We start from the raw sequence: 57,671 nt of genomic DNA, 5'->3' as shown, positions 1-57,671 counted from the left end.
ATCTCTACAAAGCAGCCGACACGCTTCCGAGAAAAGAACGGGAAAAATTATTAATTGATTTTATAAAAACGCATTCTGATAATATTCTGGGACCATACGTTCTTGCCGAGTGGTATATATCGTGGAAAAAAGAAAGAACAGAGCCACTATACAATCTGTTCTCTGAAAAGAATAAAAATTCGCTGTACGGGAAAGAAATCTACAAATATATTCGATCAAATCAAAATCCAAAAATTGGAGAACACTATGTGGATTTTGAAATCCCCGACCAATATGGAAGGAAAACTAAACTTTCTGAAGTAAAAGGAAAATTAATCCTTTTAGAATTTTGGGCAAGTTGGTGCGCACCTTGTCGAACGGACAACGCTAATTTAGTTACTTACTACGATGCATACAAGCCGTTAGGGTTTGAGATATTTCAAGTGTCGTTGGATGATGATAAAGAAGAATGGTTAGAAGCGATAAAACAAGATAATCTTCAATGGAATAATGTGAGCCATTTAAATGCATGGAAAGGCGAAGCAGCAATGATTTACGGGATAAATTTACTTCCTAGTAATTATTTGATTGACGAAGATGGCATCATAATTAGCCAAGATTTACGGGGTCAAGAATTGGAACAGAAAATAAAGGAAATACTGGAATAATGCTAATTGCTAACAACATGAATAACCCATGGCAAAGTTTAAGACCAGTTGGAAAATCCCGCCACTGACTACAATTGCTTCTTATTTGGATTGGTTCGTACTTGAAATAAGTAAAAGCTCATCAACATAAACGATATAAAAAAATGCATCAAAAAATCATTTGGATTCTTGTTTTAGGAACGCTATTACAGCCTAATCAACTGTTTTCTCAAAACGTTTGGACTTTGGATGCCTGTATCGCTTACGCTCTAGAACATAGTTTAAGTCAAACCTCGCAAAAACATCGTGAAGCCATTAGTGAAGAACGTTGGAAACAAAGCAAACGGGATATGTTGCCTACCATTGGCGTTTCCTATCCTAGCTATAATGTGAGTTTTGGTAGAACTTTGGATCCTGTTACCAATAGTTTTGTAGAATCCCGATTTGTATCAGGGCTTAGCGGTGGTTTATCGTCATCGGTAATGCTCTTTGAAGCATTTAGAAAATGGCATGCTTTGGCATATCAAAAATTAGTATACCAATCCAGTAAATTTGATGCGCAACAATCGCAATATGATTTAGCTTTTAAAATCATGGATTTGTTTAATAACGTCCTCTTTCAAGAAGGCGCATTGGATATTTTAAAAGAGCAGCAAGCAGTTAACTTACTTTATGAAAAAGAAATCATTAAAAAAGTAGTCTTAGAATTAAATGCAAAAGCCGATTTATATGATATCGAAGCCACAACAAGCGGTGATGCATTAGAAGTTTTAAAAGCAGAAAATGCACTAAAAGCTGCAAAACTGGCACTGCTTCAAGAAATGAATTTGGAGGCGGATCATATCACTATTATTCAGGATAAAGCTGTAGAATTTACTCCCAAAAGCGCTACTGAAATGAATCTGAATGAAGTTTTTAACACTGCTTTGGAGGTATTACCAAGTCTTCAGATAAGCAAATTCAATGTTGCCGCCTCAGAAAAAGAATTGGCAATCACTAAAACCGAACTTTATCCGAGTATCCGTTTGGGAGGAGGGATATCGACAAGTTATTCGGATAATTTTCGAGATTTTTCGGGCAGTACGATTCCTTTTGACGAACAGGTAAAAAATAACCAATCTAAATATATTGGGCTGTCTCTTAATTTTCCAATTTTTAATAATGGCCGAACGCGCAGCAGTATAAAAATTGCAGGAATCGAATTAGAAAATTCAAAAACTCAATTAAAAATAGAGAAACAGCGTACCTATAAAATTATTCAAGAATTATTGCAGAAAAATGAGGCGCTCATAGCAGAGGAGGCCCTTAATCTAAAAAAATTAAAAGCTAAAGAAAAAGCTTATGATATTGCACAGAAAAAATTCGATAAAAAAATAATCAATCTTTACGATTTACAAATTGCGAGCAATGCGTACTCGCATACAAAAATAGAACAAGTCCGTTTAATTGCTCAAATGGCAATTCAAAAACGAACCTTAGATTTTTATAAAGGTAAATTTATCCTACCAACATTAGCGGCATCAAATTAATGACTATGGATACCAAAATTGAAAAGAAAAAAGGCATCAAACTCAAACATATAGTAATAGGAAGCGGCATTCTCATTTTCCTGTTTCTTATAGGCATTATGATTTTTGGTAATGCGGGTTCAACGCTTAAAGTTGAAAAGGATAAGATCACTATCTCTGAGGTTATAAGCGATAAATTTAATGATTACATCAGCATCAGCGGTACTGTAAATCCTATAAGTACCGTGTATTTAGATGCCTATGAAGGCGGCCGGGTGATGGAAATTTTTATTGAGGAAGGAAGCATGGTGAAAAAAGGCGATGTGATCTTAAAACTTGAAAATCGCGAATTGTATGGTCAGATTTTAAATAGTGAAACCAATTTGGCACTAAAGCAAAATGACCTGAGGCAAACACAAATAAACTTCGATTCTAAACGTATTGGAGGTCAAAAAAGTTTGTTAGAATCTGAATTTCAATTAAAAAAAGCAAAAAGAAAATTCAAACAATTTCAAGCTTTATACGAAGACGAGCTAATAGCAGGAGAGGAGTTCTTACAAGCAGAGGAAAGCTTTGAGCTTGCTGAAAAGAATCATGAAGTCAACACCTTTCAAGTCAAACAGGATTCTTTGCTCAATACCAGTAGTATTAAAGAGTTGATTAAAGATTTAGCACGGATGAAACAAACCCTAAGTATGGAATACGAACGGATTGAGAACCTTAATGTAAAAGCACCCGTTGATGGCCAATTAGGAACTTTAGATGCCGAATTGGGAAAACAAATTGGTCGCGGTCAAGGCATTGCGCAAATAAATGTGTTAACCAATTTTAAAATAGAATCTACCGTAGATGAGCATTATATTGATCGCGTTAAACGTGGACTTTTGGGCACTTTTGAGCGAAATAATTTGCTCTATAATGTGAATTTAAAAAAGGTGTATCCAGATGTTAAAGCGGGCAAATTTAAAATAGACTTGGTGTTTTCTGGAGATAAACCAGATAATATCCGTACAGGTCAAAACTACTATATAAAATTACAATTGGGCGCCGCGACCGAAGCGTTCCTATTGCCACGAGGCGCCTTTTTTCAAAGTACAGGCGGGCAATGGGTGTATGTGATAGATAGCACAGGCGGATTTGCCGTAAAACGCTCGGTTAAAATCGGGAAACAAAACCCGCAATATTACGAAGTTTTAGAAGGTTTAGAGCCAGGAGAGCAGGTGATTACCTCGGGTTATGATGCTTTTGGAGAGAGTGATAGGTTGGTGTTGAAATAGAAGATAATAGAGGTTAGAGTCTAGAAGATAGACGGTAGAGGACAATTTAGTGAATTCAAGCGAATCAAGAATCTGCGGTTATCTGCGAGATCTGCGGGAAACCTTTTTTAATGAAGCGTGATAAGCTGGTGTTGAAATAAAAGGCTTCCTCTAAATTCTTAAAAAGAGGAGAAACAATGATGAGAAATAAAAATAAATTATGCTAAAACATTATATAAAATTTGCCATTCGGAACTTTAGAAGCAACAAAGTCATTTTTGCTGGAAGTTTAGCGACGCTTTGTTTAGGAGCCCTTTGTATTTCGTTATTGTTCTCTTATGTGCATAATGAACTTACCATGGATGATTTTCATGAGCGGAAGCAGGATATTTATATGATAATCAATCAAACTTCTCCTGAGAGCAAGCCAAGCGCAATAGATGCAAGATCGTTTTTTGGTTTTGATTATAAAGACTATCCTGAACTTGAAAATTCAACAACCATCCGAAAATACCCGTCTGAAACTATGAAGTTTACTTATGGAGAAAATGTGTTTTCTCCTGAAGGTATTGTGGTTGATAGTAGTTTTTTTAAAGTTTTCGATTTTGAATTAAAGGTTGGAGATAAAGAAAATATTCTGTCAGATCCTGATGCCGTTTTGGTAACTGAAACGTTTGCAAAAAAAATGTTTGGTAGTGAAGACCCCATAGGTAAAAATGTGAAAGTGACTTCCACTTTTGAAGATATTTATACGGTTAAGGGGATTGTTAACAAAGCGCCATCAAACAGTTCAATAACCTATGATTTTATTCTGCCTTATGATAAGGAGCCAAATAAACATAATAGAAATGGAGCCGTTTTTATATTAGCAAACAAAAACTTTAATAAAGCTAATTTCGAAAAGAAGATTGAGAAAATAGCCCAAAAACATGAACAATTTGGAGATAGTAAAACAAATGTGGTTGCATTTAGCGCGCTTTATTTTAACAAGGATGCGATAGAAGTTGGCGGAATAGTTTCACGCTTTGGAGATGAAAACGTGATACAAACCCTCATTCTTATTATGCTGGTTATTTTGATTATATCAGCATTGAATTTTTCGAATCTTCAGATTATTAATACGAACACAACACTAAAACAATTAGCCATTAGTACGGTAAATGGCGCAAATAAACAACAACTCTTAACTCAGAAATTGGTTGAAATTATTTTATTACTTGGTTTATCTGTTGTTATAATTTCACTGGGTTATAATTTAATATTACCTGTTTTTAATGAGTTTACGAGGGTGGAAATCGCACCGTCATTAAGTGAAATCTTAATAATAAATAGTTCTGTTTTGAGTGTCTTAGTATGTTTAGCTCTTATTTATCCTCTTTTCACAATTGCAAAACGACCACTGCTTAGTAATTTAAAACCACAATCATTTTCAGGTACGCAACTGGTCGGTCGTAAATTTATTACAGTCTTACAATATACTTTGACTTTTATCTTATTAATAGCCTCCGTCATAGTTGTTAAGCAATTAAATATGATGCTAGATCAGGATCTTGGTTTTACAAGTAAAAATATAATTAGCACCAAGTTATTTAGCCGAATTCCTTTCCCTCTAAAAAATAGTGACTTTGACAATTATGGAGATAAACAAGATTTTTATAAGAAAAAGAAAGCCGAATATGACTCTAAAAAAGCTGAACAAGAAAGCAATTACCAATATGTTAAAAATGAACTAACATCACATCCGTCTATTGCGAACCTCTCTCAGGGTGTTTCACCTTTGACCCCATTTGCATCTCCTTGGAAAGTTAAAAGGGCTGGAAATGAGTATACATCTGAAAACCTGATTAGCGTCGATTTTGACTATGAAAAGGTATTTGATTTAGAAATTACTGAAGGACGCTTTTTTGAATTGGGTAGGGATGAACCAAATGGAAAGCAAGTAGTAATTAATGAAGCAGCAAAAAAGTTCTGGAATATTCAAGACTTCTCGAAGAGCTTATTGTTGAACAAATTTTGGGATGATAAAGATGGTTATGAAATAATTGGGGTTGTTAAAAATTTTAATTACGAGCATTTATCATCGAAACCAAAACCTTTATTAATGAGTTATTGGGGGTATATGGAGCAGGATTTTTTAATTCAATTTCAAGATGATAAAGTGCAGGAAGGATTGCAATTTGTTGAAAGCTTATTTAATAAAGTAAACCCAAATCAAACCTTTTCATATACTTTTTTAAGCGATGATATAGCGACCTTATACCAAAAAGAAAAACAATTAAGCACCATTTACATTGTGTTTACCATAATTGCTTTGTTAATCTCAGCTATTGGTTTATTTACCATTGCGTTATATGACACACAACGTAGGGTAAAAGAAATAGGCATCCGTAAAGTCAACGGCGCCACCGTTAACGAAATAATGCTCATGCTTAATAAAGACTTTATAAAATGGGTAATTATCGCTTTCATTATTTCATGTCCAATTGCGTACTATGCTATGCATAAATGGCTGGAAAATTTCGCTTATAAAACCAGTTTAAGTTGGTGGGTATTTGCTTTGGCGGGTGTTTTTACATTGGTCATTGCATTAGTAACGGTGAGTTGGCAAACGTATAGAGCAGCCAGGAGGAATCCTGTGGAGAGCTTGCGGGATGAGTAGAAAGCAGACCTCTGCTGTAAAAAGAGAGCATAGGAAAAAGAGGGTAGAAAATAGAATATAGAGAATAGACGGTATGGAACAATTTAGTGAAGTTAAACCAATCAAGAATCTGCGAAGATCTGCGAAATCTGCGGGAGACTTTTCCAGATAATCGAGAATAAGTGAAGATTTTCGAGAGCATGCAACCAATAACAAAAATAACTTTAACCGGTATTTCAGAATCAAAATAAAATAAAAAATGAACATCGCATACCATTTAAAAACAGTGTACAGGAATTTTATAAGCCAACGACCTTATAGTTTTTTGAATCTTATAGGTTTGATTATTGGGCTGTGCATATCTTTTATAGCGTTATTATACGTAACGGAAGAGACAGGGTATGATACCTTTCACGAAAACTCTAAGGATATTTATCGGTTATTAACAAAGGAAATCAATAGTGATGAAATTGCAAGTCCCAACACAACTGCACACATTGGAAAAGAGTTGCAAGAAGAAATTCCAGAAATTAAAAATGTAATCCGTTATAAAAATGCTTTTTTCAGAATTAATGGTCTTATTGAAGCGAGAGGGATATATGCTGACCCAGAACTATTTAATGTCTTTACATTTAATATTACAGCAGGGAATATAGAATCATTTAAGGACGATGTGTTTGTTATTGTTATTTCAGAGGAATTTGCACTTAGAGAGTTTGGCGCCATAGATGTCGTTGGGAAATCAATAGAGCTTGAAAAGGAAGAGAAAATCAAGTATACCATTCGGGCAGTTTATAAAGAATTCCCAAAAAAGTCTACATTAAAACCATCTTATATACTGCCAATAAAAAGTCAAATTAAAGAAAAAGTACCTGGAGTTGAGATATCGTCCTTTAATACATATTTTCTTTTAGAGAAAAACAGTAATCATAACGACACGGCAGCTAAAGTATTAAAGAAAGGGTATAAATTACAGTCTTTGGAGGACATTCATTTACACTCAGACGGTTCCATAAAAGTATTGTTAAGCTATGCATTAATCGGGGTTTTAATATTACTGATTTCTTTACTTAATTTTTTGCTGTTATACACTGCAATAACACAACGACGGTTTAAAGAGTTTGCTATAAGAAAAGTAAACGGCCTGAGTGAGTTAGGCTTACTGAAGATGTTTATGGTAGAATCCATAATTATAAGTTTGATAGCAGCTACGCTCGCTATAATACTAGTTGGATTAGTTTTGCCTTTTTTCAATAGTTTTACAAAAAGTAATATAGAATTTTCTTGGTTCTCTAACGCTCCGTTTTTTATTTACGCGATAGGTTTAGTAATCGTAGTCGCATTGCTATCAGGTTATAAATTATATCATTATTTAAATAAATACAATGCCATTGAATTTATAGGAAAAACAAAAACCAGCAAAAAAACCAACTTCTTTCTAAAAAGCAACGGGTTAGCCTTGCAGTTAATCATAGTGTCGTTTATGCTTATTTTTTCATTAGGCTATTATAAACAGTTAGATTTTATTTTAACTTCAGATAAAGGTTATAATCCTAAGCATGTCTTTGTAATTGGAGGTTTAGCAATTAACTCTGAAATCTTTAAAGAAGAAGCTAAAAAACATCCCGAAATTTCAGATGTCGCTATGGGACAACCTATACCAGACCCAACCGGGTCTTCCATCACAAGGATACATAATATTGATAGTCCTTCTGAATTAGTTGAAATGGAATTGTTTAGTGTGGATTATAATTACATCCCGCTTTATGGGATCACTATAACTGAAGGGCGTAATTTTTCAAATGAATTTATTACGGATAAAATGGATGCCATTATTCTAAATGAAACCGCTGTAAAGCTTTTAAATTTAGAAAAACCCATTGGGATCAAAACAAACATGGGAACCATAATTGGCGTTGTTAAAGATTTCAATTTTGAGGCTTTACATAAATCGATTAGACCAAGTATATTTAAAGTCGTTACTGAAAATAATTCTAGTAAAATGATTATTGGCTACAAGCCAGAAGATAAAGAAAACACGATTGCTATAATTGAAACACTTCTCGGTAACCAGAATGTGCAATTAGCAAATATTCTAAACCCCACGTATAGTGATCCGGAAATGATCAATATTTTTGGCAGTATGGAAGAGGCACGGAAACAAATTTTTGACCCAAACTATATGGATTCCGTTAATGAAATGTTTTACGAAAAGGAAAAGACACTTCAAAAAACCATCTTGCTATTAACCATCATTGCTATGTTTATCACCATTCTCGGTTTAATAGGCATGTCTCTTTTTAAAACCCAACAAAAAACCAAAGAAATAGGCATCCGCAAAGTAAACGGCGCCACTATCACCGAAATCATGCTCATGCTCAATAAAGACTTTATAAAATGGGTAGTTATTGCTTTTGTAATAGCATGCCCCATTGCGTATTACGCTATGCGTAAATGGTTAGAAAATTTCGCATATAAAACCAGCCTAAGTTGGTGGGTGTTTGCTTTGGCGGGCGTTTTTACGTTGGTTATTGCATTAGTTACAGTGAGTTGGCAAACGTATAGAGCGGCAACGAGGAATCCGGTGGAGAGTTTGAGGGATGAGTAGGAAAGCCCCTTTTGTCCTGCGGACATCTCCCCGTAGGGGAGAACGTAGAGCGCAAAGAGTGAAAATAATGAAAAGCTAAAAAATGAAGATTAGTTATTATTTAAAAATAGTGTACAGGAATTTTATAAGCCAACGGCCTTATAGTTTTTTGAATCTTATAGGATTAAGTATTGGGTTAAGCATTGCTTTTATAGCCTTACTGTCTGTTACAGAGCATACAGGCTATGACACACATCATGAAAATTCTAAGCAAATACATAGGCTCTTATTGCAAAATTCTTTTGATAATGAAAAAACTAGAACTATAAATTTAGCCTTAACACATCGTTTTAAGGAGGATATACCCGAAATCAATAACATGTTCGTCTTCCATCTTAATTATTTAAGAGTTCAAGATAGTATTGTTGAGCCAGAGATGATAGGGGCAAGTCCAGAGATTTTTGATGTGCTCTCTTTTGATATTATTGAAGGTGGCGTTCATTCTTTTAACACAGAGCTAAAGACGATTGTTATATCGGAATCTACGGCGCTAAAGCACTTTGGCGAAACGCCAGTTGTTGGCAAAACAATAGCGGTTATATCTGATAATTTTTTTGGTCAAGAAGCAGATTATGGAACAAACGCAGAGTATACTATTGTTGCGGTTTTTAAAGATTTTCCTAAAAAGTCTTTCTTTAAGCCAACGCTTATTATTCCAATAGAGAACTCCAAAAGATACCATTCAGAAAAAGAAATGATATATCAAGGAGGTGGTTATCAAACTTTTTTGTCGTTAGCCAATAACACAAGCGCTAAAAAGGTTGTTGACAAAATAAATGAAATAGGAAAAGAGATTGACGAAAAGTATGATGGGAAGGGCACCGTATATAGTTTACAGGCCATTGCCGATATCCATCTGTTTTCAGATGATGTTAATGAAATCCGTACAGGATCTATTAAAGAAGTTTTGTTTTATGTCATCATAGGAACTTTAGTATTAACCATATCCCTGCTAAATTTTCTATTGCTTTATACCGCTGTTACAAAACGACGCTTTAAAGAACTTTCCATTCATAAAGTTCATGGGTTGAATAAGTCAGGGCTCTTAAAGCTGTTTTTATTCGAGGCTATGAGTATAAGTGTCGTTTCAGCAGGTATAGCAGTTTTTCTAATGAAACTGGCAATCCCTGTATTTAATGAGTTTACCAACAGTAAATTGGAGTTTAATAGCGCTGATAATTATGGGTTTATTATATATGGCATTGTATTAATAGTGTTCATAGCCATGCTAACAGGAGCATATTTTGCTTTCTATGTATGGCGGCATAATACCATTGAAACATTAAGTGGGAGTACTTCAAAGAAAGGACATAACTTTTTTTTAAAGAATGACGCTGTAGTTGTTCAAATTGGAATTGTAGCGTTTATGCTTATTTTTTCAATAGGCTTTTATAAACAATTGGATTATATGATTAATTCCGATAAAGGTTATAACCCGAACAATCTTATTGCTTTCAGTATTCCTAAGTCAAAAACGGCTGTTATTAAAGAAGGTTTACTGCGTTACCCACTAATAGATTCTGTGACTATCGGTCAGACGTTGTCACTACCAAACGGTCTAACGCAAACTATGATTATAAAGGTTAATGGCGTCCCAAAAGCAGTTAAGTTAGACGCCAATGAAGTGGATTCAAATTATATTCCTATCTACCAATTAGAATTAATAAAAGGTCAAAATTTTACTGAAGCCTATAAACGGGATGATGTGATTATAAACGAAGCAGCAGTAAAGCATTTGGGATTGGGAGATGATCCATTAGGTGAAAATCAGTTTGTGGGAAATGTAATAGGTGTTCTTAAAGATTTTCATTTTTCGTCTTTTCACAAAGTTATAGAACCTTATATATTTCTAAGAAAAGATGAAAGCGCTCAAACCAGCTCTAAATTTGAATCATTAGAAAATATAACCATCAAATATAGAAATGGAGACTATAAAGAAGTAGTCCAAATAATTAACAAGATAAAAGAAGAAAACAATCTATCGGTAAAATGGGATCCTCCTAGTGATCTAAGTTCACTATATGAAAAATCTTATCAAAATGAAAAAACATTTCAAAAAGCGATTCTAATACTTACCGCATTAGCCATTTTCATCACCATTCTCGGTTTAATAGGCATGTCTCTTTTTAAAACCCAACAAAAAACCAAAGAAATTGGCATCCGCAAAGTAAACGGTGCCACCGTCACCGAAATCATGCTCATGCTCAATAAAGACTTTATAAAATGGGTAGTTATTGCTTTTGTAATAGCATGCCCCATTGCGTATTACGCTATGCGTAAATGGTTAGAAAATTTCGCATATAAAACCAGCCTAAGTTGGTGGGTGTTTGCTTTGGCGGGCGTTTTTACGTTGGTTATTGCATTAGTAACAGTGAGTTGGCAAACGTATAGAGCGGCAACGAGGAATCCCGTGGAATCACTTCGAGACGAATAAACAACACCAAACAAGAAAAACAAAACATTTAAACAATAAATCGTATAAACTTTAAAATTATGATAAAAACAGAAAATCTTTCAAAAATCTTTAGGACAGAAGACATTGAAACAAAAGCGTTAAACAACGTCAACTTACACGTAAAAGAGGGAGAATTCGTAGCTATTATGGGGCCATCTGGATGTGGTAAATCAACCTTGCTTAACATTATTGGGATGCTCGACAACCCCACAAAAGGTAGCTACCACTTTAATGGCCATGAAGTGAGTGGCTTAAAAGAAAGTCAGCGTACACAATTACGTAAAGGGAATTTAGGTTTTGTGTTTCAAAGCTTTAATTTAATTGACGAACTCACCGTTTATGAAAATGTAGAAATGCCATTGATCTACTTAAAAATGAATAAAAGTGAACGTAAACAAAAGGTCAGGGCAGTGCTGGAACGCATGAAAATTTCACATCGCGAAAACCATTTTCCGCAACAATTATCTGGCGGACAGCAACAGCGTGTGGCCATTTCAAGAGCTGTAGCCTTCAATCCTAAATTAATTCTTGCCGATGAGCCCACAGGTAATTTGGATTCTAAAAACGGTACAGAAGTCATGAAGTTATTAACCGAACTGAATAAAGAAGGCGCCACCATAGTGATGGTAACGCACTCTGATCATGATTCACAATATGCACATCGTATAGTTAATCTTTTTGATGGACAAATTGTTACAGAAAATCAAAATAGAGTTATGGAGGCAAAAATTTAGGAAGATTTTAAAGTACTACATAACAATCAAATGATCAACAATTTAATCTAATGCCGATCAGAATTAAAACCATAAAATTATGAAAAAATTATCATTAATATTTTTAATTATCACTTTCATTAGTTGCAAAAATGAAAGCAAATATTACGAATCGGACAAGGATAAGATTAATACAGAAATCTCAAGTTCAAGTAAAGCAACTGAAAAAACCAATACTTCTCTCCAAATTGTTGAACCAGTAAAATGGACTACAAAAACAAAAAAAATCTCAGAGACAGACTATGAATTAATCATTGTGGCCAACATTGAACAAGGTTATCACTTATATTCTCAGAAAGTACCGGACAACGGTCCGCTTCCTACAGTTTTTATTTTTGAAAATAGTGATGATTATGGCTTAATTGGAACTACATCTGAAGAAGAAGGGCGTACAGTTCATGACCCCACTTTTGAAATGGAAATCAAATCTTTCAAAAACAAAGCTACTTTTAAACAATTAATTAAACTAAAAAATAAGAATTCTAAAATTATGGCAGAAATAGAATTTATGTCTTGCAACGATACCCAGTGTCTTAATGGATACAGTGATATCGAATTTCAAATTTAGATATTTCAAATTCGGTTTGTATTATGCTGAAAACCTGTAAGACTTTTAAGGCGACAGTTTCATTCTTTTGTTGGTGAATTTAAAACAGACAATCAAAACATTTGTTCTAACCCAAGTTGTCAAATTACAATTAATGTGATTTTGCCATTTTATTAGTGAGTTTTAAAAAGAATAATCTATTTTTACCATTCATGTAACAATAGACCCCATTATTTAGGGTCTATTGAAACGTAAAAGGCAATGGCGAAAGGCACATACATATCAGAAAGTCTAAATGAAGATCAAATAGCTTTATTAAAGCATTTGGATGATTATGAGCTTCTTTATTTTAATTTGAAGGACCTAGCTTCACAATTACCTAAAAACCTAGCCAACAATATAAACGAGTTGGTAGAAAACTTATGCCAAAAGGGCCTATTAAACCGTATCGAACGTGGCGTATATGCTAAGCCCAATTATAACAATATAAATGTACTGGCAACCTATATAAGTTCAAATAGTGCCATTGCATATTGGACAGCGTTGCACCATCATGGTTTGACAGAACGTTTTCCTAATACGTTGTTCCTTAAAACTACGCAACGAAAAAGAGACACTCAAATATTGGGTTCCACTGTAAAATTTGTTACTGTAAAAGAAAACAAGAACATAGGAGTAATTCAGAAAGGATATGGAGACGACAGTTTTACAATAACCGATATAGAAATGACCTTGATTGATTGCTTTGACCAGCCTCGTTATGCTGGCGATTTTGCTGATGTCATAAAAGCCGTTGCTAATGCAAAGCTTACAAACAATAAATTAATAGGTTATACTAAGGCTTATGATAACATAGCACTAACAAAACGTATGGGTTATTTGGCAACATTATTTCAGAATGATAAATTGCAAAGCTTTATCAAATATGCCAAAGCACAAGTAAATCAAAAGTATAATTTAATGGATGCAGGTGGATTAGAACAAGGAGAATTTGTAAGTGAATGGAAATTGCGCTTAAATACCAGCAAAGAAGATTTATTGCAAATGGCACAAACCGAGTATTAAATGATTTTACAGAAAGAGATTATACAAAAAGCCCTAGAATGGAAAGTGCCACCTGATACTGTAGATAAAGATTATGTATTAGGGCATTTTCTATCGGTATTCATAGCACATTATAAAGATGAGTTGGTCTTTAAAGGCGGCACATGTTTACGTAAATGTTATATAGAAAATTACCGCTTTTCAGAAGATTTGGATTTTACGGCTTTAGGTAAAAGTTTTGTATTAGACCAAAAAATACTCCAGAACATTGCCAAAACTACAGAGCAAAATACAGGCATTCTATTTAGTGTAGATAAAATAAAACCTCTAATGTTTCAGGATGAGCCCAAAGGGTATCAAGTGTATATAAAATACTGGGGAGCCAACCATTCTAAAAACCAACGTCCACTACCCCCAAACCGTTGGCATACTAAAATAAAATTGGAAATCAGTACGGATGAAATATTGTTGCTAGATACAGAGTCGTTGCATATTATGCACCCCTATTCTGATGCCTTAATGGGCGGAAGACAAATTAGATGTTATAGCATTGGTGAAGTGATTTCCGAAAAACTAAGAGCATTAAAACAACGTTCTTATACCGCACCTAGAGACTTTTACGACCTCTATCATTTAACTCAAGAATTTTCAAAGGAAAAGTGGGAAATGGTCATTCCTATTTTTATCAAAAAAATGATGCATAAAAAATTGGATTATCAATCGCCTGATGATCTGATAGACGATTCTAAAATAGCAAATGTAAAACGTGCGTGGAGAACCAGTGTAGCCCACCAAATTACAGAAGCGCATCAACCTAGCGCAGAAGAAATTATAGAAATAGTTGCACAGCGTATTAAAATGTATTTACCTAATGATAAACCTTGAAAATAAGTAAGCTCAAATCTAAAGCATTCAGATAAAATGGCATCTGCATAATATCGATTTGTATACGAATACTTATTTCTAACAAAAGACCAAATACCAAAAGGATAAACATACAGGCTCTATCACACAAATCTATAGTTTAAATATAATTTTCTCTCAAACCAATATTTCAATCGCATCATCCAAAACGGAATTGTCGAATTCTTTGAGATATGCCTGAGTGACAGCAAGATTTTGATGCCCCATGGATTCACTGATTATATCGGTAGCGACTCCTTTCTGTTTTAAGCAGTTTGCAAAACTATGTCTAGCGACGTAACTGCTGAGGGGTTTGTTGATTTCGCAGATTTCGGCAATCTCTTTTAATTCTTTGTTATAGCGTTGAAGGGTTTTATGTTTTCTATTCTCTAGCTGTGATGGGGTTAAGCTGTTTTTCAAAAGAATTGGAAATACGTAATTAGTACCTGTTGATAATTGTTTGTAATAGCTCAGTATCTCTTGAACAGGGAGAACAATCTTAATTTTAAAATCTCCTTTTGTTTTGGATCTCGTATAATAGATGTTGTCGAAGTCAGTGTCTTTCCATTCAAGCTTCATCATGTCGGCAAAATTCATACCTCTAGTATAAAAACTGAAGATAAAATAGTTTCGGGAATTAATAAACGATGGATATTTATTTAAGTCCACTTAATCAAAGATCATTGCGTATTTGTAACATCTATTTTCCTTCGGAAAATCCTAGCATACAAACAGCACATTTTTTTCCGACACGAAAGCCAACGCTGAAAACCATACACATTTGCAATTCGTATAAAAAACCGCGAAATTATCAAAGGATTGCCGAACGTGAAATTTGAGTACCAAAATAAATAAAATGCAAGACTTGAGTAATTTAAAAATCTGAGATTAATATTTAACCGAGATTTTAAGACTTACACACTTAATGAGACAGTGCCTATTTGGAAAATTTAATTAATGGATTAAGTGTTTATTGTAAATCTTCTAGTATTTCACAAAAAATCCTAAAGTGTGGTATCGAACTTCATATCATTTAGCGAGTTTTTATATACTTTTCCATCTTTCATTATCAACAGAAAATTTTCTTCTGGATTACTCAGTAATTCAAATTCTTTTAATGGATTACCATTTATTATAATTAAATCGGCATAAGCTCCTTCTGTTAATTCTCCTAACTTACCTTCTTGATATGGGTTACGTGGACCACTCAAACGCAACATTTCGGCATTCGTAGACGTTACCATTTTAAGTGCTTCATATGGGGAAAACCATTTTTTTAATCCAACTAGCCGAGAGAGATCATTTCGTCTGTCAATTTTCTGTTTCCCAGTAAGGTCAGTACCCCACGCCGTTTTTACATTATGTTTTTTTGCTATTTTGTAAACTTCATCCGTATGCCCATAAACATAATCTCGTTTTTTTCTGCTAGATGAACCTATAGGATAGTCATTTTGTTCTTCAATCATGAATGGCTGAACACTCAACCAAACTCCTTTGTCAGCCATCATTTTAGCGGTCTCTTCATCCATTAAGTGTCCATGTTCAATTGTTTTAACACCAGCTTCTATTGCTATTTGTATAGCTCGTGGTGTATAGGCATGAACACCTACGTAAGTTCCAAAATTATCTGTTGCTAAAACTGCGGCTTTGAATTCTTCCAAAGAATATTGAGTAACATCAATAGGATCATAAGAAGAACCAATTCCACCACCCGCCATAAGTTTTATTTGAGTTGCACCTTGCCTTAATTGTTCGCGCGTACGTTTTAATACTTCATCTGCTCCATCGGCTATTGCAGCGATCCCTTGTCTTTCTGAATAGGACAAATTATCTGGAGTTCGAGGAACCGCTGTAATATCATCAAAATCGCCATGACCACCGGATTGAGATATAAAAGCTCCACTTGGATAAATTCTCGGACCAGGTACTGTTCCTTTATCAATCTGTTTGGCTAATGGTATAGCATTCCCACCCATATTCCTAAGAGTGGTAAATCCATGTAACAAACGATGTTTCGCAGCCTGAGTAGAAATAATATTGGCTGTACCCCAATCCACCGACGTGGAGCCCATTTGGATTCCTTCCATACCGATATGAGTGTGAGCATCAATCAATCCAGGCATCACAAACTTTCCCTCTCCATCAATAACCAAAACATTTTTAGAAGTGGAAGAAATATTACTACTGGAAATTTTAGAAATCTTATTTCCTTCGATAAGAATATTTCCGATAATAGTTTGATGGCTAATACCATCGAATATCTCTATATTTTTTATTAAAATAATTTGTGAATCTTTTTTTTGAGAAGCAACACTGAATGTTATAAGTAAAAAAATGAAATATAAGTTGTTTTTCATGATCGCAAATGATTTTATTATGAATTAGAATTATCTATAAAATGAAACAAATTTCTTTAGAGAATGTTGATTATTTATAATATTGCCCATCTGTAAGACAGTTTAAAATATTTATAATTATTTATGATGCTATATTTTTAAGGTTATAATTTTAGGTATCGTTTTTTGCCAGTGATTTTTACATTTTTATAGAATCCTAACATTGTAACTTATTATCATTATTTCTGATGAGAAGAAATTAATTGGTTTTGGAATACTGTTCATAATACAGTTTGATAAATAAATCAAAAACAAGAACATTACTCCTAATGGCTAGTATTTAGAATGGGTACAAATTTTAACAGCTTCCATCAGAACAATAAATATCTAAAAGAAGAAAGTATCAATTTATTATTCTGAGAAACTAAATGTAAATCAAAAACTTTACTATTGATTCTTGCATTTTAAATATCGAATTTTCAACATGTGAAAAGTATCTACCCATACTTTTTGAAAAGAGTCGTTTTACAAGTTAAACGACTCTTTATAAAAATACTCATAACTAACTCAAAGTATTTAAAATGAAATTTTAATTTTTGGGAAAAACCCATAAATCATCATCGAGAAGGTGTCCTCCTTGTGCATTAATTGCTTGCTCATAGTTATCTGGATTACCTAACCTTTCTGAGATTGGATAAAGCAATCTTCTAGGCACAATTCCCGAAGGATTGTTTCCATTAGAACCATTTACATTAGGAGTGATTTCTGGGTAACCTGTCCTTCTGTAGTCATTCCATGTCTCTATGGCATTTTGTCCATATAAGGCCTTATACTTTTCAATGATAACTATTCTGATTTTTTCTTCCGTTGATCCGGACAAATTGATATTTGATATATAATCAGCAATTTGTCCGGCTGGAACACTTAAAAATTCCATGTTGGCTTTGATAGCTTCTTTTAATTCCTTTGTTCCATCCTCGTTTAACCTTACCTTAGATTCTGATTCAATAAATTTCATTTCAGCGTAACTTATCACTGGGGAAGGACTATCTAATTGAGCCCAAAACAGACTGGGATTGTTAGAATTATAGAAAAGATAATCTCTTCCTGGGTTTTCCTCCATATATATTCCCTTCCTAGGATCATTTGTCATTAGCTCCGAGAAAGACTTACTTATAATTAAAGTATTAGGACGGTTGATTCCAAAAAGAGCTAAAGGATGACCTCCGTTTTGAGTGTTTTCAAATAAAAAATTTAATTGATCATTGTTACTTGACAATGCCATTCTAGATTCTTCGAGCGCCAGTTGAGCTGCATCATTTTTAACACTAGTTTGCTGAATATAAAATCTAGCTTTCAGTCCATGAGCTGCTTTTATCCATTTTTGATTATCACCTGATATCAGACTTCCTCTAATCCCAGCAGGGTCTTCTGCATTTAAGTCCTCTATAGCGCCTGATAAAAGTACTTGAAGCGTCTTATAGATTTCTTCCTGATCATCATATTTTGGCAATAGATTTTCCTCTCCTAGAAAAGCTTCCGAATAAGGAACATTACCCCAAACATTTGTGGCCATACCTAAATTAATCGCCATATATATTTTAGCTATCCCCCTAGTATTAAAAGCACCTGTTTCTGTTGCGCGCTTAATAATGTCGTCAGCATCCCTCATGGCTCCTGTATAGAAACCAAATTCCCAAATTGTATTGGAACCGGGTCCATCCTCGCCTATTTGGTAGGCTGTATATTGTAATTGTTGAGCATCACTCCCTTCCCATTGTTGCATTATAATACCTGCGTGACGAGCAAGGGCGGCTGCCTGATTTCTGTGTGTTTGTGTCTGCATAGCAGGAACTATAGCAGAAATTTCTACATTGGCCCCCCCAGGTCTCGTAGGATCTTGGTTGATATCATCATAATTGCAAGAAGAGAAAAGAAGCAAGGAAGCTATCGAAGTTCTTATTAATTTAATTTTACAAGATTTCATATTAATAATTTTAAAAATTAAATTTAGCTGTAAGAGAATAACTTTTAGTATTAGGCTGATTAAAATAATCTAATCCTATTCCATTTGAGTCGCCATTTAGATTTGTTTCGGGATCTACACCTGGATAATCAGTAATTAAAAATAAATTTCGACCTGAAATAGTTAAAGATCCTCCAGTAAGAAATGTCTTATCAATGATACTTCTTGGCAATTTATAAGAAAGTGTGATTTCACGTAATCTTATCCAAGAACTATCATAGATATATTCTTCTGCCGCACCAGTAAACCCATACCTGACCCATCTATTTGTATTAACAGATTTGTTAGGATCTGCAAATGCAACTTCCTTTGTGTTGGGTAGACCTGTATCCACATTTACTCCTTCAAACACAAAGTCAGTGATACTCCTTTGTTCCGCAGTTTTTTTTGAAGTTCCAAAATAATCTGCAACTTCGCAGGTTCCACACCATACATCTCCCCCTTTTCGTATATCTAATAGGGCGGATAGACTAAAGTTTTTATAGGAGAATGAATTTCGTAGCCCCATGGTCCAATCTGGATTAGGATCGCCAATTATACCTGATTCTGAATCTTGTATAGGAAATCCGTCATTTCCAATTATTACTTCTCCATTATCATTGCGAGCAAAACGAGTACCGAATATAGAACTGTAGGGCTGTCCAGGAACAGCAACACTATTGATACTTCCTAAGCCAGACAAAGTTATGGATTCAACATTTTCCGCAAGCTCAACAACAGTTGTCTCATAAGCTGTCCAATTGGCATCGATATCCCATGAAAAATTATCGTTATCTATAATTTTTACTCCACCCGAAATCTCCCAACCTTTATTTTCTATTATACCGGCGTTTATTATTCTTGAAGTATATCCAGTAACTGATGGCTGAGCAACTGCTATAATTTGATCTGTAGTTTCTTTATTATAATAAGTTACATCCAATTTAAAGCGCGAATCAAATAAATAAACTTCAGTCCCAAGTTCATACTCCCTTGTTTGTTCAGGTCTTATATTTGGATTCCCCAATTGTGACGATCTCTCAAAAGCAACTGTAGAAAATAATGGAAATTGATTAGAATCTATAAAAAAGTCTCCTCCAGCAGCAGCAGCACCATAATAAGTTAAAGTCGCGAATATTGGAGCATCATTTCCGGTTTTTCCAAAAGAGCCTCTTATTTTTCCATAATTTATAACATCATTTTTCCATAATTCTGTAAATATGAAGCTAGTTCCTACACTATACGATTGGAAACTATTATTTTTAATAGGTAATGTGGACGACCAATCATTTCTAAATGTTCCATTCAAAAAAATCATGTCATCATATGCAAATCTCGCATCGAAAAGTAAACCATCCAATTTTTTTCTTCCTAAAGACTCTGATGAAATTTGGCTGGCGGTATTTGCTAAATTAAATAGTCCTGGAACCGTCAAAGCATTACCAAGTACCTCTCTATTTAAACTCTCTGTAGCAAATCCATCATAACCTAGCAAACCATTAATTGTAATTTTATCACCTATACTGTGCACAGTAAGTAAAAGCAACTGGGTGTTTATATCTTCATTAAATATATTTGAATCAAAGACTTGTCCTTGAGGATTTGATGCCGAATTGATATCCAATACTGATTTTCTTACATCAGAATACTCGTCGTAACCTATACTGCCCCTTATAGTTGCCCAATCATAAGGTTTGTAATCGAATGAAATTCTTCCAATAAATCTTTTTACGTCATCCACAGCCGGGTTTTTAGCAACTGTCCAATAAGGATTGTCATAAATTCCTGCTCTATAGCTTCGTTGTGTACCATCGGCTAACTCATATGCGGATGGCGTATTTGCTGGGTCAGATAAACCATTTGCATTGTCGAACGTAGGAGTAGTTCTAATTATTCCCACCATCACTCCAGAAATATTTGAACCTCTTTGAACTCTACGCCCACCAGAATTAACAAAATTAGCACTCGCAGATATTTCAAAATTATCTAATAACATGGCACTTAAGTCTGTTCTAAAAGACTTTCTTGAAAATTTTTCTTTAGGGGAAATACCGGACTGATCGAGATTAGATCCAGATATATAATATTTCATTTTTTCTGAACCCCCTCTTACTGAAACACTTTGCTCCTGAAGTATTCCAGTCTTAAAAAAATCATAATGATCGTAGGCTTCAGCAGGTTGACCATTTCCTGTTCCGTTAGGAACTAATCTCCCTTTATTGTGATATTGATAAGAAGTATCGCCATCATATTCTAGTGTAGATATTCTTGGACCCCAGCTAAAACTTTCACGAGTTTCGGGTCCTCTATAAGTAGGAACACCGTTTATAGGACGGCCTTGCGCGAATTCATTTTGCAATTCGGGAACTTGACTGATGGTACTGAATTGGGTTGTTGAAGTTATGGAAACGGAAGGTGCGCCTGCAATTCCTTTTTTAGTAGTAATAAGTATTACACCGTTCGCTGCTCTTAATCCATATAAGGTTTGTGCTGCAGTCCCTTTTAGAATGTCCATGCTTGCAATATCGGCTTGATTTATATCAATAGCTCTATTAGACTGATCTGCCCCTCCATTACTATTACCTACATTAGAGTTATCAATAGGTACACCGTCTACCACAAAGAGAGGGCTATTCGATTTGTTAATAGACGTATTTCCTCGTATTCTAATTGTTGATGAGGCTCCTACGGAACCGGAAGAGCTTATCACATTCACACCTGCAGCTTTGGAAGATAAAGAATTTGCAAGATTAGTCTCACCAGAATTCTCAATATCTTCAGAAGTTACAGTTTCTATAGCGGTTGATACAGATCTTGGACGAGCTTTAATACCTAGTGCCGTAACAACTACTGCATCCAATTCTGCAAGATCCGTATCAAGTATAACTCTCTTAGTGTCGTCTTTTCCCACAACTGCTTCTTTTGTTCGTAAACCCACAAAGGAAAAAACTAAAATTTCACCTGATTCAGCTTGAATAGAATAATTCCCATCAAAATCAGTCTGGACACCTCTTGACGTTTCTTTTACTATAACATTTACCCCAATTAAAGGAAGACCTTGATTATCGGTCACTATTCCTGTCACGTTTCCTTTTTGTGCAAATGTCATTTCGCACAGGCTTAACGCAATAAATAAAAGACAAGTAATTTTAAATTTCATATTGCAAATATTTATTAAACACACACAATTTTAAAGAATAATTTAAGATTAAACAAGAAATATTCAATATTACTTGTTTGTCTCCGTAATTCATATTACTAAATAGTTTTTTGTAAAAATTTTGATATATTTAACATAAATAATGATCCTATGCGAAGTATATACCAATTTCTATCAATTATTCTTATTACAGGTGGAAGCCAATTAATAGCCCAGGAAAAAGAATCAAATGATAAAATAATTGAAAGAATGGGGAACCAAATAAGTAACTTAAGACATAGTCTAGATGAACTTGGCAAAGGTATAGATGATATTCTTTGGTATCAGAAAGTTGGAGATGTTGCTCACGTAGATAAAGTTACAATGACTGGTCCTCCTTTATGGAAAGAGAAAGATACAACCTCTCAGGGTTATGGAAATCAGGTTATATTTACTTCATATGTTTTTGTGCCAAAAGATATCGATCCAAATAAAAAATATCCTTTGATCGTCTTTCCACATGGAGGTGTACATAGTAGTTTTGGAACATTTTACGCCCATATCATTAGAGAATTAATAGCACAACAATATATTGTTGTAGCTGCAGAGTATAGAGGTAGTACAGGTTATGGAAAAAGACATTACGAAAACATTGATTATGGTGGGCGCGAAGTAGGAGATGTGGATGCCAGCCGCGAATTCATGATTGAAAATTATAATTTTGTAGACGAAAATCGAATTGGTATAATAGGTTGGAGCCACGGCGGTCTAATTACTCTCTTAAATATTTTTGAAAAACCTAACAATTATAAAGTTGCATACGCCGGTGTTCCCGTAAGTGACTTAGTGGCAAGAATGGGTTACAAAACTCAAGGATATAGAGATTTATATTCAGCTGATTATCATATAGGCAAGACGGCATATGAGGATGTCGCAGAGTACAAGAGGCGTTCACCAGCGTATAATGCTCATAAACTAAAAAACACACCTCTTCTTATACATACTAATACCAATGATGATGATGTAAACGTACTTGAAGTTGAACATTTAATTTCCTCATTAAAAGCAAACAATAAAAAATTTGAGTACAAAATTTATGAAGAAATTCCAGGCGGACACATTTTTAATCGTATAGACACAAAACACGCCAGGGAGGTAAGGGTTGATATATATAAATATCTTGATAAATATCTTGATTCTCCAAGAAAGATAAGGACAGTTAAAGAATTAAATAAAGCTAGTTATAAAGGATTTTAATATTTTTTAAAACCTTGAAAATTTATCTTCAAAAACTTATATTATGCAGATCACAAAATTAAATTATAGAACAATTTTAGTTTTCATAGGCTTCATCATAACTGTCTCTTGTAAAACAAGTCAACAATGGCAAGGACAAGGAGAGATTCAAGAGGTCAACACACAAACAGTTCCAGTTAGTCTACAATTTAAAAATGTTTTCGATCTTGGCAAAGGAATCTATGCTTCTAATGAATTTGATGGAGCAAGATTAAATGGGATTGTTTTGGTAAATGACACTATTATATCAACGTTAATAACTCCAGAAAATAGTCCCATAAACCCTAGCCCCTGGTACGCTTTTAAGCTTTGGGCTGACAAGGAACAAGAAATAACATTAGCCCTTACATATTCAGAAGGCGTTAATCATAGGTACCACCCAAAAACAAGTACAGATGGAGTAAATTTTGAAGAAATAGATTCCTCCAATTTTTCTATAAACAATAAAATTATTGAAGGAAAACCCAAATTTTCCAGTGCAACCATGAGACTTTCTTTAAGTCCAGATACGCTATGGATTTCTGCACAAGAACTTCTCACTACCTCTCACAATGACTCATGGGCACAAGAATTAAGTAAAAAATCTTTTATTACTAATTCAAAGGCTGGTGAAAGTCGGGAAGGAAGGCCTATTAATGTATTAAAAATAGGGAACAGTGATGATAAGGCAATTATCGCTGTGATTTCTCGACAGCATCCACCTGAGGTAACGGGGTATTTGGGAATGAAGTCATTTGTCGAAACCCTTTCTTCAGATAGTGAGGATGCAGTTGCATTTAGAAAAAAATACAATACTTATGTTTTTCCACTGGTAAATCCTGACGGCGTGGATAATGGTCACTGGCGCCACAATATGGGAGGCATCGACCTAAATAGAGACTGGGCGGATTTTAATCAACCTGAAACAACCGTGATAAGAGATTTCTTCGAGAAAAAAGTCAAAGATTCTGGGGGTAAAATTTACTTTTTTGTTGATTTTCATTCTACGTGGCAGGACATTTATTACACTATAGATCCAGAACAGAAAGGGAATAAGCCTGGTCTTGTCCCCGCACTTATTTTGGCCTCAGGTAAAGAATTAGAAAATTATGAACCAAATATCAAACCCAGTCCTGGGACAGGAAAAAGAGTCACATCAACTAGCTACTTTTTTTATGAACATGGCGCGGAATCACTTACTTATGAGATTGGAGATAAAACACCCAGGGGATTTGTTAAGAAAAAAGGAGAAATTACAGCTAAAAAACTTATAGAATTATTACTTAAATAGGAGAAATGAGTTGTTCAGTATACAATTAAGTGATGCTTGTTGAAAAGAATTATTCCAAATTAAATTTTCATTTACTATTCAGCCTGTACCACAAGCATTTAGTTATGAGTAATTTGTGCTATTAGTTTTGAAAAACCGCTTGTTTAAAACCTCTGTTAATCACCTTGTTTAATTTTTTTTTAGCTTTTTCAAAAGTATAAGGAAGAATTACATTTTTCCAATCTATTGCATAATTGTAAAATACCATGTAAATAAAAATTCTTTCCTGAGTATTTTACGTTTGTTGACGAAAATATTGGTAATCCTTTTTTCTTTTTTAAATATTGATCACTTTATTTTTAAAAAGCAAATACATCTCTCGAAATTTTGAATTCATCGGTTTCTTTTTAAGCTGATCTTTCTATGTTGTGACAAATTATGTTTCCAACAATTAAAGAAATTTAAGATTTGTCGGATTCTATACATAATTAAGGATAATCATCAAGTGTAAGAGAAAAATGGGATATATACATATTAACAACATAGAAGAAATATATAATTAACTTGGTGAAACGTAAAACCTATAGAATGTTTTTTAGTATAATTAGGAAATTTCGGAAAATGACAAAAATAAATTAGATACAAAAAATCCGAATAAGGGAACAGCTCTCACGATTAGAGCATATGATAAGAATTAAGACAGTATATAGATACGATTAAATCCAAATGCAAATAAATAATAGCTAAATACTAATTAAGTGTAGTAATAATAAGGATAAAGTGCTAAAATAATCTAAAGAAATTAAAATAGAATTCTCAATTAAAGTAATATATCAATCGCATCATCTAAAACGGAATTGTCAAATTCTTTGAGATATGCCTGAGTGACAGCAAGATTTTGATGCCCCATAGATTCACTAATTATATCGGTAGCAACTCCTTTTTGTTTTAAACAGTTTGCAAAACTATGTCTAGCGACATAACTGCTAAGGGGCTTGTAGATTTCGCAGATTTCGGCAATCTCTTTTAATTCCTTGTTGTAACGTTGGAGCGTTTTATGTTTTCTATTCTCTAGTTGTGATGGGGTTGAGCTGTTTTTCAAAAGAATTGGAAATACATAATTAGTACCTGTTGATAACTGTTTGTAATAGCTCAGTATCTCTTGAACAGGGAGAACAATCTTAATTTTAAAATGTCCTTTTGTTTTGGATCTCGTATAATAGATGTTGTCGAAGTCAGTGTCTTTCCATTCAAGTTACATCATGTCGGCAAAATTCATACCTCTAGTATAAAAACTGAAGATAAAATAGTTTCGGGAATTAATAAACGATGGATACTTAATTAAGTCCAGATCTCTAATTTTTAAGACTTCCTCTATTGATAAAGCCTTTTTTAGGTTTTTACCTTTAAGTTTTGAGACCTTATATATCTTAAAGGGATAATCCTGTTCTTTCGCAATGTTTCTTTCAATGGCGAAGTTGTATAGCGCTCTTATTGTCCTCATCCGCACACCTATGCCTCCATCACTTCCGCCTCGCGACCTTAAAAAAGCCTCATATTTATATAAAAAAGAAGGAGTAACTTCTTTAAAGTTAAGTCTGGTACTCTTATTGAATTTTTTTAAAGATTCAAAAGTGTCTTTATTTACTTTTGCATTTCCTGTTCTTCCTGCGTAGATCATTTCGCCAATAATCTCATCCCAGAAATAAAAAACATTTTGCTGTACGGGATTAGATACAATTCTAAAACGATTCTCAAAGTCTCGCAAAGTGAAATCACTCTTTTCCATCTCGAGTTCTGAAAGGATTTTTAAAGCTCTGTCCTTAAATTTTAGAAGTAACCTGTTATTCTGGGTGCTATTTGAATTCTTAGTTGTGAAACTACCCGTTGTTTGGTTCCATTCATTCGGAAAAGCTCTGAATATCGTTTGAAAAAATTTCGAATGTCTATCTTTAGATACCCTCAAAGAGATGGGGTAACTGCCATCAGCGAGCTTTGTTTTTCTTAATACGGTTTTTACGGTTGCCATAGGTTTAGAATAAATCAGTACAACATCTGTACAACAAATTGCCTTTTAAAGGTAAATCATATGCAAATAGAAACAAAGCAAAAATTCATAAAACATTGATAATCAATCAATAATAAGCTATATGTTGACAAATGAAAACTGAAATTAATTGTCTCATAATCAGGTGGTCCCTGGTTCGAGCCCAGGTGGGACCACACCAGTAAAGACAAGCCTTTCAAGAAATTGAAAGGTTTTTTTATTGTGTGCCGTGCATGGCAAATAACTAGACGGTGCAAGTCCGTTATGGGGGTCTGTAGTTACCTGCCATTAGCTCAAGGTAAGGGTGTCCATCGCGAGGTGGAATCTAAAGGAAGCCAGCGGCGGAATACGACAAGGTTAAGGATATTAAAAACATTTAACAATGAATACAACAGAAAAAGAATATAACGCCATTGTAGAACGTGTTGAAACACTTTTATAGGATGCTGATAACATTGAGAACACAGATACTAAAAGCTACATTGAATTAAATTTATTACCTAAGCTTTTAGCCCATTATGAGGAGTGAACCTATCCAATAAAAAAAACCTCATTGGTTGAGGTCATTAAGTTACGTAGGGCAGAAATGTGGATATTCAGGTGATGTTGACCCCCTATTCTGGCCATACTGACCCCTCTAAGGATTTTGGTCAAAAAGATAAGTTAATGACAATATTACAGTTTTTTTCTTAGACTTTCTCCCGGAAATGGGATTGAACCAAAAACGGTTAGATGAGCTTTTGGGCGTTAGTACCTCACGGGTCAGTGAATACCTCAACGGTAAAAGCGAACCACCTCTAAACGTAGCAAGGGAAATAAGCCAAAGATTAAGTATTGAAGCTTCAATTGTATTTGGGGTATAAATCCATTCAAAACGTTTTAACAAGAGGATTCAAATTAACTGCATCCTTTTGTTACTTAGATAGTGTAGCAAATGCAGGTTGAAAAACAAATAAAAAAAATGCGCTTTGAAATGTTGGGAAATATCCTTGGTACTTCTCGACTACCATTTAAAAAACCGTCCACTCCAAAACAAGTGGAAAAAGTTTCGTTTTTCCAGTCAACCTTATACCCTATTAGTCCCAAAAGACCCCTGTATCCATTAGGATATACATATTGTATTGGGAAGTAATTTCTTTATTCGTTATATTATTTTGGAGTATAAGCTTTTTTATGTTCTTGTGTCTTTCGATTTTGGGCATCGTACCATATTCACCTATAAAAAATTCATTTAAAACCATCCAACCTCAAAAAGAACTCTGTAATTATGGGGGTTACATTTCCATTTTAAATGTGATGGAAACCTCCCCCGTCTCTTTGTTGATGCTTACCCTTGGTTTTCCCGCGGCCGGCATGTCTTTTCCCGTGCCCATCTTGTAGATACCGGTCAAAAATTCCATCCCCTTGGTCATTACTTCTTCCATTTGCTCAAGATTGTTTTCTTTTTTTCCGTTGCTGTCATTTTCAGCAGGTGCCGTTTGGGGGTTTTGGTTTTCCGGTTTGCCCACTTTTTCGGCAGGTTGGTTGTCCTTGACGGGTTCTGTTTGCGCCGTCATCTCACGGAGCCCCTCTTCCTCTTGGGTCTCCAAGGTTAATTCATTATCAGCCAGGGATTTTGTGAAGCTATCTTCCCCGAGCACCTCTTCCAGTTGTTTGATAAATTGTGATTTTCCCTTTTCTGAAAAATCCACCTCGTCCGTAAGGCTTCCCGAATTCAGTACACCTTCAAAAAGACTCTGCTTTAGAATAAGACCAGCAGCTATTTTTATTTCTATAGAATCGTACGAGAGCAGGTTAAACACGTGCAGCTTCTGTTTTGTTTGTCCGATCCGGTCAATACGGCCAATACGTTGGTTTTTCTTTGCGGGGTTCCATGGCAATTCAAAATTGATTACCGTATCGGCCACCTGCAGGTTAAGTCCGGTACCGCCCGATTCACTGGAGAGAAAGATATTGCAATCTGGATTATCCTCAAATTCCTTGATCACGGCACCACGTTTCTTCACGGGTACTTTCCCTGTTAGCATAGTATAGGTAATACCTTCCTCTTTAAGCATCGCACCGATAAGGTTCAACATAATGACCCATTCCGAAAAAATAATGATTTTTCTATTGTTTTTCTTAACATCCAAGTTTTCTATTAGGATTTCCCGGAGTTCCACCAATTTTGGGGAAATATGGGACTCCTTGTCGATGAGATAGGTGGAGTCGCACACCATACGCATATTGGTCAATAGGTGCATCAGTTTTTGCCAATCATAAGTGGTCTTGAATTTTTTGGCGAGAATAGAGGCGATGCCCCTTGCAAAACTGGCATGCAGTCCGGCCTGCTCATCGGAGAGTTCCACATATACGTTTTTTTGGACCACATTGGGCAACTGGTTGAACACCTCTTGTTTTTCCCTTCGGATGAGGATAGGCTCCAGTTGGGCTTTTAGGCCTTGCAGGTTATAGTAGCCGCGTATTTTGTTTTTGGAATTGGCGTCAAAAATACAATGCCGGTATGAGAACTCCCACAGCGGTGCCAGATAATAAGGATCCAAAAACTGTACGATAGAATAGAGGTCCAACAACTTATTCTCCAACGGAGTGCCCGTTATTACCAAGGCGTGTTTTTTGTGTATTGACTTTACGGCATTGGCGGTTTTGGTCTCATAGTTCTTGATCTTCTGTGCCTCATCAAGTATTACGAAATCATACCCTGCTTTGTTGATAAAAGGCAGGTCCCGCAATACGGTTTCATAATTAATGATATGGAAAAAAGAGGGGTCGTTAAGATACATTTCGTTGCGTTCCTCTGGGTATCCCTCCACCACAACGGCCTTCTCATTGGTAAACTTCAATACCTCATTCTTCCATTGGCTTTTCACCGATGCCGGACAAATTACCAAAGTTTTTCCAAAATCAAAGATCTTTTTTTTGAGCACTGCCGTCCCAATGGCTTGAAGGGTTTTTCCCAGTCCCATTTCATCGGCGATGATTACACCTTTTTTAAAGACCGCAATCGCTACGCCTTCTTTCTGATAAGGGTAGAGGGTAGCTTTAATGGGCGAAAAATCCAGATGGGTGTTTTTTTGCTGTTGGTCCAGTATGTTTTTCTCGAAATAGGCCTCCACCTTCTCATAGACCTCCTCCCGTATCTTTATACGTTCCAGGTCCCTGGATTTGTGCACAAACGAATAAAACGGGGCTATTTTGGAATCACCAATATGGTTTTTGTTGCCAAAGTAGGATGTTAGCAATTTCTTTTCCTCGGTTCGCAAAGTTTCCGGATAGAACCACGTAATCCTATAATCGTTCAACGGATCGGTAAATATTTCGATAAATGGATACTTTTTGTCCATTTTCCTTGTCTTGGAAGGATTGTCTTCCAAATAATTGAACAGGTACATAATGTGCTTGGTAGTGCCCAGTTTATTGGTACGCCAATCAATATTGTTAATATAGCCGGTCCTGTTCACAAAATCGCGAAGAGTAATCTTGAATGCTTTTCCTTTTTCGTTGGTCAAAGTGTGTTCTCCGTGCAGGTTATTGGCCAGCACTACCTTATATTCAGCTTTTTTGGCCTTATCATAACGCTCCTCCATTACCCGCTTAATCATGCCTTTTCGGGTATATTTAATGCCTTCGGAAAGGGTTTCGCCCTTAAATTCATCGGCAATTACGTACAGAGCAGTAAGGCCATGGACATCCCATTCTATCATTCTATCGTTGGTTTTTGGGTATAGCCGATTCTCACCTTCAACAGCTATATGGACGGTACGCTCTTCCCCGTTTGCCACTAGTACCGTGATTTTTTCTTTTCCTTGGGATAGGATCGTGTGTTGGCCTTCCCCGAAAAAACGCTTTGCATCCTCTATTTCGGACGGGGACAATCTTTCTTTTTCCACTATCGATCTTATCGTTCGTTCTACCAGTTCCAGCATGGTTAGTCTATTTTTATTTAATTTGCAAATTTACTCAAATAGTAAATTTTTTTTAAGGTTCCATGGACCATTTTACACCAATTTATTAACCAATGATTGTGGAAATATAGCAAAAGCCGAACAACGACAATCTTTTCGGGTATGTTTATATCGATTTTCGTTTGTGATAATTATCTCTTATTTCTCCTTAAATCCGCACAGAAAAGTATAAGGAAAGACAAAAAGTCAATGAAAACAACGCTTGAGACTCTTTTTTCTTACTAAGATTTCACTAAATTCGGTGAAATCTCGCAGGATAAAAATTACAACATTTTTTGAAAACATCAATTTTTTTGGCGGATTAAATTCTATCCCGGACGAATATGACCGATTAAACCTCCGCCATACGATAACCTCCTATTTGGGAAAACGCTCTGTATTGACTACCTATCAGTATTCTGACATCATCAAAAATATTTGGATTCTTCTATTTGCCGGCGGTGATTGTGCTGAGGATATCCATACCAATTTAAAATCGGAGCTTAGTAGCGTTCTAGGAATGAGTGTATCATCTCCCGATATGGCATATACTATTCCATTTACTATGTATTGGGAAACCATACTGATTGGAAGTTTCAAGGATTGGTAAATCAAATGTATAATGCTAAATCATGCATTGATGAGTGAACATATTCACAAGAGTCATAATAAAAGCTTGCTTTTGTATCATTGTGTTTGTCCCTATAAAATATAGGAGAAAAGTATTGAATGCTAAAGTTTCGTCCACTTTTAAGGATATTTATCTGAAAATCGAAGAGCGTTACGAGATTCACTTTTTGGAAATTGGTCAGGATGATGACCATGTTCATTTTTTGATTCAGAGCATTTTTTGATTCAGAGCATCCCAATGAATGCTCCCAAGAAGATAGTCGGAGCTGTCAAGAGCATTACGGCCAAAGAGATTTTCCGTCTTCACCCAGAGTTCAAACAGATGCTTTGGGGCGGCAATTTTTGGACAAGTGGCTACTATGAGAATACTGCGGGTCAATATGCAGGTGAGGAAGTGATAAAAAAATATATAATGCGAATCAAGACTTGAATCATAATGAAAAAACAAGCTTAATCTGTTGCAAAACAACGCTTCAAACTTATTTAAATTAATGATTTTCAACATCTTAATAGTCAATTTCCTACAAGATTATTTTGAATACAGAGACCAACAACAAGGATTTCAAGTTAGTGAAAATATATTACTATATCTGTGAAAAGTTCGGGGGCAACCTACAGTATAGTTGTGAACGCTTCAGCAACAATAGGGAACCTAAGCTTACAGGCCAAGAAATTATAACCATATACCTTTTTGTGATGCAGCATCAGGGGATTTTTAAAATGAACAAGATACATCAATTTGCAAGGAAATATCTACTGGATTGGTTTCCCGATCTGGGCAGCTATCAAGCCTTTAACAATAGGCTCAACAGGATTTCCCATGTAATGGGTCGGTTTGTGGAAACACTCTTGGGTGAATTTGCCCCAAAAGAGTGCTCCGGGAATTTTAGCGTGCTGGATTCCATGCCCATTCTTACCTGCTCGGGGAAACGTGCAGGAAAGGTAGCGCCGGAAATAACGGCCAAGGGCCACTGTTCCACAAAAAGCATGTACTATTACGGCATGAAGCTGCATGCGCTGGGCTTTTGCAATGCAGGTAGGTTGCCACATCCAGAGCAGATCATATTTACACCAGCTTCCGCCAATGATCTTAGCCTTTATAAAGAGGCTTGGTCCGAAATTGAAGACCGTACTTTCTTTGGAGATAAAATATATAATGACACTGCTTTTTTTCAAAATATGAATGCCAACTTTAACTCTGAGATGCTAACTCCCGTAAAGGCCGTAAAAGGAATGGCGGATGTTCTGAGAAAAATTGACAGAGCCTGTAACGACCTATATTCAAGAGCTGTGTCTAAAATCAGACAGCCCATAGGGGCATTGTTCAGTTGGCTTATTGAAAAATCTGACATACAGAAAGCAAGTAAGTCAGGTCTATAAAAGGTTTGACCCTTCATGCATATGGAAGACTGGCGGCGGCCTTTATAGCACTAATTTTTTAACCCTTGATTCGCATTAGTTATTATTATCTATAAAAAATATTTGTGTTTCTTCATTCTCTACAATATTAAAAGAGTAGGTTCCGCTGTGCAAATAAAAAGAATTGCTGTTTCCAATTTTGTTTTCTACTATCAAAATCGAATTCGTTTGGTCGAAAGTCCATTTTACGTCCCCTATGGAATAGTCGTTGTTCATACTTCCTAACCCACCTCTTATATTAGTGAGATACCAAGTTCCATTAATACTTTTTTCTTGCGATGAATCATCATCATCATTATTACAGCTATTCAAAAACCCAATTCCGACAATCAGAAGTAAGACTAAAATTCGTGCTTTCATAATATTTTTTTTAAAGATGCTAAAAATGAGAATCAGTTGCGTTTGATATTGACTAACATTGTTATAATGGTTTGTTTTTAGCTTTTATTTGGGTTTTTTTTTCCTAATCAAACATTAGGTTAAGGAGATTAATTTCTTACCGAAATGCGAGTAATTTCCAGCGGAAATTCAGATATAGTAAACTTGAAACGATCTTTGGTTAAGCCCAAAATTGAGCAATTATTTTAATACATCTTCTTTGTTGTAGCACGTTTTTTTATTGTTTATAAGTAATTTGTTCATTCCATCTATCAATATTTAATGGTATCTCACTTTGCCCTTCAATTTTAAATGGAGTTAGGTCAAATGAAATTGATTTTTGAAATACTGCTTGACATAACTCTTCATTTATCAATTCCATTCTGACTGCTCGTTGTAATGGGAAAACAGCATAAAAAGCATTTACACTATATAAATTCTCTCCCCACAATTCTGTTCCACATCCACTGAAACTGAACGTTATTTCCAAGCAATCGCTTTTTAATTCAACTTCAGTTATTTCATAATTTGAAGTATTAATTAAATTAAATTCAACTTCGGAAATAATTTCAGAGATGATATCACAATTCTGTGCAATAGTGGAATCATCATCTGAATTACAATTGAAAGTCAGTATACATAGAAAAATAATAAGTGTACTTTTTTCATAATATATAAGTTTATCTTCTATAAGATGTAAAAATGTTGAAATGGTTGCGCTTAATGTGCTACTGCATATATGTATATCTTGAGCTGTGGCGCAGCCGGCCAAGCAGATGACTCAACACGAACCTCTTTAAATAAGAACTGGCTTTGGGAAATCAGCAGGATTTTCCAAGTGAGGGCAGACCAGCCCACGGCTTATATATTGCTTTCGTGTTTTATTTTTCATTTAAAATTGAATGTATCTTTTTGGCAATAACTTTACATTTAACTGGTCCACATGGATCCCAAAAGCTGGACTTAAAACAGTATTTGTCATTTTATTTATCTGATCAACTGTGTTGGTCTTTTTTACATGCCATAAAATATCAGTTGCTTCGATTTCATAGTTATTCAAGTCACTTATCTGAGAGGATCGTTCCCCGAGCGGATTCCATTCCGTTAATAAAGCTTGTACTTTGGCTAAGTGTTCTTTATTCATTTTATATTAGATACGAATTGTGATCGAGCTTTTCCGTCAATTTGTACACCTTTATTGGAACAATATTTTTTTAATTTATCCAAATCGACGATAAAGTCGTTTACAGTTAAACCTTGGGAAGTTAAGATGTGCTTTGTTCTTAAATATGATTTGTGCCAATCTTCCCAAGAGTCATGCATTGCATCTCTATCGTTAATCATTTTTAAGAATTTATTCCAATCTTTTCTGCGATAATATGCCAAATTTACTTCCATAATAAATTTTTATATCATTTTCGACATGCTTGTGGCTAACGTGTTTCTTGTATGATTAGTTGGTTAAGTACCTAATTTAACAAAATAAAAACGGAATAAAAAATCCGCGAGGATTTTTGTAAGTAGTCTAAAACCAGGTAATTAATTATAAACGGTGTGCCCGCTGCACAACTCTGTTGATAAAGTTAATAGAACAATGTGTTTTCAGGTAAAAAATTTTATAATTTGTTGATATGCAAAGTAAAAAGACATATCAAGAAAAGTTGTTCATCCTGTTTTTCTGAGTGAACGTGTTTCCGGGCAAAACTTCTATCGTCAGCTCAAAGGTTTACTGGATCTAGACTATCTCTACAGATTGACCGAATCGATTTACGGTACCTGTGGTCAAAAAAGCATTGATCCCATCGTTTTTTTTAAATTCTGCTTGCTCGGCTATATGCCTGACCGACAGGAAGGCCTGGAGAACATCATCAACGACAGGAGGCTCATCAACATTGTAGTACGCGACTGAACATCTTGTTCTTTATTGGTTATGACATTGAAGATAAACTGCCCTGACATTCCACCCTCAGCCGTGCACGCCAACTTTTTCCGGAAGAGGTGTTCGAGCAGGTCTTTACAAACATGCTTCAGATGTGCATCGAAAAAGGCATGGTAAGCTGACACAAGTAGGCCCTCGATTCTGCGTCCATAAAGGCCAACGCCTCCATGGACAGTATGGAACTGAAAGTGCCGGAAGAAGATCTGGCAGATAGCTTGCAGTATCATTTCCGTTAGAATGGCGAATGCTGAAGCGAGGGAAGGGGAGCAGGAAATTCTCAGCTTTCCCTTCTCAGTGCTATCCATTTGAAGGCTCCATCAACCTCTTTATTTTATCTCCTAAATACCAATCTACGCTTTTTTCTATTTATTAATTATTAATTTGTGTCTTGAATTATTGCCATCGCTGGTAGTAATATTAATAATATATATAGCATTTTCTAAATTGGAAATATCGAAGCGGTAATGTCCTGGTGACAGTTGTGAGTTGCCTGAATTGGTTCTTTTTACCAATCGACCTCCTAGATCGTGAATGTTAAAGTGTATAATATTCAAGGAGACATCAGATAACGTGACCTGCACTTCATAGCTTGCAGGATTAGGTGTTATTCTTGTAATGTTATTTATTTCCGAGAACGGTCCATCGTCACTGCTTTCACTAGCTACAGAATCGGTAAAATTGTCGGCTGTTCCCTTTACCGCAACTCCTTGCTTGTTATTCATTACAGTGCCTAATACCTCGATAGCATTAATGATTGGGTGGCGTACACCACCAACATTTGCAAGAGAGGAAAAATCAATATCCAAGACACCGTCTGTTACTGTAACCGTGTGCGACTTTATCAACATGCTCTGTGGTCCTCCTGCTTGGGCAAACACATCTAGATTGTCCTCTACTAGTTGCCCCTCTAAACTCACATCGAATACCCGGCTACCAACACCTCCCGAGCCTCCACCAGTGGCGCCAAAATAGATTTCTGCAAAATGTAGAATTACCGTATACTCGCCACTAGGAACTGGGATGTTGTAGGCCATAAGCATTGATGGACTGTAACGTATAGTACGGTAGGGCTGAGCCATTCCAGTCTGGGGCCGGTCTAAGGTCTTCCCCACATCAAAATACTGATCTGCTTCAAAAATAGTTCCATTATAGGTCGTTCCTGGGCCTCCCGTATTAATTCTAAGGGCAAAGCCTCCGGCGGCCTCGGGAAGGACCGTTACGGTGACCTCATCGAATGCCGTATCGTTCTCGGGATCGGTCACCGTCAACCTGAACACGTAGCTGCCCTCCACCAAATTACTGGCGCTCAGTGTAGGGGTGGCGGTCCCGCTCAACGCGGCACCGGGTCCGCTTTGCTTGGTCCATAAAAAGCTGACGGCACCTCCATCAGGGTCACTTCCGGTCCCGTTCAATGTAATATTGTTTGTCGGCAAGGTTATGGTCTGGTCGGGCCCTGCATTGGCAATCGGGGCTGCCCCTGCAGCCATTTGGACTACCAGCATGGCCTCATCCGTTCCGGTCTCGTTCTGGTCATCGGTGACGGCAAGCCTGAACACATAGGTTCCTGCGGCCAATCCGCCCACGGTAAGGTCCGCCGTACTGTCCCCGCTCAGCGTGGCGGTATTCGGGCCGCTCTGCTGAGTCCATTGGTAGGCGGTGATCGCACCGCCGTCCGGGTCTGTGCCCGTTCCGTTGAAGATCGTGCTGTTTATCGGCAAGGTTATGGTCTGGTCGGCACCGGCCTCCACAATCGGAGCAGTCCCTGCAGCCGTCTGGACTACCAGCGTGACCTCGTCCGTTCCGGTCTCGTTCTGGTCATCGATGACGGTCAGCCTGAACACATAGGTTCCTGCTGCCAATCCACCCACGGTAAGGTCCGCCGTACTGTCCCCGCTCAGCGTGGCGGTGTTCGGGCCGCTCTGCTGTGTCCATTGGTAGGCGATGATCGTGCCGCCGTCAGGGTCTGTTCCCGTTCCGTTGAAAGTCGTGCTGTTTATCGGCAAGGCAATGGTCTGGTCGGCTCCAGCGTTTGCTACTGGGGGAGCGCTGGAGCTGCCACTGCCCAATACCTCGATTCCAGAAATTTTTGGATTTTCGACGACCTTTGAAAACTGTATGGTGACAAAGCCATCTGTAACTATGACTCCATCAAATGTCTTTTGAATGGCCGTGGCCGGCAATACCTCGGAAAGGATGTCGAAATTGGTAAGGACTGGGTTCCCTTCTATAGTGACATTGAATACCCGAGACCCTGGGCCCCCCGATTGGCTGCCCACCCCAAAATAAAGTTCGGCAAAGTGCAGGCGCACATTATATTCCCCAGAGTTGGGAACCGGTATTTGATATGTAACCACTCCAAAGCGCTCGGTCTGGTAGAGCGCATCGCCATCGGTCCCGGCAATGGGGCTCGATGTATTATATCGTTTTCCCCCGGAAGCATATTGGTCTGCCCCAAAACTGGTCGTCCCCAGGGTGATCTGCGGTCCACCGCTATTGATTCTAAGGGCAAAGCCTTCGACAGCCTCGGGAAGGACCGTTACGGTCACCTCATCGAATGCCGTATTGTTCTCGGGATCGGTCACAGTCAACCTGAACACGTAGCTGCCCTCCACCAAATTACTGGCGCTCAGTGCAGGGGTGGTGGTCCCGCTGAGCGTGGCACTTGGCCCGCTTTGCTGGGTCCATAAAAAGCTGACGGCACCTCCATCAGGGTCACTTCCGGTCCCGTTCAGTATAATATTGTTTGTGGGCAGGTTTATGGTCCGGTCGGCACCGGCCTCCACAATCGGGGCAGTCCCTGCAGCCGTCTGTACCACCAGCGTGACCTGGTCCGTTCCGGTCTCGTTCTGGTCATCGGTGACGGCCAGCCTGAACACATAGGTTCCTTCTACCAATCCATCTACGGTAAGGTCCGCCGTACTGTCCCCGCTCAGGGTGGCGACATTGGGGCCGCGCTGCTGTGTCCATTGGTAGGTGGTGATCGCACCGCCGTCAGGGTCTGTGCCCGTTCCGTTGAAGGTGGCACTGGCAGTGCCCGGCAAGGTTATGGTCTGGTCGGCACCGGCCTCCACAATCGGAGCGGCCCCTGCAGCCGTCTGGACCACCAGCATGACCTCGTCCGTTCCGGTCTCGTTCTGGTCATCGGTGACCGCAAGCCTGAAAACATAATTTCCTGCTGCCAATCCACCTGCGGTAAGGTCCGCCGTACTGTCCCCGCTCAGCGTGGCGGTGTTCGGACCGCTCTGCTGTGTCCATTGGTAGGCGATGATCGCACCACCGTCCGGGTCTGTGCCGGTTCCGTTGAAGGTTGTGGTGTTTATCGGCAAGGCAATGGTCTGGTCGGCTCCAGCGTTTGCTACTGGGGGAGCGCTGGAGCTGCCACTGCCCAATACCTCGATTCCAGAAATTTTTGGATTTTCGACGACCTTTGAAAACTGTATGGTGACAAAGCCATCTGTAACTATGACTCCATCAAATGTCTTTTGAATGGCCGTGGCCGGCAATACCTCGGACAGGATGTCGAAATTGGTAAGTACTGGAAGCCCCTCTATACTGACGTTGAATACCCGTGACCCTAACCCCCCCGATTGGCTGCCCACTCCAAAATAAAGTTCAGCGAAATGCAGGCGCACATCATATTCCCCAGATTTGGGAACCGGTATTTGATAGGTGACCGTACCAAAGCGCTCCGTCTGGTAGAGCACGTCGCCATCGGTCCCGGCAATGGGGCTGGATATATTATATAGCTTTCCCCCGGAAGCATATTGGTCCGCCCCAAAATTGGTGGTCCCCAGGGTGATCTGCGGTCCACCGCTATTGATTCTAAGGGCAAAGCCTCCTGTGGCTTCGGGAAGGACCGTTACGGTGACCTCATCGAATGCCGTATCGTTCTCGGGATCGGTTACCGTCAACCTGAACACGTAGCTGCCCTCCACCAAATTACTGGCGCTCAATGCAGGGGTGGTAGTCCCGCTCAACGCTGCACTTGGCCCGCTTTGCTTGGTCCATAAAAAGCTGACAGCACCTCCATCAGGGTCACTTCCGGTCCCGTTCAATATAATAGTGTTTGTGGGCAGGGTTATGGTCTGGTCGGCACCGGCCTCCACAATCGGAGCTGCCCCTGCAGCCGTCTGGACCACCAGCATGACCTCGTCCGTACTGGTCTCGTTCTGGTCGTCGGTGACCGTCAGCCTGAACACATAGTTTCCTGCCGCCAATCCGCCCACGGTAAGGTCTGCCGTACTGTCCCCGCTCAGGGTGGCGGCATTGGGGCCGCTCTGCTGTGTCCATTGGTAGGCGGTGATCGCACCACCATCCGGGTCGGTGCCGGTTCCGTTAAAGGTGGCACTGGTAGTACTTGGCAAGGTAATGGTCTGGTCAGGCCCTGCATTAGCTATTGGAATTTGACTTCCATTAGATAGAGTCGTATTTTCATAGATGCGCGGCACTTTGTGTTTGAGCCATCCGTTGGAAATCACGTCCAGATCGCCGTCATTATCTATATCGGTTACCATCGCTCCATCATGGTGTTCCTGATCTAAGGCCCCATCATTAAGAATATGGGTCGTCCAAGTACCTGTATTGCAAAGGTCATTCTCAAAAACGAGTAGACGCCTGCTCCCTAACCATTCCCCAACTACAATATCCATATCCCCATCAAAATCAATATCGATTGCAAACACGCTAAGACTACCAGTAACCGAGGTACTCAAAATATGTCTGATCCAAGGCTGGGTAGGATCTTCAGGTGCCTCGAACCATGCGAACTCAGAACGATTAGGATTGCTTCCAAGTCCTAATTGTCCTACTATGGCATCCAATCTTCCGTCACCGTTAAAATCTGCCAATTGCACTCTATCAGGGGTAGTAACATAGGTGACCCCAGTAGAAAAGGTTGTCCAGTTGCCATTGCCTTCGTTCCTGAGCCAATTGATCCCTTGAAAAAGATCCAGATCTCCATCGCCATCAATATCGCCAGCTTTGATATCTTCTCCAGAGGAATTGTTGCTGATGTTGACCAGCGTCCATGTACCTGTGGTGGGATTGGCGGTAGGGGTCAGCAATTGTACTGGGGAACCAGTCGATTCTGCCCCGTTCCAATTGATGGCCATTTGATAAGGATTACCCAGACCAAAATTACCACCTGCGATACCCGCCAAAAAAGGTTCACTATAATTCGTGGTTCCGGCGGGAATATTAGTATATACTGTAAAACTGCCCGAACCGTCATTTTTGGCCCACAACAATTGTGCACTCTTATACTCGTTGCCCGAGCCAGAACCCAAGGTGGTTCCTAGTAAATCTAAAAACCCGTCTCCGTCAAAATCGTAGACATGCACCACATTTCCAAAACCACCACCAATGGTGTTTTTTATCCAATTTCCAGAAGCGGAACCAGGATTTTTATACCACCATCCCCCGGTGACAATATCTTTAAGTCCGTCGCCGTCCAGATCAAAATCTGGTATGGTGTACACTGCCGTATAGGGATTGGTTTCCAATTGGTGGACCGCCCAAGAATTGGGAAAAGGAGTGGAATTGCAAACACCTTGATCCTCAACATTCACCGTTATCTCATTAAATATACCTGTAGGAATGTGGCCAACATCGTAGAGCTCTAAACGTATGATATGGCTTCCTGAACTTAGACCTTCTATATTAATCGGATCGTAATTATAATGTGGTCCTATTATTTGCCCATCTATGGAGTAATGCATATGGGTACCGCCTTCCTGTATGGTCCAATTTTCTACGGAAAAATCAACTTGGAAAGGTTGACTGACAGTAGAATTGTTGGCAGGAAACGTAATATAGATGTTAGGAACGGGTTCAAAGGTTGATGGCGGCAATATTTCGATGCCCGATAGTTTAGGATTTTCAACGACTTTTGAGAATTGTATGGTGGCAAACCCATCCGTTATCGATATGTTATCAAATTCCTTTTTCAGCGCCGTTGCTGGAGCTGTCTCATTCAAAATATCGAAATCAGTTAAAACTGGAACCCCTTCAATACTCACGTTGAAAACGCGAGATCCGGGACCTCCCGACCTTCCTACTCCGAAATAGAGTTCTGCAAAATGTAATCTAATATCATACGCTCCAGCTACCGGCACCGGAACCTCATAGGTAAATGCTCCATAACGCTCGGTTTGATACAATGCATCGTCAGTGGTCTCCGCAATCGGAATTACAGCATTATATAGGCTTCCCCCTGTAAAATATTGGTCCGCTTCAAAACTATCTGGGCCTTGGGATACGAGTGGACCTCCGGCATTGATCCGGATCGTACCGATCATAGAAAGCGGATAATTTCCAGTAGAAACAGGAAGTCCTGTCAAGTTCTGAGCATTGCTGACCGTTAAATTATAGGTGGTATTGGAGCTCATTTGAGAAACGTTAAGCAGTACGGAGCGGCCGTCTCCCAAAAGTGAAGCGCCTGAAACCGTAATCCCGTTGTTAATCGTATAGTTGGAAAGTGTTTCTGCCGAAGCCTGGTTCATATATTCCGAAAATTCAATATGAATCTCCGTCGTACTTAGCGATTTCACCTCATTTATCAACGGGGGTGAGTTGTCCACAGAGACCCCCGCTCCAGTAAACTCTACATAATTCACATCAAAAATATCCTGGGAGCTAGAGCTGTTCTTAAAAACGAAGAACAAGTCATGCTTACCACCCGGGTCAGTAAATGGGGTGTCAATGTTTATCCAAGTATTCAGACTTCCTGTAGCCGGTACAACGGCTGTCGCTAAAATTGGACCAGTACTACTACCAGTTCTAAACTCGATAGTTCCACCAGTTACAATCGAGGCCACTCTGTATCTAACAGAATTGATGTTGAAAAGGTTGCGCCCCGAAAATGATATATGACTGTTGTTATCCACACGGATAGCCTCCTCTCCACCTAAGAGTGGATCGGTATTAGAAATGGTTTCTACCCCACTCTGCGTATCGTAGTATTCGGCTTCCTTACGCTTAGGATGCAATTGGATCTGATCAAAAGCTTGCAACCCACCTTGATCAGTATAATTGGTACCAAGAACATAAAAGAGGTCTGCCCCGCCATCAATGTCATGGCCCTCATACTGCAAAGTCAGGGTCCGAGAGCATCCATTAATGGTAGCGCCATCATGAAAGTGATTTAAATGTCCCAAAGAAGGTACCACGGATACATCGGCACAATCTATACCTGAACCGGTGCTACCGTCTTCCTGATCAATGACCATCAAATCTATGGTAATATCATCACCCCAGCCTACAAACCCACCATCTAAGGGTGAGTTAAATGAAAAAGTTGCAGCGTTGTTTCCCGCATGTATTGTTACGTTCTTTACGCCCACAGCACCTTTGCCGTCATTCACTCTTAATTGCACACTATAGGTTCCAGCAGAGGTAAAGGTGAACGCTGCGTTCTCAGTGGTGGCGTCTACCGTACCGTCGTTTTGGAAGTCCCAGGCATAGGTAAGGGGCGTATCGCCGTTTGGATCCGTTGTGCCGGCACTGGTGAAGTTTACCGTTAAGGGCAGGGAGCCGCTGGTTACATCGGCATTAATTACTACAGTAGGTGGCAAATTGGTAATAATACCAGTATAATCTACACGTACCAACTTGCCTGTACCGGCGTTCTGCGGACAGCACCCCGTACCGTATTCCAAAATGTAAATATGTCCGTCAGGGCCGATCTTCATATCTATAAAACCATTTTTGGAACTCGGGAATACCGAAGGTGCCAATTGTTCATTACTCAAAATATTCCCAGTAGTGTCCAATTTTACCGCCCATATCTTACTGGTATTAAAATCGTAGTAAAAGAAGACGCCATCAAATTCTGCGGGTAAACGTTGTTGATCAGTAGCGGCCCCGTCGTAGTAATATCTGGGACCGGCAAAATAACTCTTGTGAAAAAACTCCAACCATGCAGGCTCAACGGGAGGTAATACGGTGGCTCCTATAGTATAAGGGGCCTTATTCCACACGGAGGTATTCTCCGGTGCCGCGGGATCGTTGTAGAAAGGAGAAGGTGATTTATAAGGTATTTGATAAGGATCATTGTCTACCCCTGAAAAATATGGCCACCCATAATTCCCAGCGGTCTTGGTCAAGTTAATTTCATCCAAACCTTCGGGTCCCATAATACCAGGAGTATTGGCATCCGGTCCAACTTCAGCCCAAAATAGCCAATCCGTATTTTCCTTATCCACAAAGATTCTATAAGGATTACGCGTACCCATTACATATATTTCTGGACGGGTCAATGGGGTTCCTGGAGGAAATAAATTTCCTGCCGGAATGGTATAGCTGCCATTACTGGCATTGGGTTTTATTCGTAGAATTTTTCCGCGATAATCATTGGTGTGAGAGGAGCTTTTCTCAGCACTATTGTTAGGATTATTCTCATCAAGAGCTCCATAAAGCCCATGATTGGTATTGTCTCCTATTGCGATATAAAGATTGCCCTGAGAATCGAATGCCATATCCCCTCCAGCATGATAGGAATTAATACGTTGCACATCCCACTCCAACATAGAAACCTCAGTGGACAGTTCCAATGCGTCACCGTTCATACTAAATTGTGAGATTCTGTTTTTACTAACAGATGGTAAGGAATAATAGACATAGATTTTTTGATTAACGGTAAACTCAGGATCAAAGGCAAGACCTAAAAAACCGTCCTCAAAACCGTGAAATACCGGTAGGACACCAGCTGATACTGTGGATTGGGTATCCGGTTTATAAATAAGCAACTCCCCATAACGATCTACTATAAATATCCGTCCATCTGGAGCAAATTTCATGGTGGTAGCATTCGCTAACCCTGTTAATAACTCAACCTTTTGAAAATCTGTGGGCAGTTGAGCGTTACCGTGATAAACGCTAAAAAGAATCAAAAACACCCCTAATATGGCCCCTCTAGAAATACTGCTCATGTTCTTGTTGAGGTTACGGAACACTGCAAAAAGAAATTCTGGTCTTAATTTTAGTTTATTTTTCATAGTTAGGATGATTTAAAGATCAATGCCATCAACTTCTCAATGATGTAATCGAATTCAAAAGTTTGAAAAACAATTAAGGGGAGGACTATCAGAAATAAATATACGCTATTCCTGTAAAATTTTCATAGTGATTTGATTTATAGTCGATTATATACGAATATATTCGTTAAAACACTACGCTTCTTACATAGAACTACTTAAATAAAAACCAAAAAATTAACAAACAAGGAAAGTTATTGGCTGGTAACAGTCAGCACATGTTACACTTACAGCTGAGCAGTTGAAAGTTCCGTTTCCAAATAAAAAAAGGTACAACATAGGACGTCAGTGTTGATGCCCAAATGATCGTCCAGTTTAGATCCTTAAGATTAGGGTTTTATAGCTGCTCTGGTCTATTAAAAGATAGTTTTGGGTGCAGCCAAAAGGAACCACAAATGCGCCTGAGGAAAGGATTATAGAGAACATGATTATTATGGTATCATAAGAATTACCACTCTACAAATGAAATCCCAATGCCTACAGTAGTCTGATAGTGGTTGTAGTCTATTAGGTTTTCACCGTAGCCACTAAACACCTGTAAATGACCTCTCAGGTTATTTCTGATAGGATACATATAATTAAATTGGAGACTGCCATGATTGTCCTTAAATGACAATGAGTTACGTAATAGTAAGTTTAAACTGTGACCATTCTTTCGATAGATCACAGTAGCCTCTGCACGCCCAACATAATCTTCAATTTCTGGATTATCATCATCATCAGCACTTCTATCAAGACGAATCCAAGGTTTAAGATAAATTTGAAAATTATTGTGTTCCATGGCAAAATGAAATATAATCCTGTTCCAACTTCTTGAAATAGGATCTGCTCTTCCGTTGGATTGATGGTTAAACGCAAAACCAGCCATTTTTGCCTGAAATCCTAAAAAATTAAAATCCAGAGGATAGTTAATAATCAGCTCAGGTTCATAATTAAGCTCTCTAAATGGTCGTGATAATTGCTTGTTATACACTTGCCAATTCGCGGTTTGGGTATAGCCCACCCAAATGTCACCTTTTCCAAATAAAAAGGATTGAATCAGTTTGGTTTTAAAACTAATCTGAAATTTAACTTCAGTTGAATGAAGATCCGCGGGTTCATCAAATGCGGGCTCGGAGCCTATACTTTGTGGCATCTCATTAATACGATTGGTCCACTGTGCGGGCAAAACGTAAAATGGTTTGTAAGAATTGAGTCGAAAAGTTCCATTTTTATCCTTCTTATCAAGTTCCCAAGATTCAGATAAAGATTTGGTCACAATGGAATCTTTCTTCCTGAACAGGCCTTGGGCATATAGTGCATATGAACAGGTCAGTAAATAAATGAACACAAAATATTTTAAAAAACGCATAAATTTTATGGGTGTATACTACTATTTAGGAGGCAGACTCCGCCAAATACTTATCTCTAATGACTTGGCCAACGGGTTTGTTTTCAATTTTACTTTCTAGCCAAGAAATAATATCGAGATATAAAAATGCACGACGTTCATAAGGATGATCTTCATAGGTCTTTAAAGTTTTATGTAGCTTTACAAAAGCATTTTTTAAATCATGGGGATAAATATCTTGTAATCCTTTAATAAACTTTATCAGTTCTTTCTGCACTTCATATAAGTCATTAATCTTCAAAAGAAATTTATAGGTGCTTCTTAATAGGCTTTCCAAATGATAATCCAATCCTGCTTCATAATGAGCCACCAAATTTAAAACGCGTGCAAAACATTGTAAATCTTCGCGCATGGATAAGGATTTGTTAGAAATAATCTTGTCCAGATAAAATATACAGGCTTTGTTATTGCCCGCACCAAACTGCATGCTTGCAAATTTATAGTAAAAAATCATCTTATGGTGTCCATCCAAACGGCTATTGTACTTCTTAAATTTACTCTCAATTCTTGGGATGAGATTTAAACCTTCATCAAAGCTACCGTCAATAAAGTGTTGATTAATCCTATGAAAATTGAGGTATAAAAACACTAAGGCTTCTACATTCTCATCTTTCGGAAAATCGGGTTGTTCTACCTGGTCTTCAAAAATGGCAAGTCTTTTCAAAAATTTAGGTTTATTCCCGATAAAGAATAAGGCTTCCAATAAATAGTTATTGCCCTTCAAAAAGAATACAGGGTTCAAACTGATCATATTAGGATTGTCATAAAATAAATTCACCCATTTGGAGGCATATTTATAGCAATTCAAAAAATCCTGGAGCAAAAAGCTATGCCATAAATGGGAATTATAAAGCCATAATTTTTCTCTAAATCCCAAATTACTAATTTGAAATTTTGGAAGTTGCTCGTTAAAATAAGCCGTTACTTTTTGTCCTTCTTCTTTATTTTTAACGTAGCCAGATTTCAAAATCATGCTGTACAACTGTAAAGATAAATTAGAGAGTTTACTAGTAATGACGTTTAGTTTGCTCAACTCTCTGGCTTGTTGGGTAAGCTCATCGGCACGGGTGCTGATACTGCGTGTAATGTATTGGGATTCTATAATTTTTTCAAACTCCACAATCTCATAGGCCAGATTCTTTTCTTCATGCTGAATGGCTAGCTCTTTGGCCTTATCTGAAATTTTCAAACTCTGTTTGTAAAGGCCTTTATGGTATAAAATGGAGGCAAAATCAATCTGTTCGCGAATTTGAGAACGGATATTTTGATGGGATGGATTGAGTTTTAAGCTGATTAAAATCTGTTTATATAAATGGGCTTTAACGTTAGCTAATTGTTGTTTTTTTACGATTCCCGTTTTTATAATAGCCGGTTCGTCATACGTGGTGGCTTTGTCCAAAAAGTTAAAAAGTTTCAAAAACTTTGAATCCGCATTGACCCCTAAACGTCCAACATAAAGTTTAAACTGTCGCTTTTCTGACTTGGTTAATGATTTTACCAACTGAAATAAATTATCTTTTTGCTCCTTAGTCATCACGTTAATATTGCTTTTAAAATGCTGTAAATCAAGTTATTATAATAATTAAAACCAGCTGAACATCGTAAAAGTCCAAAGCTTGGTAATTTGAATTTGAATCCAAAGTATAAATTAGCTAGTCAATAGAAAAATAAAACGCAACAAATGTCTGATAATAATGTTCAAATTTTTGATACCACGCTGAGAGACGGAGAGCAAGTTCCTGGATGTAAATTGAATACTAAGCAAAAGTTAGTTATTGCAGAGCAACTGGAAAATTTGGGTGTTGATGTCATTGAGGCAGGCTTTCCCGTATCGAGTCCTGGTGACTTCAAATCTGTAGAAGAAATCTCAAAACTCATAAAACACACTACCGTTTGCGGATTGACCCGTGCGGTTGAGAACGATATCAAAGTGGCTGCTGAGGCTTTAAAATATGCCAAATATCCTAGGATTCATACGGGTATTGGTACTTCGGCATCACATATCAAATATAAATTCAATTCTAATCAGGATGCCATTTTAGAACGTGCTTTTGAGGCGGTCAAGTTTGCAAAATCTTTTGTGAACGATGTAGAATTTTACGCTGAGGATGCGGGGCGTACAGATAACGAGTTTTTAGCAAGGGTTTGTGAAATGGCCATTAAGGCAGGAGCAACTGTGTTGAACATTCCGGATACCACTGGCTATTGTTTGCCAAGTGAGTACGGAGCGAAAATTAAATATTTAAAAGAGAACGTAAAAGGTATTGAAAAGGCAATCCTATCATGCCACTGTCATAACGATTTAGGTTTGGCTACTGCCAACTCTATTGAAGGGGTCATTAATGGCGCCAGACAGATTGAATGTACCATTAACGGAATAGGTGAACGTGCTGGAAACACAGCGCTTGAAGAGGTCGTGATGGTATTAAAGCAACATCCATACCTTAATTTGGATACAAACATCAAAACGCCGCATTTGTACGGCATCAGTCAATTGGTTTCAGAAAGCATGGGTATTTATACACAACCCAATAAAGCTATTGTGGGGGCGAATGCCTTTGCCCACAGTTCTGGAATTCATCAAGACGGCATGATTAAAAATAGAGAGACTTATGAAATCATCAATCCTAAAGATGTTGGCGTAACGGATTCAGCAATTGTGTTGACTGCTCGAAGTGGTCGTGCTGCATTAGCATATAGAGCCAAAAATGTAGGGTATGAATTGACCAAATTGCAATTGGATGATGTGTATGCCAATTTTTTGAATTTTGCAGATCAGAAGAAGGAGGTCAATGACCACGATATTCATCAAATCATTGAAACGAGCAAAGTTTATCAACAAATAATTTCGGCTTAAAATGGGAAAAACCTTATTTGATAAAGTTTGGGATGCGCATGTGGTTGATTCGATACAAGATGGACCGCAGATTCTTTATATCGATAAACATTTAATTCATGAAGTGACCAGTCCACAGGCTTTTAATGAGCTTGAAGAGCGAAATATTCCTGTTTTTAGACCGGAACAGATTGTAGCCACGGCAGATCATAACACACCCACTTTAAATCAGCATTTACCAATTAAAGATGAATTGTCCAGAAAACAGCTGGAACAACTTTCTGAGAATTGCGACAAAAATAATATTACCCTTTACGAGTTAGGACATAAATACAATGGGATTGTACACGTCATGGCACCAGAATTGGGGATTACCCAACCCGGAATGACTATTGTGTGTGGCGACAGTCATACCTCAACCCATGGTGCTTTTGGGACGATTGCCTTTGGGATTGGGACCAGTCAAGTGGCTCAAGTTTTTGCGAGTCAGTGTTTGCTGCTTACTAAACCCAAAAGTTTAAGAGTAACCGTAAACGGGAAATTAAGAAACGGCGTGTTACCAAAGGATGTTATTCTTTATATCATTTCGAAAATCGGCACCAATTCAGGCACTGGATATTTTTGTGAATATGCAGGAGATGTGTTTGAAAACATGTCTATGGAAGGGCGGATGACCGTTTGTAATATGAGCATTGAAATGGGGGCTCGTGGGGGCATGATTGCACCTGACGATACCACATTCGACTATGTAAAAGATCGTGAGTTTGCACCTAAAGGGGAAGCTTTTGATAAAAAAGTAACCTATTGGAAAACACTGCCAACAGATGCTGATGCTACGTTTGATAAGGAATACCATTTTGATGCTGCCGATATTGAACCGATGCTGACCTACGGCACCAATCCAGGAATGGGGATTAAAATTTCAGAATTTATTCCAGAAACCAGTGATGCGTCTTTTGAGAAAGCATTGGATTATATGAACTTTAAGAAAGGCGAAACCTTGATAGGCAAGCCGATTAATTTTGTGTTTATAGGCAGTTGTACCAATTCTCGGATTGAAGATTTTAGGATTGCGGCCAATTATATTAAAGGCAAGCAAAAAGCCACTAATGTGACGGCGTGGCTAGTCCCTGGAAGTAAACAAGTGGAAGCTCAAATTATAGAAGAAGGTTTGAAAACCATTTTTGATGATGCTGGTTTTGAATTGCGTCAACCCGGATGTTCCGCCTGTTTGGCCATGAACGATGATAAAATTCCACAAGGTGAATATTGTGTGTCCACCTCCAATAGAAATTTTGAAGGCCGGCAAGGTCAAGGGGCCCGGACTATTTTAGCGAGTCCGCTTATGGCCGCAGCAACCGCAGTAGAAGGGAAGATTATAGATATTACAAAACAGTTGAAAAAAGAAGTTAGCCACGAATACACGTCTGTTTAATGTTGTGATTCTGAATCCAATTCAGAGTGGTGAATTAGTGGTAAAAAATATATAATTAATAAGTAAAGAGATACCCGCCTGAGTTTATCTTGAGCGGAGTAGAAAGACTCACAATAGATGGAAAAATTTAAAACATTAACCGCAACAGCCGTTCCATTAGACATTGAAAACGTCGATACGGACCAGATCATTCCGGCGCGGTTTTTAAAAGCCACGAATCGTGATGGTTTTGGAGAAAATGCCTTTAGGGATTGGCGTTTCCAAAAGGATGGTACTGTCAACATAGATTTTGTGCTGAATCAACCACAGTATGACGGACCGATTTTAGTGGCGGGCGATAATTTTGGCTGCGGCAGTAGTCGAGAGCACGCCGCTTGGGCGTTGACCGATTATGGTTTTAAAGTCATTGTATCCAGCTTTTTTGCGGATATTTTTAAAGGCAACGCGCTTAATAACGGCTTACTTCCGGTTCAGGTGTCTCCTGAATTTTTAAAGGTATTAATGACCACGATTAAAGCGAATCCTAAAACAAAAATTACCGTCGATTTAGTAGCACAAACCATCGGCATTGCCAGTACAAATCACGTAGAATCTTTTGAAATTGATGCCTACAAAAAAACCTGTATGATCAATGGCTATGACGATATTGATTATTTATTGAGTAAAAAGGACACCATAGAACAATTTGAAAAAACGCTTATTTAAGCACAATTTATAACTAAAACAGGAAGGTCATTAAGAAACTTTCACCACAACTATATGAAATTAAAAATAGCAGTATTGCCAGGAGATGGCGTAGGACCAGAGGTAACCGCTCAAGCTGTTAAAGTTTTGAAAGCCATTGCCCAAGAATTTGATCATTCATTTCAATTTAAATACGCTTCAGTAGGAGCCGTAGCAATTGATGAAACGGGTGATCCATTGCCTAAAAAAACGCTCGATTTATGCAAAAATTCCGACGCTATTCTGTTTGGTGCCATCGGCGATCCAAAATATGATAACAATCCGTCAGCCAAAGTGCGTCCTGAACAAGGCCTATTAAAACTTCGTAAAGAGTTGGGTTTATTTGCGAACATCAGACCAGTAAAAGCCTATGATACACTTTTGGATAAATCGCCTCTAAAAAAACAATTTATAAAAGGCACGGATATTTGTATTTATAGAGAATTGACCGGAGGCATTTATTTTGGGGAGAAAACCCTTAGTGAGGATGGCAACACGGCGTCAGATTTATGCGTGTATTCACGTGTTGAAATTGAGCGTATCACGCATTTGGCCTTCAAAGCCGCACAATCTAGAAAACGCAAAGTAACTTTAGTCGATAAAGCCAATGTTTTAGAATCGTCGCGTTTATGGCGAAAAGTGGTCACGGAAGTGTCAGAAGATTATAAAGATGTGAAGCTGGAGTATTTATTTGTGGACAATGCAGCCATGCAGATTATCTTAAACCCGAAACAATTTGATGTGATCCTTACAGAAAATATGTTTGGCGATATCATTAGTGACGAGGCAAGCGTTATTGGGGGTTCTATCGGACTTTTAGCCTCTGCATCAGTTGGTGATTACTTCTCCATGTTCGAGCCAATCCACGGCTCTTATCCGCAGGCAAAAGATTTAGGGATAGCCAATCCGATTGCATCTATTTTATCGGCAGCCATGTTATTGGATCATTTTGAACTTTTTGAAGAAGCAGAATTGATTCGGGAAGGCGTAGAGAAATCGTTAAAACTAAACATCACCACACCAGAGCTCAACAGTAAATTCAATCATATTACCACAACAAAAGTGGGCGATTTTATAGAGGATTTTATCAACAATCCAAAAGACACCAACATGAACTTTACAAACATACATTTAGGACAGTCTACTATTATTTAAGTTAATATAGTTAGTCGGATATTTAGATAGTAGAACTTCAGGAAAGCATCCTTTTAAGGATGCTTTTCGTTGTTTATAGAGTAAATTAGTCTTAATATCATTATTGTCCGATAAAGAATTAAGATCCTGCCTCGCCGGCAGGCAGGCGCTACGCTTATAGTCCCGATAGCTCGGGAAAAGAACAAAGACTTGAATTGTAACTGACTGATAAACAATCGTTATTCTAAATTAAATTTGCCCAATCACTCTGAGTGAAATTGGGACACTGATGCTTTAATATGTTGAAAGCTATATTTGTAGCAATAAAAAGTTAATATGTAGGATAACTTATGAATTAGCAGCTAAAATTTGATTTTACTTGAGATTTCGCAATAGCGGAAAACGACGATCGACAGAAATAATGAGCTGTAGATGTTGTTAAAAAACGAAATAAAGGCCAACATACACTAGCGTTTTATTGAAAACGAATTCTTAATGGAACTAAGCGAATGGTGCGAAGCAAATGGAAACATTCACGAATACCAAAAACAAAATAAATATTAATGAGTAATTTCCTTAGAGCGTCTTGATTTTTTTTGGTTCGTTTTTTTAATCAAGTAACTGCGCAGCACATCATGAGTTCTATTGGCAAAAATAATATGGACGAATAAAAAAATGAACAATAATTTATCAAAACGAAAATATATTACAGCTTCGGAAACTTCGCTTTAATCTGTTCTAAACACAAATTCCCAATACTTCCCACATGCGAATGTTCCTTAGAAGTATCTGGTTTGTAAGTCCCTTCTTGTACCTGTTTCCCAATAATCTGATAAGCCTCACGGAAACTCATTCCACCCTCTACCAAGGTATTAATATTGTCCACCGTAAATAAATACTGATATTTGGCATCATTTAAATCGATATCCTTGACCTCAATTTGCTGAATGGCATAGGTGAAAATATCCAAAATATCCTTCACATCATTGATGGCTAGAATCATATTCTCTTTCAACAATTGGTAATCGCGATGGTAGCCACTTGGAAGATTATTGGTAATTAACACCATTTCGGTTTGTAAGGCTTGAATTTTATTACACTTTCCACGAATCAATTCAAACACGTCAGGATTTTTTTTATGGGGCATAATACTACTTCCTGTGGTCAGTTCGTCAGGGAAAGTGATGAACCCAAAATTTTGACTCATATAAAGGCAAATATCCATAGCAAATCGGGCCATAGTGTTGCACAAACTACCCAAAGTCATCGCAATGGTACGCTCACTTTTACCACGCGCCATTTGAGCGGCCACCACGTTGTATTTCAAGGTCGCGAATTGAAGTTCCTTAGTGGTCAATTCTCGATCAATCCCGAAAGAACTGCCATAACCCGCCGCAGATCCTAACGGATTTTGATCTACCGTTTTTAAAGCGGCACTAAGCATATAAACATCGTCAATTAGCAACTCAGCATAGGCAGAAAACCATAAACCGAAGGAAGATGGCATAGCCACTTGAAGGTGTGTATAACCAGGAAGCAAGGCTTTTTTGTGGGTCTCAGCCAAATTCAACAACGTGTTGAAAAACACCTCAGTTTTCTCGTGAATAAGGCCAAGATTTTCTTTGTAGAACAACTGCAAGGCTACTAAAACTTGATCATTTCTAGAACGCGCCGTGTGGATTTTCTTACCAACCTCACCCAATGTTTTGGTCAGTTCAAACTCGATTTTAGAATGTACATCTTCAAACTGTGCATCAATTTTAAACGTGCCGTCTTCAATTTCTTTTGCTAAAGTTTGTAACCCACCTTGTAACTGTACCAATTCGTCTGCTGTTAAAATTCCAATTGACTTCAGCATTTTAGCATGGGCCAAAGAGGCCTGCACATCATATTTGGCAATATGCAAATCAATTTCCCTATCGTTTCCAACAGTGAATTGTTCTATTTTTTTATCGATACTTATTCCTTTATCCCAAAGTTTCATAACATCCCTGCGAAGGCAGGAATCTCCTCCCACTTTCATTTTTATTAATTAATTTTCATTTTGAACCAAAAATCAAGTCTTAGCTCTCTGTTCTTGGTTCTTTATTCTATTTCTATAGAGTATCGCTACTAATTACTTCACCTTTCAACTTCATAAGTAGACTAAGACTCCATTTGAAGTCAAAATCAAGTCTTGGCTCTCTGTTCTTGATTCTTTATTCTGTTTTTTAGTTTATCGCTACTAATTTCTTTACCCCATAACTTCATAGGTGAACTGTTTTATGCGACAAATTTTCTTATTGAACTAAAACTTCAATTGAAGTCAGAATCAAGTCTTGATTCTCTATTCTTGGTTCTTGATTCTACTTTTATACTTCAAAAGTCAACTATCCTAAGCTATAAATTTTCATTTTGAGCTACGAACTTCAATGGAAGCAAAATCAAGTCTTGTCTCTCTATTCTTGGTTCTTGTCTCTACTTATACTATCCGTTCCAACAACTTCACATACAACCCAATCCCATCCTCAATCTCACGAATATAAATAAATTCATCCGCAGAATGTGATCGTGTACTATCGCCAGGGCCCAATTTTAACGACGGACAAGTCAAGGTTGCCTGATCTGAAAGTGTTGGCGACCCGTAGGTTGATCTTCCTAAAGCGATTCCAGCCTTTACTAGTGCATGATCTTCTGGAATGGACGACGAGTTTAAGCGTAAACTTCTAGGGATGATGCTACTGCACGGCGATTCTTTTTGGAGAATTTCCACAATTTCAGCGTTAGTGTAGCAATCATTCACCCGCACATCTACCACCAGATCCACTTCTGCAGGAATGGCATTGTGTTGTTTTCCTGCATTAATTTGAGAAACCGTCATTTTAACCTCTCCTAAAGCGGCAGAAACCTTATCAAATTTATAGTTTTTAAACCATTGTAGAACTTCAATCGTATTATAAATGGCGTTATCCTCATTAGGATGCGCGGCATGACTTGGCGTGCCTTTTACTTTGGCGTCAAACACTACTAGCCCTTTTTCAGCAACGGCGAGCTGCATCAAGGTGGGTTCGCCTACAATAGCCACATCAATGTGCGGAATAACCGCCAACATGCTATTAAGTCCGTTAGGTCCGCTGCTTTCTTCTTCTGCGGATGCTACCAACACTATATTATAATTGAGGTTGGGACGCTCATAAAAATAGGTAAACGTCGCTATTAACGACACTAAACAACCTCCAGCATCATTACTTCCCAATCCAAATAATTTCCCGTCTTCCACAATCGCTTTAAAAGGATCTTTAGTGTAAGCGGTGTTTGGTCTGACCGTGTCGTGGTGCGAATTGAGCAATAAGGTCGGTTTGGAATCGTCAAAATGCTTGTTTATTGTCCAAACGTTGTTTATTGTTCGTGTGTAAGGAATATTCTGTTTTTCAAACCATTGCTCGATAAGCGTGGCCGTTTGATCTTCTTCAGATGAAAAGGATGGCGTTTCGATTAACTTTTTAAGCAATGCAATGGCATCTGTGGTCAGTTTTTCTATCATTTGCTAATGGTTGTAAAATTTGCGGTCTCATCAAATAACATTTCCGGTTTACCGATACAGACCTTATAAACATTTTTTTCGACGGCGTGAATGCAATTGTTCAATTTGGGAAGCATACCATCAACGATGAGCTTATCATCAATTAACCCTTGATAGGTTTGGGTGGTAATCTCCTTAATGACTGAAGTTTCATCCGAAATGTCTCTCATGACGCCATTTTTTTCAAAGCAATAATACAATTCGGTTTGATATTGGTCTGCAAAACCAATAGCCAATTCTGAGGCAATGGTATCAGCGTTCGTATTTAACAGCTGTCCCTTTTTATCGTGAGTTAGAGCGCAAAATACGGGCGTCACTTTATGGTCTAACAACATTTGTAAAATTTTGGTGTTTACTTTTTCAACATCGCCCACAAAACCGAAATCGGTTGTTTTTACAGGACGTTTTTTAGAAACGATGGTATTCCCATCAGCACCCGAAAAGCCGATGGCATTACAGTTTTTGGATTGTAATTGCGCTACGATGTTTTTATTGATTTTCCCCGCATATACCATGGTGATGAGGTCTAAGGTGACTTGATCTGTAATGCGTCGCCCGTCAATTAGCTTCACTTCAAGTCCGAGTTGATTTGCTAGTTGCGTTGCTAATTTCCCACCGCCATGAACCAATATCTTAGGTGATTGGATTGCTGCGAAAGTATCTAAAAATGCTGATAGCGCAGTGTCATTATCAATAATATTACCGCCTATTTTTATGATTTTTAGTGTTTTCATAGTATGCCCGTCTTTTGACTCCGCTCAAGATGAATTCCAGCGGGTATCATTATTTTTTATCTTCTTAAGATCTCACAGGTTTTCAAAACCTGTGAGGTCTCTAAAAAAGTTACAAACTCTCTAATATTTTCTTCAGAACAACCTGCGCAGCAAAAGTGCGATTGCTGGCTTGATTGATGACCACGGATTGATAGCCATCCAAAACCGCATCTTCTACTACCACATTTCGTCTTACCGGTAAACAGTGCATAAATTTGGCATTGCCCAATTTTTTTTGGGTCATCATCCAATTTGGATCTTCATTTAGAACCTTTCCATAGTCTTTATAATTGCTCCAGTTTTTAACATAGACAAAATCGGCGTCTTCTAGTGCTTCTTCTTGATTGTGATTAATAGGAGTGTTTCTGGTAACACGTTCATCAAGTTCATAACCTTCAGGATGCGTAATGGTCAAATCAACATCCATTTCTAGCATCATTTCTACAAAAGAATTGGCTACCGCCTGCGGCAATGCTTTTGGATGTGGTGCCCAAGATAATACCACCTTAGGTTTGCGGGTCTCAGAAAGTTCTGTAATCGTAATGGCGTCTGCCAAGGCTTGCAACGGATGTGCGGTGGCACTTTCCATATTGACAATTGGCACCGTCGCGTATTTTATAAAACTTTTAAGTATGAATTCAGAAGCGTCCTTCACTTTATCTGTAAGGCTAGGGAAGGCCCGTACGGCGATAATATCAGCATACTGAGAGATCACTTGCGCAGCTTCCTTGATGTGTTCAGAACTATTGGCATTCATGATGCTGCCATCTTCAAATTCAATATTCCAAGCGTCGTTAACGTTTAATATGCTGACATGCATCCCTAAGTTACGTGCTGCTTTTTCAGTACTTAATCGGGTTCTTAAACTCGAGTTGAAAAACAACATGACTAAGGTTTTATGTTTTCCTAATTCCGAAAATTCAAAGGGTTGCATTTTGAGTAAGATAGCTTCCTTAATCATCTCAGAAAGATTGGAAATGTCTTTTATTTCGGTGTATTTTTTCATGTTCACTTCCTGTCTTTCGACTCCGCTCAAGATAAACTCCAGCGGGAATCTCTTTAATTAAACTTCAATTGTTGTGTACTCAAACCTCACAGGTTTTTGAAACCTGTGAGGTTTCGTTACTACTGTCCACCATTCATCAATAACAACTCCTGTTTTAACGCTTCAAAAAACAAATCAATATGCTTCGTCTGAATCGTCAATGGTGGAAGAATCCGTATTAAATTAGGATTTTTGGCACTGCCAGTAAACATCTTATGCTTGTGGATGAGGTTTTTTCGTAACTCTGCGACTGGAAAGTCGAACTCTAACCCTAACATTAATCCACGGCCTTTGATCTTTTTTAAATGGGATAGTTGCTGAGTCTTCTGAATAAAATACCCTGACATTGCATCTGCATTTTCCATCAACTTTTCCGATTCCAAAACTTTCAAAACCGCTAAAGACGCTGCACAAGCTAAATGGTTGCCGCCAAAAGTAGTGCCCAACAAACCAAACGACGCTTTAATACTTGGGTGAATCAAAATACCACCAATGGGGAAGCCGTTGCCCATGCCTTTTGCCATGGCAATAATATCTGGCGTCCATCCGTATTTTTGAAAAGCAAAAAAATCGCCTGTTCTACCAAAACCCGATTGCACCTCATCAGCAATCAACATTACATTATAAGACTTACATAACTTTTCGAGACCTTGGTAAAATTCTGGAGTACTTTCGTCCAAACCACCAACACCTTGTATGCACTCAATAATTACGGCACAGGTTTCACCTTGTTTTAAAATTTGTTCAACTGTTGTTAAGTCGCCCAAAGGTACAAAATCTACATGCTGTTGTGCGTTTAGTGGTGCAACAATTTTTGGATCGTCAGTTGCAGCAACAGCTGCTGAGGTACGTCCGTGGAAAGAGTTCTTAAAAGCAATAACATTCTTTTTTCCAGTGTGGAACGAAGCAAGTTTTAGCGCATTTTCGTTGGCCTCTGCACCAGAATTGCATAAAAACAACTG

The 57,671-nt window shown here is 37.8% G+C and carries 37 protein-coding genes and 2 pseudogenes (2 of these 39 running past the window's edge); 20 read left to right on the top strand and 19 right to left on the bottom strand.

The window, feature by feature from the left end; all coding sequences use genetic code 11:
• From JEM65_RS02980 to JEM65_RS02935, 10 genes are all read left to right on the top strand, one after another.
• Positions 1 to 647 carry the 3' portion of a peroxiredoxin family protein gene (locus JEM65_RS02980; protein WP_199597081.1) on the top strand. 352 nt of this gene lie to the left of the window's left edge, so 647 of the gene's 999 nt are visible here — the last part of the coding sequence; its start codon lies off the left edge, out of view; its stop codon occupies positions 645 to 647.
• 143 nt (positions 648 to 790) lie between these two features.
• Positions 791 to 2,155, top strand: a complete 1,365-nt coding sequence (locus JEM65_RS02975; protein ID WP_199597080.1) for a TolC family protein — start codon at positions 791 to 793, stop codon at positions 2,153 to 2,155.
• Positions 2,156 to 2,160: 5 nt separating this feature from the next.
• On the top strand, positions 2,161 to 3,411 hold the full coding sequence (locus JEM65_RS02970; RefSeq protein WP_199597079.1) for an efflux RND transporter periplasmic adaptor subunit: 1,251 nt from the start codon (positions 2,161 to 2,163) through the stop codon (positions 3,409 to 3,411).
• Between the two features lie 199 nt (positions 3,412 to 3,610).
• Positions 3,611 to 6,049 (top strand): ABC transporter permease, encoded by a 2,439-nt coding sequence (locus JEM65_RS02965; RefSeq protein WP_199597078.1) that lies wholly within the window; start codon positions 3,611 to 3,613, stop codon positions 6,047 to 6,049.
• A gap of 238 nt (positions 6,050 to 6,287) precedes the next feature.
• Positions 6,288 to 8,636, top strand: a complete 2,349-nt coding sequence (locus tag JEM65_RS02960; protein WP_199597077.1) for an ABC transporter permease — start codon at positions 6,288 to 6,290, stop codon at positions 8,634 to 8,636.
• 82 nt (positions 8,637 to 8,718) lie between these two features.
• The gene (locus JEM65_RS02955; RefSeq protein ID WP_199597076.1) at positions 8,719 to 11,109 is read left to right on the top strand and encodes an ABC transporter permease; all 2,391 of its coding nucleotides are present in this window, start codon (positions 8,719 to 8,721) and stop codon (positions 11,107 to 11,109) included.
• A gap of 59 nt (positions 11,110 to 11,168) precedes the next feature.
• On the top strand, positions 11,169 to 11,864 hold the full coding sequence (locus tag JEM65_RS02950; RefSeq protein ID WP_199597075.1) for an ABC transporter ATP-binding protein: 696 nt from the start codon (positions 11,169 to 11,171) through the stop codon (positions 11,862 to 11,864).
• A gap of 79 nt (positions 11,865 to 11,943) precedes the next feature.
• A complete protein-coding gene (locus JEM65_RS02945; RefSeq protein ID WP_199597074.1) occupies positions 11,944 to 12,471 on the top strand; it encodes a protein-disulfide reductase DsbD domain-containing protein in 528 nt (175 codons plus the stop codon).
• 240 nt (positions 12,472 to 12,711) lie between these two features.
• Positions 12,712 to 13,515, top strand: a complete 804-nt coding sequence (locus JEM65_RS02940) for a type IV toxin-antitoxin system AbiEi family antitoxin domain-containing protein (protein ID WP_199597073.1) — start codon at positions 12,712 to 12,714, stop codon at positions 13,513 to 13,515.
• Positions 13,516 to 14,379 carry a nucleotidyl transferase AbiEii/AbiGii toxin family protein gene (locus JEM65_RS02935; protein WP_199597072.1) on the top strand — a complete coding sequence of 288 codons (864 nt, stop codon included), beginning with the start codon at positions 13,516 to 13,518 and terminating at the stop codon, positions 14,377 to 14,379.
• Between the two features lie 156 nt (positions 14,380 to 14,535).
• Here JEM65_RS02935 and JEM65_RS02930 read toward each other — a convergent pair whose 3' ends face one another.
• From JEM65_RS02930 to JEM65_RS02915, 4 genes are all read right to left on the bottom strand, one after another.
• The gene (locus tag JEM65_RS02930) at positions 14,536 to 15,066 is read right to left on the bottom strand and encodes a tyrosine-type recombinase/integrase (RefSeq protein ID WP_307810539.1); all 531 of its coding nucleotides are present in this window, start codon (positions 15,064 to 15,066) and stop codon (positions 14,536 to 14,538) included.
• 335 nt (positions 15,067 to 15,401) lie between these two features.
• The gene (locus JEM65_RS02925) at positions 15,402 to 16,754 is read right to left on the bottom strand and encodes a metal-dependent hydrolase family protein (protein WP_199597070.1); all 1,353 of its coding nucleotides are present in this window, start codon (positions 16,752 to 16,754) and stop codon (positions 15,402 to 15,404) included.
• Positions 16,755 to 17,322: 568 nt separating this feature from the next.
• A complete protein-coding gene (locus JEM65_RS02920) occupies positions 17,323 to 18,720 on the bottom strand; it encodes a SusD/RagB family nutrient-binding outer membrane lipoprotein (protein WP_199597069.1) in 1,398 nt (465 codons plus the stop codon).
• Positions 18,721 to 18,730: 10 nt separating this feature from the next.
• Positions 18,731 to 21,898 (bottom strand): SusC/RagA family TonB-linked outer membrane protein, encoded by a 3,168-nt coding sequence (locus JEM65_RS02915; RefSeq protein ID WP_199597068.1) that lies wholly within the window; start codon positions 21,896 to 21,898, stop codon positions 18,731 to 18,733.
• Between the two features lie 150 nt (positions 21,899 to 22,048).
• On the opposite strand from JEM65_RS02915, the gene JEM65_RS02910 reads away from it, so the two are divergent.
• Positions 22,049 to 23,134, top strand: a complete 1,086-nt coding sequence (locus JEM65_RS02910; protein ID WP_199597067.1) for an alpha/beta hydrolase family protein — start codon at positions 22,049 to 22,051, stop codon at positions 23,132 to 23,134.
• Between the two features lie 43 nt (positions 23,135 to 23,177).
• Positions 23,178 to 24,443: a M14 family metallopeptidase gene (locus tag JEM65_RS02905; RefSeq protein WP_199597066.1), complete on the top strand. Its 1,266-nt coding sequence runs from the start codon at positions 23,178 to 23,180 to the stop codon at positions 24,441 to 24,443.
• A 799-nt stretch (positions 24,444 to 25,242) separates the two neighbouring features.
• On the opposite strand, the pseudogene JEM65_RS02900 reads toward JEM65_RS02905, so the two are convergent.
• Both JEM65_RS02900 and JEM65_RS02895 read right to left on the bottom strand, forming a co-directional pair.
• Positions 25,243 to 25,665, bottom strand: a pseudogene (locus JEM65_RS02900) (tyrosine-type recombinase/integrase); the annotation flags it as partial.
• Between the two features lie 12 nt (positions 25,666 to 25,677).
• A complete protein-coding gene (locus tag JEM65_RS02895; RefSeq protein ID WP_199597065.1) occupies positions 25,678 to 26,451 on the bottom strand; it encodes a phage integrase SAM-like domain and Arm DNA-binding domain-containing protein in 774 nt (257 codons plus the stop codon).
• Between the two features lie 725 nt (positions 26,452 to 27,176).
• Here JEM65_RS02895 and JEM65_RS02890 point away from each other — a divergent pair.
• Entirely contained in the window at positions 27,177 to 27,332 is a 156-nt protein-coding gene (locus JEM65_RS02890) for a helix-turn-helix domain-containing protein (protein ID WP_233530496.1), read from the top strand.
• 411 nt (positions 27,333 to 27,743) lie between these two features.
• Here JEM65_RS02890 and JEM65_RS02885 read toward each other — a convergent pair whose 3' ends face one another.
• Positions 27,744 to 30,395, bottom strand: a complete 2,652-nt coding sequence (locus tag JEM65_RS02885) for a DEAD/DEAH box helicase (RefSeq protein ID WP_199597064.1) — start codon at positions 30,393 to 30,395, stop codon at positions 27,744 to 27,746.
• A gap of 280 nt (positions 30,396 to 30,675) precedes the next feature.
• On the opposite strand from JEM65_RS02885, the gene JEM65_RS02880 reads away from it, so the two are divergent.
• The 3 genes and pseudogenes from JEM65_RS02880 to JEM65_RS02870 all read left to right on the top strand — a co-directional run bounded on the left by JEM65_RS02880 (position 30,676) and on the right by JEM65_RS02870 (position 32,423).
• Positions 30,676 to 31,023, top strand: a complete 348-nt coding sequence (locus JEM65_RS02880; protein ID WP_199597063.1) for a hypothetical protein — start codon at positions 30,676 to 30,678, stop codon at positions 31,021 to 31,023.
• Positions 31,024 to 31,053: 30 nt separating this feature from the next.
• Positions 31,054 to 31,473, top strand: a pseudogene (gene tnpA, locus JEM65_RS02875) (IS200/IS605 family transposase).
• A gap of 290 nt (positions 31,474 to 31,763) precedes the next feature.
• Positions 31,764 to 32,423, top strand: coding sequence for a transposase (locus JEM65_RS02870; RefSeq protein WP_233530495.1), 660 nt, complete (start codon positions 31,764 to 31,766; stop codon positions 32,421 to 32,423).
• 75 nt (positions 32,424 to 32,498) lie between these two features.
• Here the strand turns inward: JEM65_RS02870 and JEM65_RS02865 are convergent, their stop codons facing one another.
• The 7 genes from JEM65_RS02865 to JEM65_RS02835 all read right to left on the bottom strand — a co-directional run bounded on the left by JEM65_RS02865 (position 32,499) and on the right by JEM65_RS02835 (position 46,735).
• Positions 32,499 to 32,822: a hypothetical protein gene (locus tag JEM65_RS02865; protein ID WP_199597062.1), complete on the bottom strand. Its 324-nt coding sequence runs from the start codon at positions 32,820 to 32,822 to the stop codon at positions 32,499 to 32,501.
• 256 nt (positions 32,823 to 33,078) lie between these two features.
• Complete coding sequence (locus JEM65_RS02860) at positions 33,079 to 33,612, bottom strand: hypothetical protein (protein ID WP_199597061.1); 534 nt, start codon at positions 33,610 to 33,612, stop codon at positions 33,079 to 33,081.
• A 120-nt stretch (positions 33,613 to 33,732) separates the two neighbouring features.
• A complete protein-coding gene (locus JEM65_RS02855; protein WP_199597060.1) occupies positions 33,733 to 33,984 on the bottom strand; it encodes a hypothetical protein in 252 nt (83 codons plus the stop codon).
• On the bottom strand, positions 33,981 to 34,238 hold the full coding sequence (locus JEM65_RS02850; protein WP_199597059.1) for a hypothetical protein: 258 nt from the start codon (positions 34,236 to 34,238) through the stop codon (positions 33,981 to 33,983). The genes JEM65_RS02855 and JEM65_RS02850 overlap by 4 nt, the downstream gene beginning before the upstream one ends.
• 903 nt (positions 34,239 to 35,141) lie before the next feature.
• Positions 35,142 to 43,772 (bottom strand): PKD domain-containing protein, encoded by an 8,631-nt coding sequence (locus JEM65_RS02845; protein WP_199597058.1) that lies wholly within the window; start codon positions 43,770 to 43,772, stop codon positions 35,142 to 35,144.
• A 487-nt stretch (positions 43,773 to 44,259) separates the two neighbouring features.
• A complete protein-coding gene (locus JEM65_RS02840) occupies positions 44,260 to 45,162 on the bottom strand; it encodes a phospholipase A (RefSeq protein WP_199597057.1) in 903 nt (300 codons plus the stop codon).
• A gap of 25 nt (positions 45,163 to 45,187) precedes the next feature.
• Positions 45,188 to 46,735 (bottom strand): hypothetical protein, encoded by a 1,548-nt coding sequence (locus tag JEM65_RS02835; RefSeq protein ID WP_199597223.1) that lies wholly within the window; start codon positions 46,733 to 46,735, stop codon positions 45,188 to 45,190.
• A gap of 147 nt (positions 46,736 to 46,882) precedes the next feature.
• Between JEM65_RS02835 and JEM65_RS02830 the strand changes: the two genes are divergently transcribed.
• The 4 genes from JEM65_RS02830 (at position 46,883) to leuB (ending at position 51,350) form a co-directional block, all read left to right on the top strand.
• Positions 46,883 to 48,058 carry a 2-isopropylmalate synthase gene (locus JEM65_RS02830; protein WP_199597056.1) on the top strand — a complete coding sequence of 392 codons (1,176 nt, stop codon included), beginning with the start codon at positions 46,883 to 46,885 and terminating at the stop codon, positions 48,056 to 48,058.
• A 1-nt stretch (position 48,059) separates the two neighbouring features.
• Positions 48,060 to 49,472, top strand: a complete 1,413-nt coding sequence (gene leuC, locus JEM65_RS02825) for a 3-isopropylmalate dehydratase large subunit (RefSeq protein ID WP_199597055.1) — start codon at positions 48,060 to 48,062, stop codon at positions 49,470 to 49,472.
• A 117-nt stretch (positions 49,473 to 49,589) separates the two neighbouring features.
• Positions 49,590 to 50,177, top strand: a complete 588-nt coding sequence (gene leuD / locus JEM65_RS02820) for a 3-isopropylmalate dehydratase small subunit (protein WP_199597053.1) — start codon at positions 49,590 to 49,592, stop codon at positions 50,175 to 50,177.
• Positions 50,178 to 50,231: 54 nt separating this feature from the next.
• Positions 50,232 to 51,350: a 3-isopropylmalate dehydrogenase gene (gene leuB, locus JEM65_RS02815; protein WP_199597051.1), complete on the top strand. Its 1,119-nt coding sequence runs from the start codon at positions 50,232 to 50,234 to the stop codon at positions 51,348 to 51,350.
• 685 nt (positions 51,351 to 52,035) lie between these two features.
• Here leuB and argH read toward each other — a convergent pair.
• The 5 genes from argH to JEM65_RS02790 all read right to left on the bottom strand — a co-directional run.
• A complete protein-coding gene (gene argH, locus JEM65_RS02810) occupies positions 52,036 to 53,313 on the bottom strand; it encodes an argininosuccinate lyase (protein WP_199597222.1) in 1,278 nt (425 codons plus the stop codon).
• A gap of 477 nt (positions 53,314 to 53,790) precedes the next feature.
• Positions 53,791 to 54,852, bottom strand: coding sequence for a M20 family metallo-hydrolase (locus JEM65_RS02805; RefSeq protein ID WP_199597049.1), 1,062 nt, complete (start codon positions 54,850 to 54,852; stop codon positions 53,791 to 53,793).
• Positions 54,849 to 55,625: an acetylglutamate kinase gene (gene argB, locus JEM65_RS02800; protein ID WP_199597048.1), complete on the bottom strand. Its 777-nt coding sequence runs from the start codon at positions 55,623 to 55,625 to the stop codon at positions 54,849 to 54,851. The genes JEM65_RS02805 and argB overlap by 4 nt, the downstream gene beginning before the upstream one ends.
• Before the next feature lie 109 nt (positions 55,626 to 55,734).
• Positions 55,735 to 56,670, bottom strand: coding sequence for an N-acetylornithine carbamoyltransferase (locus JEM65_RS02795; RefSeq protein WP_199597047.1), 936 nt, complete (start codon positions 56,668 to 56,670; stop codon positions 55,735 to 55,737).
• Positions 56,671 to 56,789: 119 nt separating this feature from the next.
• On the bottom strand, positions 56,790 to 57,671 hold the 3' portion of the coding sequence (locus tag JEM65_RS02790) for an aspartate aminotransferase family protein (protein ID WP_199597046.1). Its footprint extends 264 nt past the window's final position; the window shows 882 of its 1,146 coding nt (coding positions 265-1,146); its start codon lies off the right edge, out of view; it ends in the stop codon at positions 56,790 to 56,792.

The sequence above is a fragment of the Gelidibacter salicanalis genome (assembly GCF_016469035.1).
Classification (GTDB): Bacteria; Bacteroidota; Bacteroidia; order Flavobacteriales; family Flavobacteriaceae; genus Gelidibacter; species Gelidibacter salicanalis_A.
Note: the sequence above shows the minus strand (reverse complement) of the source record. Positions and strands in the feature narration are given on the sequence as shown.

Excerpts from the sequence above, each read along its gene's own strand:
- argH (WP_199597222.1), bottom strand. The coding sequence starts at position 53,313 with ATGAAACTTTGGGATAAAGGAATAAGTATCGATAAAAAAATAGAACAA.
- JEM65_RS02795 (WP_199597047.1), bottom strand. The coding sequence starts at position 56,670 with ATGAAAAAATACACCGAAATAAAAGACATTTCCAATCTTTCTGAGATG.
- JEM65_RS02805 (WP_199597049.1), bottom strand. The coding sequence starts at position 54,852 with ATGATAGAAAAACTGACCACAGATGCCATTGCATTGCTTAAAAAGTTA.
- JEM65_RS02915 (WP_199597068.1), bottom strand. The coding sequence starts at position 21,898 with ATGAAATTTAAAATTACTTGTCTTTTATTTATTGCGTTAAGCCTGTGC.
- JEM65_RS02920 (WP_199597069.1), bottom strand. The coding sequence starts at position 18,720 with ATGAAATCTTGTAAAATTAAATTAATAAGAACTTCGATAGCTTCCTTG.
- JEM65_RS02950 (WP_199597075.1), top strand. The coding sequence starts at position 11,169 with ATGATAAAAACAGAAAATCTTTCAAAAATCTTTAGGACAGAAGACATT.
- JEM65_RS02935 (WP_199597072.1), top strand. The coding sequence starts at position 13,516 with ATGATTTTACAGAAAGAGATTATACAAAAAGCCCTAGAATGGAAAGTG.
- JEM65_RS02910 (WP_199597067.1), top strand. The coding sequence starts at position 22,049 with ATGCGAAGTATATACCAATTTCTATCAATTATTCTTATTACAGGTGGA.
- JEM65_RS02965 (WP_199597078.1), top strand. The coding sequence starts at position 3,611 with ATGCTAAAACATTATATAAAATTTGCCATTCGGAACTTTAGAAGCAAC.
- JEM65_RS02835 (WP_199597223.1), bottom strand. The coding sequence starts at position 46,735 with ATGACTAAGGAGCAAAAAGATAATTTATTTCAGTTGGTAAAATCATTA.
- JEM65_RS02955 (WP_199597076.1), top strand. The coding sequence starts at position 8,719 with ATGAAGATTAGTTATTATTTAAAAATAGTGTACAGGAATTTTATAAGC.
- JEM65_RS02850 (WP_199597059.1), bottom strand. The coding sequence starts at position 34,238 with ATGGAAGTAAATTTGGCATATTATCGCAGAAAAGATTGGAATAAATTC.
- JEM65_RS02960 (WP_199597077.1), top strand. The coding sequence starts at position 6,288 with ATGAACATCGCATACCATTTAAAAACAGTGTACAGGAATTTTATAAGC.
- JEM65_RS02830 (WP_199597056.1), top strand. The coding sequence starts at position 46,883 with ATGTCTGATAATAATGTTCAAATTTTTGATACCACGCTGAGAGACGGA.
- leuB (WP_199597051.1), top strand. The coding sequence starts at position 50,232 with ATGAAATTAAAAATAGCAGTATTGCCAGGAGATGGCGTAGGACCAGAG.
- JEM65_RS02940 (WP_199597073.1), top strand. The coding sequence starts at position 12,712 with ATGGCGAAAGGCACATACATATCAGAAAGTCTAAATGAAGATCAAATA.
- JEM65_RS02925 (WP_199597070.1), bottom strand. The coding sequence starts at position 16,754 with ATGAAAAACAACTTATATTTCATTTTTTTACTTATAACATTCAGTGTT.
- JEM65_RS02970 (WP_199597079.1), top strand. The coding sequence starts at position 2,161 with ATGGATACCAAAATTGAAAAGAAAAAAGGCATCAAACTCAAACATATA.
- JEM65_RS02945 (WP_199597074.1), top strand. The coding sequence starts at position 11,944 with ATGAAAAAATTATCATTAATATTTTTAATTATCACTTTCATTAGTTGC.
- JEM65_RS02895 (WP_199597065.1), bottom strand. The coding sequence starts at position 26,451 with ATGGCAACCGTAAAAACCGTATTAAGAAAAACAAAGCTCGCTGATGGC.
- JEM65_RS02845 (WP_199597058.1), bottom strand. The coding sequence starts at position 43,772 with ATGAAAAATAAACTAAAATTAAGACCAGAATTTCTTTTTGCAGTGTTC.
- JEM65_RS02840 (WP_199597057.1), bottom strand. The coding sequence starts at position 45,162 with ATGCGTTTTTTAAAATATTTTGTGTTCATTTATTTACTGACCTGTTCA.
- JEM65_RS02890 (WP_233530496.1), top strand. The coding sequence starts at position 27,177 with ATGGGATTGAACCAAAAACGGTTAGATGAGCTTTTGGGCGTTAGTACC.
- argB (WP_199597048.1), bottom strand. The coding sequence starts at position 55,625 with ATGAAAACACTAAAAATCATAAAAATAGGCGGTAATATTATTGATAAT.
- JEM65_RS02865 (WP_199597062.1), bottom strand. The coding sequence starts at position 32,822 with ATGAAAGCACGAATTTTAGTCTTACTTCTGATTGTCGGAATTGGGTTT.
- JEM65_RS02975 (WP_199597080.1), top strand. The coding sequence starts at position 791 with ATGCATCAAAAAATCATTTGGATTCTTGTTTTAGGAACGCTATTACAG.
- JEM65_RS02870 (WP_233530495.1), top strand. The coding sequence starts at position 31,764 with ATGAACAAGATACATCAATTTGCAAGGAAATATCTACTGGATTGGTTT.
- leuD (WP_199597053.1), top strand. The coding sequence starts at position 49,590 with ATGGAAAAATTTAAAACATTAACCGCAACAGCCGTTCCATTAGACATT.
- JEM65_RS02855 (WP_199597060.1), bottom strand. The coding sequence starts at position 33,984 with ATGAATAAAGAACACTTAGCCAAAGTACAAGCTTTATTAACGGAATGG.
- JEM65_RS02885 (WP_199597064.1), bottom strand. The coding sequence starts at position 30,395 with ATGCTGGAACTGGTAGAACGAACGATAAGATCGATAGTGGAAAAAGAA.
- JEM65_RS02905 (WP_199597066.1), top strand. The coding sequence starts at position 23,178 with ATGCAGATCACAAAATTAAATTATAGAACAATTTTAGTTTTCATAGGC.
- leuC (WP_199597055.1), top strand. The coding sequence starts at position 48,060 with ATGGGAAAAACCTTATTTGATAAAGTTTGGGATGCGCATGTGGTTGAT.